Genomic DNA, 53,925 nt, shown 5'->3' on the forward strand with positions numbered 1-53,925 from the left:
CAGCGAGAAAGGCCTCCGCTGGGGAGGCCGGCCCCTCGCATGGGCAGCCTGAAACCGTCCCTCAACCCGGCGATCATTTCCGGTCACAGCACTAGCAACCGCGCGGTGCCGCCAGCGAGATCTTCCGATGCCGCGATGCCGAGCTCCTGTTGTCCGGGCTCGCCGGCACCGGCAAGAGCCGCGCCACACTGGATAAGGTCCACGCGATGATGCTCGCCAACCCGGGCGCCCGCGGCCTGATTGTCCGCAAGACGCTCGTGTCCCTCGGCTCGACGGGCCTGGTTACCTGGCGGGAGAAGGTAGCCGCCGAGTCGATCGCCGCCGGGCACGTGGTCTGGTAGGGCGGGAGTCAGCAGGAGGCAGCCGCCTACCGGCACTCGAATGGCAGCGTGGTCGTGGTCGGCGGGTTGGACAAGCCGCAGAAGGTCATGAGCTCGGAGTACGGCGTCATCTTCGTCCAGGAGGCCGTCGAGCTCACCGTGGACGACTGGGAAGCGCTCACCACCCGCCTGCGCAACGGGCATATCTCCTTCCAGCAGCTGCTCGCCGACTGCAACCCCGCCCAGCCGACGCACTGGTTGAAGGCCAGAGCGGACCGCGGTGACACCCTGATCTCCACTCCCGCCACGAGGACAACCCAGTCCTCTTCCACGAGGACGGCACGCTGACCGTGAGCGGCGCCGACTACATCGCGAAGCTGGAGAAGCTCACGGGCGTGCGCTACCACCGGCTGCGGCACGGGCGCTGGGTGGCGACCGAAGGCCTCATCTACGAGGACTTCGACCCGGCCGTCCACGTCGTCGACCGCTTCGACATCCCGCCGGAGTGGACCAGGTGGTGGACGGTCGACTTCGGGTTCACCAACCCGTTCGTCCTGCAGTGCTGAGCCGAGGACGGCGACGGCCGGCTCTGGCTCTACCGGGAGATCTACTACTCGCGGCGGCTGGTCGAGGACCATGCCCGGCAGATCCTGCGCCTGGTGCGCCGGTGTGAGGAGTGCTGCGGTTCCCGCGCGAGCGATCACGACTGCCACACATGCAAGGGCTGCCGGCTGACGTGGACCGAGCCGCGGCCGAGGGCGATCATCTGCGACCACGACGCCGAGGACCGGGCCCACCCTGGAGCGCCACCTCGGCATGTCCACGGTCGCGGCCACCAAGACGGTCAGCGACGGGATCCAGGCGGTGCAGGCCCGCTACCGCCCGGCTGGTGACGGCAGACCGCGCATCTTCTTCCTGCGCGACTCACGGGCCGAGCGGGATCCCGAGCTGGAGGACGGCAGGAAGCCGTGCTCCACAGTGGGGGAGATCGGCGGGTACGTGTGGGACCAGACGCCGGGAAAGCCGCCGAAGGAGGCCCCGTTAAAGGCCGATGATCATGGTTGTGATGCCCTGCGGTACATGGTCGCACAGCGGGACCTCGGCGCGAGGCCGCGCATCCGCACACTGGGATGAGACAGAAATGATAATGCGGAAGGTGATGCTCCGCTTTAGGATGGCCGCCTATCAGGCGTTGATGTCGTGGTAGAAGTCTCCGCCGAAAGCTGGAACGTAGAGTTCGCTTTGATTTGCCCCAGCAGCAAAGAATGCTGACACCACAATGGCGGTCAGCAAATCTTTCTGCTTCACGGGGATCGCGTTGGCCGCCCCAATGCCGAGGTTATTTCCCTTCACTGACAGTTCATCGTGCCTGGCGAGAATCTTTCCACCGTCCCAGACGTGGATGCGCTTAAGCTCGCTCGTCTGCCGCGCTTCAAACAGGACGATCACCCGCTCAAGGAAGGCACGGGAGTTTTCCAGTAGTGTGGGCGTGGGGATAGGGAAGTGAATCCATTCCCCGCCGTTTTTGGGAAGCGTGAAGGTCGCCCCGTATCCCGCTCGGACGACCGGAAGATTGCGGTTCTCTGACACGGCGGTGACGCCGTGAGCCCATGAAGCGTAGCATTTGCGCTGCAAAATATACTCCCTCGCTCTCGCCGCGTTGGCGGCGGCTGCATGGTCAAAACGTCGCCATGTCTGGCTGCGACGTGAGCGACAGTGACTCTGATACCCCCAACCTCTTTCCCATAAGGTCATCAATCGGCAATTGCCTAATCGCATTTCCCTATATAGCGTCTGTGTGTATTTGGGGGTTCGAGCCGCCCATGAGGCCGCGTCTCGATCAACACACGAGATCTGGGCCGGGGGAGGTCGGTACGATCACCTCTCCCGGTGGGGCCATTTTCGCTCGAACAGGAAAATTCCTGTTGATACGCCTGTATACCGAAAAAATTCCTGCGTGGCGTACCATTCGGAACATGGGACCGCAGCGCACCGCTAGCCGCCGCCGGTGACCGCGTTCATGGACGCGTTCCACGCCGAACGCCAAGCCGCCGCCCGCGCCCCTCTCGCGCCCCGCATCCCGCACACCGTCCGCGCCGCCCGCTGGCTCGCCCGCCGCCTACCCCGCTGGCCCGCCATCCGCACCCTCATGCTCAGCCTCGCAGGGTTCGGCCTGCTCACCGCCGCCGCCTGGACCCTCCACATCGCCGCCGGCCTGGCCGTCGGAGGCTCTTCCTGACCCCGACCGGTCTCGTGCAGCCCGCGCCGTGGAACCTGTCTGACGTCAACCGCGACGTCCAGTTCGACTGGAGCGAGTACACCCTCAACGACTCCGGGCTCTGGATCAACAGCTCACAGGTCGACATGTTCAGCGTGCCGCATGCCGTGGGCGTGAAGAACACGGCGGGCGCGGCGAAGAACACCGGAAACCTGATCACCAACGGGCGTAACTCCTTCTTCGATGCCCTGGCCGGCCAGCCGGGCGGCTGGGGCAACCTCGTCTACACCCGTCCATCGGACGGCCTGCGCCTTCGTGCTCTGGCGCCGGGCAAGGGCATCGACGCCGGGCGGCTGAGTCCCACGATCATGGACAGCTACCTCACCCGATCCTGGGACTTCTACCGCACCCGCACGCTCACCGTCATCCCGTTCGCCAACGAGCCGAACACCCGCTTCTTCGGGCGGACGGCAGGCAACGCGATGGTGTTCACCAACACCGCCGGGCAGACCGTGGCGACCTTCCAGAAGCCGAGCACGGCCAACGTCTTCGGCTGTGATGGGGCTCTGCACGCGCCCAACGATCGGGTGGTCGGCCCGATCGCACGCACGCTTTGCGCGGCCCTGAACCGGTCTACTTTGGCCAGTATCACCACACAGCCATCCCTGAACCCGGCGCTGTTCTATGTGGACGCGGTGACGAACCACTACTCCCGCAAGATTCACGCGCGGATGGTGGACGGAAGGGCCTACGGCTTCGCCTTCGATGACGTCGGCGGATTCGAGTCGCTGGTCCACGACGCCAATCCGGCCAACGCCTACATCACCCTGACAGCGTTCTGACCAAACGGTCAGCAGGGGTAGACGGAGATGCCGGGTGGGTCCTGGAGGCAGGCGAAGGTGCCGTCGGGCAGGGCGATGACGACGACTTCGATGGTCTGGCCGTCGTCGGCCTGGGTGCTCTGCTTGGGCTCGTACTTGACCAGTGAGTCGGCGGGGAAGTCGCGGTCCAGGGTGCGGCCCATGATGAGGCTCACCTCGTAGAGGCGGCTCTTGACCTCTTCGGTGAGCCTTTTGACCCGCGCGCGGTCGTCCGTGCCCAGGGGAACGCGGGTCTGTTCTGTGGTGCTGGTCATGATGTGTCCCTTTCGTGGTTTCTAGGTCTCATCGTGTGGGCGCGGGGCTCCTACCGGCATGAGCATCCCCCTACTCAACCTGGCCACGGGGATGAGGGTCAGCGCCGTCACCGCCGCCAGGGCGCCGAAGGCCAGGCGGAAGTCGCCCATGGTGTCGCGCAGGGCGCCGACGAGGACGGGGGCGAGGGCGGCGCAGCCGTACCCGATGAAGAAGGCCATCGCGCTGATGCGGCCGGCCTGCGCGGCGTCGTGGCTCAGGACCACGGGGAGCGTGAGGATCAGCGTGAACAGGCCGCCGTGGCCGACGCCCAGGGCGGCTATCCACAGCCAGGTCGCCGTGGCGGGGGCGAGGGACAGGCCGGCGAAGCCTATGGCGGTGAGGGTGGCGGTCAGCGCCAGTCCTACGCGCCGGTCTCGGTGCTCGCCCAGGAGTGCGGGTACGGCCAGCATCGCCGCCACCTGGATGCCGATCATCACGGTCAGCAGGCCCCCGCCACCGGCGCCGCTCTCCCGCAGGAGGGGCACGATCCAGGCCAGTTCGCAGTAGTACAGGGCGGAGTTGGCGGCCGACAGGATGGTCACCCGCCAGGCCACGGCGCTGCGCCACGGCAGGCCGCTGGTGGCGGGGCCGGCGGGGGCGGTCACGTCGGACAGGGCCAGGGAGCGCCGCGACGCCGTCCAGACGGCCGTGCCGGCGAGGGCGAGCAGGGACCAGGACGCGAGCGCGCCCGGCCAGGAGCCCAGGAAGCCGGCCAGGGGAGCGCTGATCCCGGCCGCGACGGCGCCGCCCGCGCCGAGCCCGGCGGTGTAGACCCCGGTGGCGAGGCCGGCGCGGTCGGCGAAGCGGGTCTTCACGACGGCGGGGAGCAGTGTCTGGGCGATGGCGATCCCGGCTCCGACCGCCGCCGCGCAGCTCAGCTGCAGCCAGGTGGACGAGCCGGCGGCGCGGGCGGCCGTGGCCAGGGTGATGAGGGCCAGGCCGAGCAGTACACCGCGCTGAAGCCCGAGACGCCGGCCGGCCAGGGCGGCGAGTGGCGCGCACAGGCCCATGGCCAGGGTCGGGATGGTCGTCAGGAGCGCGACGGCGGTCGCGGTCAGGTCCAGGTCGGCGCGGATGCGGTCCACGAGCGGTGAGACCGCGGCGATCGCCGGCCGCAGGTTGGCCGCCGCCACGAACATCGCCAGCCCGGCCATGCCGAGCGTCTGCTTGCCCATCGTCCAGCCTCCATTGATCTCGGATATTTTCTATCCGAGTTCTATCACACAACTCGGACAGAAAATGTCCGTAAGATGGGGACCATGAAGTTGTCCAACGGGGTGGAGTGGGCGCTGCACAGCTGCGTCACGCTCAGCCAGAGCCGCGAGCCCGTGCCCGCCGCCCGGCTCGCGGAACTGCACGGCACCCCGCCCGCCTACCTCGCCAAGCATCTGCAGGCGCTGTCGCGGGCGGGCATCGTGCGCTCCACGGCGGGCCAGGTCGGCGGGTACTCCCTGACCAGGCCAGCCGCTGAGATCTCGGCGCTGGAGGTGGTGCGGGCCATCGACGGCACCGAGCCCGCCTACCGGTGCACCGAGATCCGTCAGCGCGGGCCGCTGGCCCTTCCGGCCGAGCGGTGTGAGCGGCCCTGCGCGATCGCCCGCGCGATGGCGGCCGCCGAGGAAGCCTGGGCGCGGGCGCTCGGCGAGGTCACGATCGCGGACCTCGCCGAGCGCATCGACGCCGACAGCGGGGGTACGGCGATGGCCGCCGTCGGCAGCTGGCTCACCCGCGAAACCACCGGCCGTTAGACCGCCGGTGCGAGGTCGGCCGATCGGGTGCGGGCCAGCAGGAGATAGAGCGGGATCGTGACGGCGAGGCTGACGATCCAGCTGATGTCGGCGCCGGACAGGGCCGCGGCGACAGGGCCGGTGTAGAGGATGGTGCTCATGAACGGGATCTCCACCAGGATCCCGACCGTGTAGGCGATCAGGGCGGGCTTGTCGTACATGCCGTACCGGCCGCCGTCGGGCAGGAAGAAGTCCTCGACGGCGTACCGGCCCTTGCGGACCAGGTAGAAGTCGACCAGGTTGACCGCGGTCCAGGGGATGAACACGTACTGCAGCAGGATGATCAGGTTGGTGAAGCCGGTGACGAAGTCGTCCGACATCAGCAGGGCGACGAACGAGGCCACCGCGACCATCGCCGCGCCGATCGCCGCCCGCTCGCGGGTGCCGGGCAGCCAGCGGGAGCGGAAGGTCTGCACGATGGTGACGACCGCGAGCACGGCGCCGTACAGGTTCATCGCGTTGAAGTGCATGATCACCGCGGCGAAGCTCAGCAGCGCGACCGTGCTCAACGGGCCGCCGAGCACCTGTGGCATCCCGGTCAGGACGTCGCCGCGGACCGCGATGGAGACGATGACGCCGACGGCCATCGGGACGATGCCGCCCAGGACGGCGCCGGCGTACGTCCACCAGAAGGTGGAGCGGAGGCTGGCGGTCCGCGCGGGCATGTAGCGGGAGTAGTCCGACACGTAGGGCGCGAACGCGATCAGCCACAGCGCGCCGACGGCCATCGTGCCCAGGAAGCCGCGCAGGGTCGGCTGGCCGATCTGGAAGACGGTCGCCGGGACGTTGCCCATCACGGCCATGCCGACGACCAGCACGCCCACGGTCGCGACCGACACCGCGGTGATGACGCGGCCGATGAGGTGGATCAGCTGGTAGCCGACCACGCACACGACCAGGCCGACGACCGCGAACAGCGCGGAGAGCAGCCAGATCGGCACCGCGGGCAGGACGGCGTTGACGGACTGGGCGCCGGAGACGATGTTGGCCGCGTAGATGCCGACGTACATGATCAGGACGACGACCAGGACGATGAGCGACCCGCGGACCCCGAACTGGCCGCGGCTCTGGATCATCTGCGGCACCCCGAGTTGAGGCCCCTGGGCGCTGTGCAGCGACATGGCCAGCCCGCCCAGCAGCAGGCCGACGAGCAGCGCGATCAGGCTCCACCAGAAGTCGAGCCCGTAGACCAGGGGCGCGATGCCGCCGGTGACGAACGTCAGCGGGCCGATGTTGGCGGCGAACCAGATGCTGAACAGGTCGCGCGGCCGGCCGGTCCGCTCGTCGGCGGGGATGATGTCGATGCTGCGTCGTTCCAGCGTCATGGTGCTTCCCAGGGCGAGGGCTGGGCCCGGTGGGCCAGGTAGTTGACCTTGAGCTTGGTGAACTCGCGGATGGTCTCCAGTCCGCCCTCCTCGCCGCGGCCGGAGGCCTTGTGGCCTTCGTAGGGGACGTGGGCGTGGTCGCGGAAGGGGGCGTTGGTCCAGACGATGCCGGCCTGGAGCCGGTCGGTGAGCTCGACGGCCTCGTCGAGGCGGTCGGTCCAGACGGTGGCGGCCAGGCCGTACGCGGTGTCGTTGGCGACGCGTACCGCCTCGTCCAGGTCGCGGTACCTGAGGACCGACACGACGGGGCCGAAGATCTCCTCCCGCGCCGCCGCCATGGACGGGGTGACGCCGTCGAGCACGGTGGGCTGGAGGAACGCGCCCTCCTGGCGGGGACGGCCGCCGCCGTAGGCGATCGAGGCGCCCTCGGCGAGCGCGGCGTCGACGGCCCGCTCGACGCCGTCGCGGTGCTCGCGGCTGACCAGCGGGCCCATCTGGGTGGCGGGGTCCATCGGGTCGCCGACCACGACCTTCGCGGTGGCGCGAAGGAACAGTTCCAGGAACTCCTCCGCGATCTCCTCGGCGAGCAGCAGCCGGGACCCGGCCGTGCACACCTGCCCGGCGTTGAAGAAGGCATGGAACACCGAGGCCGCGGCGGCGGTCTCCAGGTCGGCGTGGGCGGTGACGATGTTGGCCGTCTTTCCGCCGAGCTCCAGGTGGCAGCTCACCCCGGACCGCTGGATCAGCGTGCCGACCTCGGTCGAGCCGGTGAACGTGATCTTGCTGACGCCGGGGTGCGCGACCAGCGCGGCGCCGGTCGAGGCGTCGCCGTTGACGACGTTGACGACGCCGGGCGGGAACCCGGCGCGCGAGCACAGCTCGCCGAACATGGCGGCGGTCAGCGGCGTCTGCTCGGCCATCTTCAGCACGACGGTGTTGCCGGTGGCCAGGGCGGGGCCGGTCTTGGTGACGGCGAAGAAGAACGGGAAGTTCCAGGGCGCGATCGCCGCGACGACTCCGTACGGTTCCCGGCGGGAGGTGGTGAGGAAGCCGGGCTGCTCGGCATAGCTGGTCCCGCGGACGTTCTCCGGCAGCGTGGCGTAGTACTCGAGGATCTCGGCGCAGACCGCGACGTCCGCGCGGGCGTCCTCGATGGGGTGGCCGCTGTCGCGGGACTCGGTGACGGCGATGGACTCCGCCTCGCTCCGCACGACCTCCGCCAGGGCGCGCAGCAGCCGCGCCCGCTCGGCGGGCGGCAGCCGCCGCCAGTCGTCCCGCTCGCCCGCCGCTCCGGCCGCGCTCACGGCGGCGTCCACCTCGGGTACGCCGCCGAGCGCCACCGTGGCCAGCCTGGACCCGGTGGCCGGATCGACGGTCTCGAACGTGGCCCCGTCGGCGGAGGCCACGCTCCGCCCGCCGATCAGGTGCCGGACGTCGGCGCTCATGCCGCGACCCCGGCCGGGCGGCCCGTGCGCAGGGACTCCTCCAGGGCGAGCGCCGCGGCCAGGGCGCCGCGCGCTTCCTCCCCGGTGACCAGGGGCGGGCGGCCCTCGCGGACGGTGGCGAGGAACCGCTCGACCTCGTTGACGTACATCCCGGTCTGGACGCCGAAGACCTCGCCGTTCAGCGCGTCGGGGAACTGGGCGGCGTCGCCGTGGACCACGACGCCGTGGTCTCGCTCGGTCAGGTACGCGTTGCCGTTCACGCCCACGTAGGACAGGGCGTGGTCACCCTGGTCCAGGCCGGCCTGGTCAGGCAGCGCCCAGGAGGTCTCGTGGGCGCCGACGCAGCCGTTGGCGAAGCGCAGCGTGGCGACGATGGAGTGCGCGCCGCCTTCGTCCAGGCCGGGGACGGGCGTGCGCGAGGCGACCCCGCTGACCTCGACGATCGGCGATCCCACGATCCACTGCAGCACGTCGAAGTCGTGCACCGCGAGGTAGAGGGCCAGTGACGTCTGTCCCTGCTGCCGCCGCCCCTCTGACGCGGGCCAGTTCCGCCTGGTCACCGTGTGTACGGCGGGCCCGAGCGCGTCCGTCGCCGCCCGCACGGCCAGATACCGGCTGTCGGCCCGCAGGGAGTGCCCGACGACCAGGCGCCCTCCGGGGTCGGCGGCCACCATCGCGTCGGCGTCGGCGAGCGTGGTCGCCACCGGCTTTTCGCAGAACACGTGCTTGCCGGCGCGCAGTGCCGCGATCACCGGCTCCCGGTGCCGGCCGTCGGGCGTGCTGACGAAGACCGCGTCGACGTCGCCGGAGGTGACGGTCTCGATGGCGTCGGTCGAGAAGCGCACGCCCTCCGGCAGTCCCGCGGCCGTCTCGGGGTCGAGGTCGCAACAGGCGACGATCCGTGCGGCTCCGCTGGCGTGCAGGGCGGCGACCCTGATCCTGCCCATCCAGCCCAGTCCGACGACCGCGCAGTTCACCTTTTGCATGGTTGGCTTCCTTCACCTGAGCAGGTATACGTGCATAAATGAATAACCTGCTTGACTATGTGTCCAGGAACTTAAATACGCCTGCGGTGCTTGTCAAGGAATATCTTGGACAAGTAGTCAGCGCGGATTCATATCTTCAGGGAGTGACGGATGTCCGAGGACGAGATCCTCGACCGGCTCTGGCGGGCCCGCTTCAGCCCGGACGGCAAGCACGCCGAGTGCCCGGTCTGCGGTGAACTACGGGGATTCCACCGGCTCCACGGGCGCCGGACCTACAGCTGCGCCACCTGCGGGCACCAGGTCAGCCCGACCGCGGGCACGGTCTTTCACGGTTCGTCCACACCCCTCGCCACCTGGTTCGCGGTCATCAGGCGCGAACGGGCCAGGCGGGGTGTCGGGGCCGCCGATCTGGCCCGCGAGCTCGGCCTGCCGTACGCCACGGCCTGGAGGTTGTTGAAGAAGGTGCGCCAGGAGCGTGCGGGGCTGGACGCGCTCGGCGAGGTCTGGAACACCGGCGAGGAGCCGCCCGAGCCCAGGACGGAAACGGCCGCGCCGTCGCGGGAGCAGCAGTTGCTCGCGGCGGCGCGCGACGTGGTGGTGGAGGAGGGGCTTGAGGCCACGACCGTGCGGGCCGTGGCGGCGCGGGCGGGCGTCTCCACCGGCGTCGTCCACTACTACTTCGCGAACAAGGACCAGATCCTGCTCAAAGCGTTGCGGCAGGCCCATGAGAAGGCGTCGGGGCTGCGCGACGCGATCATGGCGGAGCCGGCGAGCTGCGCCGAGAAGCTCGCCGGCCTGATCGCGCTGGCCATCCCCACCAACGGGGCCGAGCGGGACGAGTTCGTCCTGTGGCTGGAGTACTTCCACGTGGCCATGCGCGGCAGGCTGCCCGGCGCGGACCTGCCGATGGCCACCCGGTTCCGGCAGTACTTCTTCGACGTGATCGAGGAGGGAGTCCGGTCCGGCGAGTTCAGGCCGGCCCGCGACGTGAACGCCATCGCCGAGCAGCTGATCGGGCTGCTCGACGGGCTCGGGCAGGCCGCCGTCCTGGACCGGCAGTGGATGTCCTACGAGCGCATGGCCCACCTGGTCCACGACTTCGTCGAGAGCACACTCCGGCCGCGGCGCCCGTGATCAGAGGCGCCGGATCGGAAGGGTTCTGGGGCCGCGGACCTGGCCGGTGGCCCAGGTGACCGCTTCCGGATCGGCCAGCGTGAAGGACGGGACGCGCTCCAGCCACACCTCAAGCGCGATCCGCAGCTCCATGCGGGCCAGGTGCGAGCCGACGCAGCGGTGGATGCCGAGGCCGAAGGCGACGTGCCGGTTGACCTCGCGGTCGATCACGACCTCGTCGGCGCGCTCGAAGTAGGCGGGGTCGCGGTTGGCGGCGGGGAACGACAGCAGGATCCAGTCCTCCGCCTTCATCTCCACGCCGTTCCAGCTCAGGTCCTCCTTCACCAGCCGGGCCATGGTCACCGGCGCGTAGGCGCGCAGGAACTCCTCCATGGCGGTCGGCAGCAGCTCCGGCTCGGCGACCAGGCGTTCGCGGTCGGCGGGGGTCTTGGCCAGGTGCCATAGGGAGGCGCCGATCGCGCTCCACGTCGTGTCGATGCCGGCGATGAGCAGCAGGGCCATGGTGCCGGCGACGTGGTCGGGGGAGAGCTTCTGGCCGTACAGCTCGGCGTCGATGAGGAAGGTGGTCAGGTCCTCACGCGGGCGGTCGACGTGGTCGCGGATCTGGACCAGCAGATAGTCGAAGAGCCGGCCCATGTTGGCGACGCGCTCGTCCGGCGGCAGGTTGACGCCTTCCAGCGCGCTTTCGATGAACTCGCGGAACCTGGGCCCGTCCTCCACCGGGAAACCGAGCATGTCGGCGATGACGCGTACCGGGATGTGCTGGGCGTAGTCGCGGGCGACGTCCACGACCTCCCGGCCCTCCATGGCGTCGATCAGCGAATGACAGAACGCCCTGGTCGCCGCCTCCCTCTTGCCCACCTCGGTCTTGGTGAAGGCGGGCAGCAGCAGTTTGCGCGCGTCGTGATGGAAGGGCGGGTCGGAGGAGATCGGCGGCACGCCGCCCACGGGCGCGATCTCCTTGGGCGGGCGGAAATTGCTCATGATGATCGAACGCGAGGAGAAGCTCTCGGTGTCGTAGGCGATCGCGGCGACGTCCTCGTAGCGGGTGGGCAGCCATCCGCCGCCGAACCGCTCGGTGTGCGCGATGGGACACCGCTGCCGCAGATCATCCTGGATGGGGTACGGATCAGCCGCCCATTCCCCCTCAGTGTGGGAGAAATCGGTCGCCCAGTCGGCGACGGGGCCGGTGATGATCTCGTTGCGGGTGCCTTCGAGCGGGGCGTCCTGCCGGTCGTCCGCAGCGGGGGTGAAGCGGTCGTCGACGGTCATCTCACGCCTCCTGTACGGCTATCGCGCGTTCCGGGCAGTTGGCCGCGGCCAGCCGGGCGGCGGGCACGTCGGCGCCCCGCACGAGGCCGTCGCCGGCGACCTGCCCGTAACCCTCGTCGTCCTCGGTGAACAGCTCGGGCGACAGGTCGTAACAGCGCCCGTGACCCTGACATCGTTCGGCGTTGATGTGGACTTTCACTGCTTGTGCTCCTGTGCTCCTAGTGCGGTCACGACGCGGGAGAGCAGTTTGGCCCACTCCCCGGCGTCGACGGCGTGCAGGTCGGGGGTGATCAGGGCGCTGCCCATCGCGAGCAGGAGGCAGAAGTGGGCGAGGGCGTCCGGCGACAGGTCGGACCCGATCTCCCCGGCGTGCTGGGCGGCCTCCACCAGCCCGGCCAGCCAGTCGGCGCGCTCGCCGACGTACCCGCGCATGGGCCTGGCCAGCTCCTCGTCCCGGCGGGCGGCCACCAGGGCTTCGACGATCAGGTAGCCCGCGGCCTCGCGCCGCTCGGGCAGGCGGCCGCCGACGATGAGGAGCAGATCGGTGATCGACCGGTCGGGCTCGGCGGTGAGCAACTCGGCCAGCAGCCGCGGGCCGTGCGCGCGCAGGGCGGCCACGAGCAGGTCGGCCTTGGAACCGAAGTGCGCGTAGAGCGCCCCGTTGCTGACCCCGGCGGCGGCGGCGATGTCGGCCACCCGGGTCCCGTCGTACCCGCGCTCGGCGAACGCCTCGGCGGCGGCGTGCAGCAGCCGTTGACGTGTCTCGGCGGCGGTGACGCCGGCGATGCGGCCCATGCCCGAATTAAAAGACCGTTCATTTGATACGTCAAGACTTTTCAGCGCAGCCCAGGTCTCCGTGGCTTGTAGGGTGCGGAAATGGCAAGGAGTGAGCGGCTCGCGGAGCAGTTGGACTGGTACTGGCGCTCGAACCTGCGGCCGCGGCTGGACGGTCTGACCGACGAGGAGTACTTCTGGGAGCCGGTGCGCGGCTGCTGGAGTATCCGCCCACAGGGCAGTTCGGCCGCACCGATGCCGCTGGGTTCGGGCGGGTGGACCATGGATTTCGGGTCCCCTGACCCGGTGCCGGCGCCGGTGACCACGATCGCCTGGCGGCTGGCGCACATCATCGTCTCGTGCCTGGGCTATCGGGTCGGATGGCACTTCGGCGGCCAGGACGTCGACTCCCAGACCTTCCCCTACGCGGGAACCGCTGACGAGGCGCTGAAGCAGCTCGACGAGATGTACGGGAGATGGAACGCGGGGGTCCGCGCACTCTCGGACGCCGACCTGGACGCTCCGCCCCCGGTGGGTCCCGAGCGGCGTCCCATGGAGGGCATCGTCCTGCACGTCAACAGGGAGCTCATCCATCACGGCGGCGAGATCTCCCTGTTGCGCGACCTCTACCGCTGGCAGAACTGAGCCGTATCGCGCACTTCTGGGCGCGGGATTTCGGGCGTGCCGATGAGTTTTGTGCGGGTCCGTGGTCTATACGGCTGGACACACCGACAGCATGGAGGCAGTGATGAGCGTCGACGACTCCGGTCCCAGGGTGTTGGTGGTGGGGGCGAGCATCGCGGGGCCCGCGCTGGCCCACTGGCTGCGCCGGCGGGGGGCCGAGGTGACCGTGGTGGAGTGGGCTCCCGAGCTGCGTCCCGGCGGGCAGGCGGTGGACGCGCGCGGGATCGCCAGGGAGGTCATCGAGCGTATGGGGCTGGACGCGGCGGTGCGCGCGGCGTGCACCGACACCGCCGGCGCGCACACCGTGGACGCGGACGGGCACGTGCTGGAGACCTTCCGCGCCGACGACCATGGTGGCGACGGGTTCATCGCGGACATCGAGATCCTGCGCGGGGACCTGTCCCGGGTGCTCTACGACGACACCCGCGACGGCGTCGAGTACGTCTTCGGCGACCGGATCGCGGAGCTCGCCCAGGACGCGGACGGGGTCGACGTGGTTTTCGCGGGCGGCGACCGGCGGCGCTTCGACCTGGTGGTCGGGGCCGACGGGCTGCACTCGGCGCTGCGAGCGATGGTCTTCGGGCCGCATGAGCGGTTCCTCCGCCATCTCGGGCACGTGCTGGCCTTCTACAGCGTGCCCAACGAGTTCGGGCTGGACCGCTGGCTGCTCGAGTACCAGGATCAGGAGTCCGGGCGCTCCGCCCTCCTGCGGCCCATCCAGGACGCCACCCGGGCGATGGCCATGTTCTACTTCGCCTCGGCCGGCTTCGACGTCGACCACCGTGACGTCGCGGCCCAGAAGACCCTGCTGCGTGAGCGGATGGCGGGCCTGGGCTGGTTGACCCCGGACATCCTCGCGCACCTGGACGACACCCCGGACTTCTACCTCGACCAGGTCGCCCAGGTGGTGATGGACCGCTGGTCGAGTGGACGGGTGGGGCTGCTCGGGGACGCGGCGTTCAGCTCCTCGCCGATGTCGGGGCAGGGCACCGGGGTGGCGCTGGTCGGCGCCTACGTGCTGGCTGGCGAGCTGGCCGCCGCCGGGTGGGATCCCGCCACCGGGTTCGCCCGCTACGAGGCGCGGATGCGCTCGTTCGTCGAGGCCAACCAGGAGATCGCCCGGTTGAACGCCCGCAGCCGCGAGGTACCCGGGCCGGACGCCGAGCCGGGTCCCGATTTCGCCGGCGAATGGTTCGCCGAGCTGGTCGGGCGCGCGATCAACGGCGTCGAGCTGCCCGACTACGCGGGGGTGCCGGACTCCGCGGCCCCGGCGGTAGGGCTCACATAGGCCGCAGGACTCACCTGACGGGTCGAGCTTCGGTGGGACACCGCCGGACGACCTCCGCCCATGCCGCGTCGCACCCGAGACGCCGGACACGTTCGGCGATCGCTCGTACACTTTCTGTGGTTGCTGGCGATGGGGAGAGGGTCGGGGACGATGAGCGGGCCGGAGTCGGTGACTTGTCACGAGGACCTGGTGAAGCTGCTGGCCGAGCAGTTCGCGCGGGCCGACATGTCCCTTCGGGAGCTGGAGACGCGGGCGGACAGGGCGGGTGGTGCGCGGCTGCCGCGCACCACGTGCGCCGACATGCTGGCCGGCCGGCGTTTCCCCAAGAAGGCGGTGATGGTGGCGTTCCTGCGGGGGTGCCGGGTTCCCGATTCCCAGCTTCCGGCGTGGGAACAGGCGTGGGACCGGGTGCGGGTCGGCCGGCTGCCCCCGGGGGCGAACGCCGAGCCGCCGGTCTCACCTGTGCGTGTGGGGACGGCCCGGCGGTGGCGGCGCGCCGGGCTGCTGGCCGCGATGGCCGTGGCGACGGTGGCGATCAGCCTCGGCGTCATGGCTCAGCGGGGGACTCCCCAGCGCGGCTCGTCCGGAGGGGTGCCCGGCCACTTCGTGGGCGTCTCCCACATCGTCAGTGACGACGGCCGTTCGTTCCCCCGTGGCGGGTCGAGCCGGTTCACCGTGCGCGTCGACCCGGCCAGCACGGGGGTGCGGCTGGTCCGCCGGCTGGACGTGGGCGTCGGCCTGCAACATGCCACGATCACCGTCAACGGCACCCCGGCCGCGGAGTGGCGGCCGCTGCTCGAAGACGCCGTCTACAAGTGGCGCGACCAGATCGTCACGCTCCCGCCGCATCTGACCACGGGCCGGGACTCGCTCACCATCGTCAACACGTCCGTGTCGGCCTCGGGCTTCAACGAGTTCTTCTACACCGTGGAGCACGAGGTCGACGGTGTCTGGACGGTCGCCGACCGGCTCGACGTCGGCCGCGGCCACGCCGCCGGCGAGGCCGCCCACGACTACCGCGTCGTCGGGGAGGACTGGGCCGACGTCCAGACCTTCGCCTATCCGCCGCGGAGGGAGGACTGGCGGGTCCGGTGAGCCGGATATTTAGTTATGCGAATATAATCGTTGTATGCCTATAACCAGTAGGACGCCCGTCGCCCTCGCGCTGAGCCCCCGTCAGCGGATGCTCGTCCTGGCGATCTGCTGTATGAGCCTGTTCATCGTCGGCCTGGACAACACGATCGTGAACGTCGCGCTGCCCGCCATCCGCCGCGACCTGAACGCCTCCATCTCCGGCCTGCAGTGGATCATCGACGCCTACACGGTGGTGCTGGCGAGCCTGCTCATGCTGGCCGGCTCGACCGGTGACCGGGTCGGCCGGCGCCGTACGTTCCAGATGGGGCTGGCGTTGTTCACACTCGGCTCGCTCATGTGCTCGCTCGCGCCCGGCCTCGGCTGGTTGATCGCGGCTCGGGCGCTGCAGGCCGTCGGTGGTTCCATGCTCAACCCGGTGGCCATGTCGATCATCACGAACACCTTCACCGAGCCGCGCGAGCGGGCGCGGGCCATCGGCGTGTGGGGCGGCGTGGTCGGTATCAGCATGGCGCTGGGGCCGCTGGTCGGCGGCGCGCTGGTGGACTCGGCCGGGTGGCGGGCGATCTTCTGGATCAACATCCCGGTGGGGGTGGCCGCGTTCTTCCTGTGCGCGCGGTTCGTGCCGGAGTCGCGGGCGCCGCGCCCGCGCCGGGTGGACCCGGTCGGGCAGGTGCTGGTCATCGTGATGCTGGCCGTCCTGACGTACACCCTCATCGAGGCGCCGGCGGCCGGGTGGGGGTCGCCGCGGACGCTCGGTGGGTTCGCGGTCGCGGCGCTGGCGCTGGCCTGTCTGGTGCCGTACGAGCTGCGCCGAACCGAACCCCTGATCGACCTGCGCTTCTTCCGGAGTGCGCCGTTCGCGGGGGCCACGGTGATCGCGGTGTGCGGGTTCGCCGCCTTCGCCGGCTTCCTGTTCGTGAACACGCTCTATCTGCAGGACGTGCTGGGCCTGTCCGCGCTGCAGGCCGGCCTCTACACGCTGCCCATGGCCGGGCTGACCCTGGTCTGCTCGCCGCTGTCGGGCCGGATCGTCGGGAACGCCGGGACCCGCGTCCCGCTGCTGGTGGCGGGGGCCACCATGGGGGCCAGCGGCCTGATCATGACGGGGCTGGCGGCGGACACGCCGACCTGGCGGCTCATGGCCGCGTACGTGCTGTTCGGGGTGGGTTTCGGCATGCTGAACGCGCCGATCACGAACACCGCCGTGTCCGGCATGCCGCGTACCCAGGCCGGTGTGGCCGCGGCCGTGGCGTCCACGAGCCGCCAGATCGGCCAGTCGCTCGGTGTCGCGGTCATCGGCTCCCTGGTCACGTCGGCGGTGGCCGGACCGTTCGCGGCCGGGTTCCCGGCGGCCAGCCGTATCGGCTGGTGGGTCATCGTCGGCTGCGGGGCGGCCATCGTGCTGCTCGGTATCCTGACCACGACCGGCTGGGCCCGCCGCAGCGCCGCCCGTACCGCCGAACGGCTCGCCCAAGCTCCCGACAGAACGGCGGACGCCCCATGAACGACACCCCCGACCAGGAGGCGGTGGCCCGCGTCTGGGCCGCCATGTACGACCTCGTCCTGCGGCAGGAGGACCGTCGCAAGGAGGTGGCCGAGACGCTCGGCGTGAGCTTCTTCCGGGTCAAGGCGCTGCGCCGGCTGCTGGCCGGGCCGAAGACCATGCGGGAGCTGACCGCCGACCTGTCGACCGACAAGCCGTACACCACGCTGATGGTGGACGATCTGGAGCAGCGCGGCTACGTGACCCGCAGCGTCTCTCCCGACGACCGGCGCAGCAAGATCGTCACTCTCACCCCGGAGGGGACGGCCGCCGCAGAGGCGGCCGAGCGCATCCTGGCCCGCCCGCCACGCTCCATGCTCGCCCTGGACCCCGGCGACCTGGCCGCCCTCGACCGCATCATGACCAGCCTGCGCACCCCGTCATGACCAGGGGACGTGGGCGATCTTCTTGATGGAGCTGCCGGGGTAGACGACGATCAGGTGTTCCTCGTCGGGGGCGTCGGCTTCCTTCCCCTCCCATGCGAGCTCGCGGGCGTACACGCGCATCCGGTACCGGCCCGGACCCGCGGCCAGGTCCGGGAGCGGGCCGAGCGCGCCGCTGTCGCCGCCCTCGGAGTATCGCGCCACCCCCAACCGGCCGGTACGGCTGGCGATCCCCACCTCGACCACCCTGTCCCAGCCCTTGAGCCGGAGCGGCGGCGCCTTGCCGAAGGCCTTGAGCGTGAGGCACATCGGCTCGTTCTCGCCGAACGTCGTGATGGCGGCACTGCTGCCCACGGCGTCGATGAAGCCGTCGTCGACGGCCTTGAAGAAGTCGCCGCCCGGGGCTTCGATCTCGTCGTAGACGTCGTAGCCGCCGCCTTCGAACAGCATGTACGCGGCGGTGCCCTGCCGTTCGGCCCGCACCTTCGGCCAGGGGTCGGAGCAGTGGGCGTTCATCCTGGCCATCTCGGCCTGCCACGCGGCCTCCCGGACCTGGTATTGCCTGAGCTGCTCGGCCTGTTCGAGTACCTCGTCGGCCTTCTGCCGGAGGACGACGGCCGGGCACAGGAAGTTCAGGGCGGCGGCGAGGTCGTCCGGCTCGGCCGCACCGCCTGCCAGCCGGAGCCGCTCGGCGCGGTCCTTGGCTTGGGGCAACGCGCACATGTCCGTTCCGTGCGCGAGGACGCGCTGGTCGGGCTGGTCCGCGGGGAACATGTCGCCGGTCCTGGCCAGGCAGAGGAAGGCGCGCCGCCGGTCCTCCGGACGGGTGCTCGCGTACGAGGGGCAGGGCTCTTGCGCGGCGGTGAAGCTGAACCTGGCACTTTCCTCGGTGCCGACCACGACGAGCGGCAGGGCGAGCGCGAGCGCCACGGCCAGCCGTGAGGGGCGGCCGGTCGCCGGCCGCACGGCGGCGGGACGGGCGAGCTCGTGCGCGGTACGCGCCAGCCACACCGTGGAGAGAACGTAGAGCGCGCTGAACAGGAGTCCGACGCCGCCGAACAGCAGGTTCTCGGAGCGGGGGAGAAGGGTGAGCACGGGCAGGCCCAGCCGGGCGACGAGGCTGAGCTGCCCGATGCCGATCGTGGCGCCGCTCCAGCGACTGTCGCGGCGCTGCCCGATGAGGATCATCACCATGCAGGCGAAACCCGGCGCCGCGAGCAGGTCGATCACTCCGGCGGGCTCGTTCCCGAGGGGGAGCGGCACCAGGTCGACCAGGCAGAGCGCGATGGCGACGGCACGGAACCACACCGGAATCCCGGAGATGACGTGGAGTAGCAGGATCACCGTGGCGGCCCACAGGCCCGCGTTCGCGAAGTCCTCCACGGTGTCGGACAGCTCTTCGACGAGCTCCCAGAGGCCCAGGTCGCCGACGATGCCCGCGTAGATCAGGCGCCGGAGCCAGACCACGCTCGGCGGCAGGTTCGCCGCGCGCGGCAGCGCCGGACCGCGCAGGACCTGCCACAGCGCCCAGGCGTTGAGTCCGCAGATCCCGGCGAGCACGGGCCCCAGCCAGTCTGCCACCGCGAAGGGGCCGACCCAGAGCGTGGCCATCGACAGCACCCGAAGGTCGCCGGACACGACGGCGTGCACCCCGGCGGCGGTCGCGGCGGTCAGGTAGAGGGTGACGATGACGGCCGCCGTCCGGCCGAAGCGGTATCGGCCGACGGCGGCCCGGAGGCGAGTGACGATGTGGTGATCTTAAGGCGAAAAATCAGTCGAAAAGGTCGAGATCGGTGCGGATGATCTGCTCGTAGAGAGGCTGGAAGTTGAGCCAGCCGACGAAGTCGTTGCCGATCTGGCCGTGGGTGAGCTTGGCCTGGTCGTGGTCGATCTGCACGGTCGGGCCCGCGGCCTTCGCCAGCAGTTGCGCCTGGCACGAGCGCTCCATCGTGATGAACCACCAGGCGGCGGCGTCCACCGAGTCGCCCACGGTCAGCAGGCCGTGGTTGCGCAGGATGACGGCCTTGTGGGAGCCGAGCGCCGTCGCGATCCTGCGGCCCTCCTCGGTCTCCACCACGACGCCGGTGTAGTCGTCGAACAGGCCGTGGTCCTCGTAGAAGGCGCAGGCGTCCTGGGTGAGCGGTTCCAGCATGGCGCCGAGTGAGGACAGGGCCTTGCCGTACACGGAATGTGAGTGCGCGGCGGCGACGGCGTCGGGGCGGGCCTGGTGGACCATCGCGTGGATGGCGAACGCGGCCTGGTTGACGTGATGGCGGCCGTGGACGACCTGGCCCTCGTGGTTGACCAGGATGAGGTCGCTGACCTTGATGTGCTTGAAGGTCATGCCGAACGGGTTGACCCAGAAATGGTCGGTGTGCTCCGGGTCGCGGGCGGTGATGTGCCCGGCGACGCCCTCCTCGAAGCCGAAGCGGCCGAACAGCCGCAGCGCGGCGACCAGGCGTTCCTGTCGGTGGCGCCGCTCGTCGGCCACGTCGTCGAACTTCGCCGGCAGGGGGAAGGACAACTGGTCGGTCGGGATGGGCTCCAGGTTCATCGTTCCTCCAGGATCGACGGGTCGAGTTCGGCCGGTGTGCGGAAGCCCGCCAGGCCAAGAGTGAGGTCGAGGTCGGCGAGCAGCGCGCGCACGACGTGCCGCACGCCGTCCTCGCCGCCGCACGCCAGCCCCCAGACGTAAGGGCGGCCAAGGAGTACGGCCCGCGCCCCGAGCGCGAGCGCCTTGACCACGTCCGCCCCGGACCGGATCCCGGAGTCGAACAACACGGTCAGCCCGTCGCCGGCCGCCGCGACGACCCCGGGCAGCGCGTCGAGCGAGCCGAGCGCGCCGTCCACCTGGCGGCCGCCGTGGTTGGAGACGACGACACCGTCCATGCCCGCGTCGGCGGCGCGCCGGGCGTCGTCCGGATGCTGGACGCCCTTGAGGACGATCGGCCCGTCCCAGTTGTCGCGCAGGAGCGGGAGCTGGTCCCAGGTGTGGGCGCGGCCGTTGAACATGGGCGCCCACGTCATGATCGCGGCGTTGAGGTCCTCCTCGACGGGCCGCTCCAGCCGGGACCGGAAGACCGGGTCGGACAGCGGGATCGCGAGCCCGGTCCCGCGCAGGAACGGCAGGTAGGCGCGGTCGAGGTCGTTGGGCCGCCAGGCCAGCGTGAAGGTGTCGAGGGTGACCACGAGCGTGTCGTAGCCGTTCTTGCGGGCCCGATCCAGCAGGCTGAGCGTGACCTCGTCGTCGTGCGGCCAGTACAGCTGGTACCAGCGCGGCCCGCCCGCCTCGGCCACTTCCTCCAGCGTGTGCGAGGAGGCGGTGCTCAGGATGGTCGGCAGTCCCAGCGAGGCCGCGGCGCGAGCGGTCGCCAGCTCACCGTGCGGGTGCACAATCGACTGCACGCCGATCGGCGCCAGCGCGAGCGGCGCGGGATAGGTACGGCCGAACAGTTCGGTGCTCAGGTCCCGCTCGGTGGTCTCGCGCAGCATCCTGGGCACGATCGCGCGCCGCACGAATGCCGCCCGGTTGGCCGCGTCGGTCTCGCCGCTGCCGGCCGAGCCGGCCACGTACCAGTAGGGGCCCTCCTCCAGCAGACTGCGGGCGGCCTCCTGGAGCTTGGCCGGGTCCACCGAGTACGGCGGGAGCGCGCCGGTCAGGCCGTTGAGGTAGATCTCGAGCTGAAAGTCGGAATAGGCCACCCGACCAGCCTGTCTCGCCGATCACCGGCGGGCAACGTTCACCGGTCGCGAATCCGGTTCGGAAGATTGTGTCGTGGCACAATGAGCGAGTGGATCCCAGGTTCGCGGCGCTGAGCGCGCGGCTGCTGGAGCGGGTGGAGGAACTGGGCGGCGAGCTGGCCAGGCGGGTGCGCGCCGCGGAGGCCGAACTGGCCGTGGTGCCGCCGGACGACCTGGCCGCGGTCTGCGCCGAGCAGTTGCGGCTCTCGCTCACGCACCTGTCGGGCGGCGCGGTGATCTCGACCGCCTCCACCGAGGCCAACGCCCGCCGCCGCGCCGAGCGGGGCGTGCCGCTCGCCGCGCTGCTGCACAGCTACCGGGTGGGCACCCAGTTCCTGTGGGAGAGCTTCGTCGCCGAGGCGGGCGACGACGAGCACGCGATCCTCATCGCCAGCGCGAGTGAGATGTGGCTCGGGCTCGACCTCATGTCGGAGGCCATCAGGACCGCCTACCGCGAGGTGGAGGCCGAGCGCGACCAGCGGGCCAGGCGGGATCGGGACGTGCTCTTCGACGCCCTGCTGGGCACCGACCCGGTGCGGATCCGGCAGAGCGCCGACGCGCTCGGGCTGCCGCACCGGGGGCGCTTCCACGTGATCGCCGCCGAGGTCACCGCGGGGATGCCGGTCGCCGCGGTGTGGCGGCACCTGCCGACGGAGCGGCTGGCCGTACTGCCGCTGCCGGAGAACGCGGCGTTTCCCGTGCTGACGGGAGGACGTTACGGGGTGAGCCCCGCCTACGAGCAGATCTCGCAGACCGCGGCGGCGCTGCGGCTGGCCAGGCTGGCGCTGGCGGCGGGCGCCGAAGGCGTCTCCCACTACGGCGACCGCCCCGTGGCCACGCTGGTGGCCAGCAGCCTGGAGACCGCCGACGACCTGGCGCACAGGGTGCTCGGCAGGCTGCTCGACCTGCCCGCCGATGACCGGGACGCCCTCCTGGCCACCGCCTACACGTGGTTCGCGGAGGGCGGCTCGACGGCGCGTACCGCGCAGGCGCTCTTCTGCCACCGCAACACCGTCCGCTACCGGCTGGGCCGGGTGAAGGAGCTCACCGGCCGCTCGGTCGACCATCCGCGGCAGGCGGCCGAGCTCTTCCTGGCCCTGGAGACCGTCTACGTCCGCAGGTAGAGCTCGGCGTTGGGGCTGTACCGGTGCAGCCCCAACGCGGCAGGACCGGTGTCAGCGGCGGCTGATCCTCGCGTCCCTGATGTCCGCGGGGAGGACCGGCTTGCCGTCCACGGGCGGGGTCGGGCCGCCCGGGGTGGGCTGGATGCCGCCGGCCGCGATCCTGTCGAGGGCGGCCAGGCCGGGGCCGTCGACGGTTCCGAAGACCGTGTAGTTGGGCGCCAGCCCGGAGTCGCCGATGACCAGGAAGAACTGGCTGCCGTTGGTGCTGGGCCCGGCGTTGGCCATGGCCAGCAGGCCGCGCGCGTACGTCTTGCGCACCCCCGTCGGATCGCCGGGCCACGGCGGCAGGTCGGTCGGCAGTTCGTCCTTGTACTTGTAGCCGGGTCCGCCCTCGCCGGTGAAGCTCGGGTCGCCGCACTGCAGTACCTTCAGCCGGTCGTAGGCGGTCAGGCGGTGGCAGGAGGTGCGGTCGTAGAAGCGGTGCCTGACCAGGTGCACGAAACTCTGGACGGTGCACGGCGCCTTGACCGGGTCGAGTGTGAGGCGGATGTCGCCGTGGTTGGTCTCCAGGACGGCGGAGACCGGCCGGGTGGGGGTACGGCGCGGGTCCGGCGGCAGGTGCACCCGGCGGGCCGGCGGCTCGTCGGGCGTCTGGGTGTAGGCGCACGGGCCCTTGGTCGTCTTCGGCGGCCGGTCGGCCGAGGCAGCCGAGGCGGGGGTGGCCACGAGCGCGACCAGCGAGCCCGTCGCCGCTGCGGTTAAGGCGAGTCGTGCCAGCGACATCTGTCCTCCACAGGGGTTGTCAACGGATCAACCCTAGGGCGTCAAGGCATGGGCGTCGACAGCCGGAAAACCAGAGGAGTTCCCGGGCTTCGCCTTGCTACCTTCGGCGGAAAATCAGCGAGCGAAAAGGGAGATCGGAAATGCCGATGACCGCCGACCGGCTCAGGTCAGCGTTCCTGGACTATTTCACCGCGCGCGCCCACGAGCGCCGGTCGTCGGCAGGTCTCATCCCGGCACACGCGGCCGCCCCGCTCTTCGTCAACGCGGGCATGGTGCCCTTCCTGCCGTACTTCCTGGGCGAGGAACGGCCCGGCTTCAGCCGGGTGACCACCGCGCAGAAATGCGTGCGCGTCCGCGGCAAGCACGACGACATCGACGTGATCGGCATCAGCAGGCGCCATCTCACGTTCTTCGAGATGCTCGGCAATTTCAGCTTCGGCGACTATTTCAAGCGCACGGCCATCGAATACGGATGGGATTTCCTCACCGAGGTGCTCGGCATCGATCCCGACCGGCTGTGGGTGACCGTGCACGAGAGCGACGGCGAGGCGGCCGAGCTGTGGCGGGAGGTCGCGGGGGTGCCCTTCGCGCGGATCCAGCGGCTCACCGGCGACAACTTCTGGGAGATGGGGCCCACCGGACCGTGCGGGCCCTCCTCGGAGATCTTCTACGACATGGGCGCCGAGCTCGGACCCGATGGCGGGCCCGCGCACGGCGGCGAGGATCGGTTCGTGGAGATCTGGAATCTCGTCTTCATGACCTACAACCGGCTCGACGACGGTTCTCTGCGGCCCTTGCCGCAGGTCAACATCGACACCGGCGCGGGGCTTGAGCGCATCCTGCCGATCCTGCGGGGCGGCTCGTCGGTGTTCGAGACCGATGTGCTGCGGCGGTTGATCTCGGCGGCGGAGGAGGCGTGCGGCCGGCCGTACGGGATGGACGAGGGGCGTGACGTGAGCCTGCGCATCGTCGCCGACCACGCGCGGTCGATGACGTTTCTGCTGGCCGACGGCGTCGTCCCGAGCAACGGGGAGCGCGGGTACGTGCTGCGCCGCATCATCAGGCGGGCGGCCCTGCACGCGCGCCGAGCCGGGGCGCGCTCCGGAGTGCTGCCGCGGATGGCCGGAGCGGTCGCGCAGGTCATGGGCCAGGGATATCCGGAGCTCGCCGGCACGATCGACCGGGTCAAGGAGACGCTGGAGCGTGAGGAGCACCGCTTCCACGAGACGCTCACCCAGGGGCTCGGGCTGCTCGACGGCCTGGCCGGGCGGGAGGAGATCTCCGGCGAGGTCGCCTTCCTGCTGCACGACACCCACGGCTTCCCGATCGAGCTCACGAGGGAGGTCGCGGCCGAGCGCGGGCTGACCCTGGACGAGGACGGCTTCGCCGCGGCCATGGAACGCCAGCGGGCCGGCGCGAGAGTCGTGAAGGCCGCGACCACGAGCGGCACCGGCCGGGAGGTCCTGGATGAGTCCGGCACCACGGAATTCCTGGGCTACGAGGTCACCGAGGCCGACACCACCCTGCTGCGCGTCACCGTGATCGAGAGGGGCCGCGCCGAGCTGTACGCCGACGCCACCCCCTTCTACCCGGAGGGCGGCGGCCAGATCGGCGACACCGGCCAGGTCCGAGGGCCGACCGGCCGGGGCCGGGTGCTCGACACCGACGCGCCCGTCCCCGGCGTCATCCGCCACCTGGTCGAGGTGGCGGAGGGCACGTTCGAGCCGGGCCAGCGGGTGCGCCTGGAGGTCGACCGGGACCGGCGCGCGGCGCTGCGGCGCAGCCACACCGGCACCCATCTGCTGCACTGGGCGCTCAACGAGGTCGTCGGCGGGCACGTGCGGCAGCAGGGCTCGCTGGTCGCCCCCGACTACCTGCGCTTCGACTTCAACCACCACGCGCCGCTCACCGACGACCAGATCCACGAGGTCGAGGCGCTGATCGCGGCCGAGGTCCTCGGCAACCAGACGGTCGAGGTCACCAGAGTCGGCTACGAGGAGGCCAAGCGGGCGGGCGCGATCTCCTTCTTCGGCGAGAAGTACGGCGACGTCGTGCGCGTGGTCAAGGCCGGAGAGCACTCCATGGAGCTGTGCGGCGGCACCCATGTCTCCCGGCTGGGCGACATCGGCCAGGTGCTCATCACCGCCGAGTCGTCCATCGGCGCCAACCTGCGGCGCGTGGAGGCGCGGGTGGGCCTGGCGGCGTTCGAGGAGGCCAGCGGGCAGCGCGCGCTGCTGCGTACGGCCGCGCGCCTGCTCAAGAGCGAGCCGGGCGAGGTGCCGGACGGCATCGAGCGCCTGCGGGAGTCCGCGCGCGGCGCCGAGCGCGAGCGCCGGAGGCTGGCGGCCGAGCTGGACAGGGAGCTGGCGACGGCCATGGCGCGCGGGGCCGAAGGCGGCGTCGTGGTGCGCCGGTGTGACGGGCGTGACCAGGCGGCGCTGCGGCACCTGGCCGGCGAGGTGCTGGCGGCAGGCGTTCGCGCGGTCGGCCTGGTCGGCTCGCCTGACGGCAGGACGGTCGCGCTCTCGGTCGACCTGGCCGAGGGCGGCTCCGGCGCGCCGGAGATCGCCCGGCGGGCGGCCGGTGCGGTGGGCGGCGGCGCGGGCGGCAAGGACCCACGCCGCGCGGTGGCCGGTGGCCGTGACGTCTCCGGTGTCGAGCGGGCGCTGGCGATCCTGCGCGAAGAGCTTGCCTGAAGCATGTCGAGAACGGGGCGTCGGCTTCTACGTCCCGGGTGAAGACGTACCTGAGGAGGAACGATGTCCTACACCCGTGACCCGCGAGTCGACGCCTACATCGATGACCTGCCCGAGTGGCAGCAGGCCATCTGCCAGGAGGTGCGCGACCTCGCCCACGCCGCCGACCCGGAGCTGAGCGAGACGGTCAAGCGCACCGTCCTGCCGTACTTCGTGCTGCGGGGCAACGTCTGCGCGCTGCTGGCGGCCAAGAACCACGTCAACGTGTTCCTGTACGACGGCGCGATCGTGCCCGACCCCGAAGGCATCATCACCGCGGGCCACGGCAACAAGACCGCCAGGATGATCTCGGTACGGCAGGGCGAGCCGATCAACAGGCCCGCCCTGCTGGCCATGCTCCGGCAGATCATCGCCAACAACCGGGCCGGAGGCTGGCGCCGGATCAAAGCCCAAGGCTGACGCCTGTTGCGCACACCGTTCTCTGTGGGTACAGTGTTCGCATACGGGAACGACGTACTTCGCAGCTGGAGGCAACCCCATGGACGCCCGCAACCCCCGCAGGTGGCTCATCCTCATCGTGTTGTGCCTGAGCACACTCGTGCTCGTCATCGACAACATGGTCCTCACGGTGGCCATCCCGCCGCTGGCCGTCGACCTCGGCGCCACCGCGCAGGACGCCCAGTGGATCCTGGACTCCTACATCCTGGTCTTCGCCGGTCTCCTGCTCACCGCGGGCAGTCTGTCCGACCGGTTCGGCCGCCGCCGGGTGATGATCATCGGACTGGCCCTGTTCGGGCTGTCCTCCTTGGCCGCCACCTTCGCGACCGACCCGGGCACGCTGATCGCCGCCCGCGCCGTCATGGGCATCGGCGGCGCGCTCATCATGCCGAGCACGCTGTCCATCCTGATCGTCGTCTTCGACGAGGAGGAGCGGCGCAAGGCCATGGGCGCCTGGTCGGCCGTGGCCATGCTCGGCCTGGTCGGCGGCCCCGTCCTGGGCGGCGCGCTGATCGCCTGGTTCTGGTGGGGTGCGGTCTTCCTCATCAACGTCCCCATCGCCGCCATCGCCATCGTCGCCGCGCTCGTCCTCATGCCCGAGTCCCGCGGCCCGGCCACCAAGGCCGACCCGCTCGGCGCGATCCTGTCGGCCGTCGGCATGGTCACCCTGGTCTGGACCATCATCGACCTCCCGCACGGCCTCAACTGGGTCAGCCTCGTGACCTCCGTCGTCTCGCTCGCCGCCTTCGTGATCTGGGAACTGCGGACGCCGTACCCGATGGTCCCGCTCGCTCTGTTCCGCAACCGCACCTTCTCCGGCGCCAGCTTCTCCCTCACCCTCGTCCAGGTCGGCAACGGCGGGCTGCTGCTCGTGCTGACCCAGTTCCTGCAGTACGTGCTCGGCTACACGCCCACCGAGGCCGGTATGGCCTTCATCCCGATGGCCATCGCCTCGCTGGTGTTCAACGGGCTCGGCGCCGGGCTGGGCGCCAAGATCGGCAACCGGCCGCTGATCGCGGGGGGCATGCTGGTCATGGCCGGCGGCTTCGTCCTGCTGGCCTCCCTGGGCTCCGGCTCCGGTTTCGTGCTGACGGCGCTCGCGCTGTTCGTCCTGGGCGCCGGTGGCGGGCTGGCCATGCCGGCCGCGATCGCCGCGCTGATGGGCACCGTCCCGCCGGAGCAGGCCGGCGTCGGCTCCGCGCTCAACGACACCATCCAGCAGGCCGGCGCCGCGCTCGGCATCGCCGTCCTGGGCAGCATCCTCACCTCCGGCTACACCGGCGCGCTGCCCGCCGGCGCCCCCGCCGCGGCCAAGAGCTCCATCGGCGACGCCCTGGCCATCGGCGACGCCGGTCTGGCCACCGCCGCCCGGGACGCCTTCACCACCGCGATGTCCAGCGCCTTCACGCTGAGCGCGATCGGTGTCGCGGCGGCCGCCCTGCTCGCCGTCCTGGTCATCCGGGACCGCAAGCCCGCCGCTCCCGAAGCTCCCGCCGCTCCCGAGCGGGAGCTGACGCCCACCCACTGAGGATGAACCCCTTGACCCCGGCCTCGACCAGGCCGGGGTCAAGCGCGTGTCGGGGCGCGGGCGGGCGGTGGCGCGGGGTTAGCCTGCGGTGCGATGAAGAGTGCCGCCGCCTGGCTGCTCCCCGGCGAGGAGCGCGGAGTCCTGCCCGCCATGCTCGTCGTCCTCACCGTGGTGACGGGGATCGTGGACTCGGTCAGCTTTCTCGGCCTGGGCAACGTGTTCGTGGCCAACATGACGGGCAACGTGGTGTTCGTCGGGTTCGCGCTGGCGGGGGTCACGGAACCGAGCCTGTGGGCCTCGCCGCTGGCCATCGCGTCGTTCGCGCTCGGGGCGTGGGCGACGGGGCGGGTGGCGCGCGGGGTGTCGTTCGCGGCGTTCACGCTGGTGCATCTCGGACTGCTCGTCGCGGCCGTTCTCGTGCTGGCCGGGCCCGGGGCGGACGCGGTGGTGATCGTGCTGCTGGCACTGGGCATGGGCATCCAGAACGCCTCCGTACGCCACACCGGTATCCCCGACATGACCACCACGGTGCTGACCACCACGCTGACCGGCCTGGTCGCCGACTCGCCCGGCACCGCCAACCGGCGGCGGGCGGTCTCGATCCTGGCCATGTTCACCGGCGCGCTGATCGGCGGATTCCTGCACCTGCGCGTGGGTGACGCCGCCGCGCTGGCGGTCGCCGCCGTGCTGCTCGCCGCCGTGAGCGCGGTGCTGGTGCGGCTATCCGGCTGAGGGCACGCGGGCCACGCCGCCGAGCAGGCCCGGCTTGCCGAAGTCGGGTTTGTGCTCCTCCCACTCGGGACGCCAGGCGTCGACCGGGACCACGCCGGGATCCAGCAGGTCAAGGCCGTCGAAGTAGGAGCCGAACGTGTCGGCGCCGCGCGGGACCACGGAGCCCGTCGAGGACGACCGGTAGACGGCCTGCCCGGCGCGGACGGTCTCGGTGGCCAGGTCACCGGCATAGCCGTGCGACATGGCGAGATAGCTGCCGGCCGCCATCGACGCGCGCAGATGAGTCACGATCGAGGCCGCCTCCAGGTCGGACGGGACGAAGTGCAGGATCGCGAACAGCAGCACCGCGACCGGCCGCTCGAAGTCGAGGTGGGCGCGGATCTCCGGATGGCCGGTGATCGTCTCGGGCCGCCTGAGGTCGGCGTCGATGACGATGGTCCGCGTGTTGTCGGCCAGCAGGGCGCGCGCGTGGGTGAGGACGATGGGGTCGTTGTCCACATAGGCGATGCGGCAGTCGGGGGCGGCGCCGAGCGCGACCTCGTGCACGTTCTGCTGCGTGGGCAGACCGGCGCCGATGTCGACGAACTGCCGCACCCCCGCCTCGACCAGCACGCGGACCACCCGGATGAGGAAGTCGCGGTTGGCGCGGGCGATCTCGGTGATCTCGGGGACCAGCCGCACGATCTTCTCGGCGGCCTGGCGGTCGGCGGCGAAGTTGTCCTTCCCGCCGAGGAAATAGTCGTACATTCGCGCGACGCTCGGCGTGTGTGGATCGATGCCCGGGACGTGCTCGCCAGCCGACATGGGTAAATCTTAGGTCCAGACGGTCACTATTACCCCGCTGGTTACGTCATAGAGACTATGAAGAGCAATCTGCGTGACGTGATCAAGGGCCAGGTGCTGCTCCCCGGCGACGAGGACTTCGACGAGGCCCGCAAGCCCTGGAACTCCGCAGTGGACCAGCCGGTCGCCGCTGTGGCGCACGCCGCCGACGCCGACGACGTCGCCTCCCTGGTACGGCATGCCGCCCAGGCCGGCCTGACCATCTCCACCCAGCCGAGCGGCCACGGCGCGTCCGGCAACACCGACGGCGTGATCCTGCTGCGCACCGCCGCGCTCGACCGGGTGGAGATCGACCCGGAGCGCCGCCTGGCCCGCGTGGGCGCGGGCGCGCGATGGGGCCAGGTGCAGGCGGCGGCGGGCGAGTACGGCCTGACCGGCCTCGCGGGCAGCATGCCGCTGGTCAGCGTCACCGGCTACACGCTTGGCGGTGGCCTCAGCTGGTTCAGCAGGAAGTACGGCCTGGCCGCCGACGCCGTCCTGGCCTTCGACGTGGTGACCGCCGACGGCGCGCCGGCCCGGGTCACCGCCGACTCCGACCAGGACCTGTTCTGGGCGCTGCGCGGCGGCGGCGGGGACTTCGCGCTGGTCACGGCGGTCGAGTTCGCGCTCTACCCGGAGCCGGAGCTCTACGGCGGCAGCATGATGTGGCCGGACGAGCGCGCGCCCGAGGTGTTCGCCGCCCTGCGCGAGGTCGTGACCTACGCGCCCGACGAGCTGTCGATCTGGCTGAACCGGGTGCAGTTCCCCTCGGCGCCGCCCATGGCCGGGATCAGCACCGCCTTCCTGGGCTCGGCGGAGGAGGGGCGGCGGCTGCTGCGCAGGTTCGAGGAGATCGGCGGGATGCTGTCCGACAGCCGGGGGCCGCTGCCGACCGCGGAGCTGGGCTCCATCACCAACGAGCCGACGAACCCGTCGCCCGGCGTCTCGCGGGGCGAGCTGCTGACCGGGCTCGACGACGAGGCCGTGGCGATCCTGCTCGCCGAGCCGATCGACCCGCTGATCAACGTTCAGGTCAGGCAGCTGGGCGGGGCACTGGCCAGGGGCGGGGAAGGCGCGAGTGGCGGGGTGGCGGAGCCGTACCTGCTCTATCTGCTCGGTCTGGCGATCGACCCGCAGCTCTCCGCGGCGTCGCGGGACAAGCAGGAGCGCCTCGTGGCGGCGCTGGGCGAGCGGGTGCCGGGGCGCAAGCCGTTCACCTTCGTGGCGTCGGGGGAGAGCGCGGCGGCGGCGTTCTCCGCGCAGACGCTCCAGCGGCTGCGGGCGATCAAGCGGGCCCGCGACCCCGAGGGCGTCTTCCGCTCCAACTTCCCCGTGCTCGGCTAGGACGGGCACGGCTCCCGCGCGGGGGCGGGGCGCAGCGCGCCGGCCAGGACGCCCATGAGGAGCACGGCCACGATGATCAGGGCGAAGGCTGCGGGATAGGACAGGACGTCCGCGGCCCCGCCGATCACGGCGGGCGCGATCAGGCTGGACAGGTAGGTGATCGTGGTCACGCCCGCCACGCCCTCGCCCGGCGAGCTCCCGGTACGGCCGGCCGCCGCGTAGGCCAGCGGTGCGCTGACCGCGACCCCGATCCCGATCAGCGCGAAGCCCACGGCGCACACCCAGGTCGTGCGACCGGCGACGACCAGGACCCCGCCGACGGCGGCGACGATCCCGCCCGCGCGGACGACGCCGACCGCGCCGAACCGGCCGACGATCCGGTCGCCGAGCAGCCGGGTCCCGGCCATGAAGAGCATGAAGACCGTGTAGGTGGCGGCCGCCGCGGCGGGTGCGGCGGCGGTGACCTGGGTGACGTAGACGGCGGCCCAGTTGGCGGAGGCGCCTTCGGCGAAGGTGCCGCAGAAGCCGACCAGCCCGATCGCCGCGATGGCCCGCGTGGGCAGCGCGAACCTGCGCGGCGCCGGCTCGCCGGCGGCGGCGGGTTCGTCGGCCAGCAGTCCGCGCCCGGCGACGGTGCTCAGCCCGAGCAGCAGGACGGCGACGGCCGCCAGATGCAGCCGGGCGTCGATGCCCAGGTGGGCGGCGAGCACGCCGAGCCCGCCCGCGGCGAGGCTGCCGACGCTCCACAGGCCGTGCAGCCCGGCGATGATGGAGCGGCCGAGCCTGCGCTCCAGGACGACGGCGTGCGCGTTCATGACCACGTCGCTGGTGCCCGCGGCGGCGCCGAGCAGCAGGAACGCCCCGAACAACCACCCGGGCCCCGGCGCGATCACGGGCGCCAGGACCAGGACGCACCACAGCGCGATGAGGATGCGCGTGGCCCGCCGCCCGCCGATCCGGTACGCCAACCGGCCGGCCATCGGCATCCCGATGAAGGCTCCGATGGGCTGGCAGAGCAGCACGAGCCCGAGCATGCCGGGAGTGAGCGCGAAGTGGTCCTGCAGCCAGGGGATCCGCGTGGACAGGCTGCCCGCGACGGCCCCGTGGGTGGCGAACACGAGAGCGATGGCGCGATGGTTGGTCACAGACGAGAAATTAACAGTTAGCCTTCCTGATGAAAAGAGCGCGTGGCTATCATGGGCCCGTGAAGACCGCGACCCCGGCCATGGCGCGCGCCATCAACGATCGGCTCGCCCTCGACCTGCTGCTCGAACGCGGCCCGCTGACCGCTCCACAGCTGCGCGAGATCACCGGCCTGTCCCGGCCCACGGTCTCCGACCTGGTCGAACGGCTGCGCTCGGCCGGACTGATCGAGGTCACCGGCGAGTCGGGCGAGGACCGGCGCGGGCCGAACGCCCGGGTCTACGGGCTGGTGGCCGATCGCGCGCACGTCGCCGGGGTGGACATCCGCTGGACCGGCCTGCGCGTGACCGTGGCCGACCTGACCGGGCGTGAGGTCGGCACCGCCGTACGGGAGCCTTCTGAAGACCTGTACGAGGCGATCACCGGAGCGGTCGCGCAGGCCGCGGGCGGGCGGCGGCTGCAGGCGGTCGTGATCGGCTCGCCCGGCCTCGTCCACCCGGAGACCAGCGCGCTGACCAGCGACTACCGCGTGCGCGGCTGGCATCCCGGCCTGCTCGGCGAGCTACGGCGGAGCCTGGGCGTCCAGGTCGTCCTGGAGAACGAGACCAACCTGGCGGCCATCGCCGAGCACCGGCAGGGCTCGGCTCGCGGCGTCGCCGACTTCGTGCTCATGTGGCTGGACGACGGCGTCGGCGGCGCGATCGTCCTGGGCGGCAAGCTGCGCAGGGGCATGTCCGGCGGCGCCGGCGAGATCGGCACGCTCGACCTGGGCATGCACGACCCGACCCTCTGCCGTGCGGTCGAGGTCGCGCTGGAGGACGGCACGGGCCTGGCCGAGCGCGTCGCGAGGGGCGTGTTCGCGGTCGTCGCCGTGCTCGACCCCGGACTGGTCGTGCTCGGCGGACGCATCGGCCGGGAGGGCGGCGAGGAGCTGGCCGCGCTGGTCGAGGAGCAGGTCGCGTTGCGCTCGCCGGCGCCCACCCGGGTGCGGCCGAGCACGGTCGAGGGCAACGCCGTCCTGCAGGGCGCCGTGCTGACCGCGCTGGACCTGGCCCGTGACGAGGTGTTCGGCTAGCGGAAGCCGAGCCTCTCGCCCAGCTCGCGCAGGCACTCCTCGTAGACCGGGGACAGGTCGGTGAAGGCGAAGTCGAGCTGGTGAAGGACCTCCATGCACAGCAGGCCGTACAGGCGGATCCAGCAGGACAGGAAGACGTGCGCGGCCTCGGGCGGCAGCGCGCCGCCGATGGCGGCCGAGTAGTCGCGTAGCTGCTCCTGCAGGGAGGGCGGCAGGTCGGCCAGGTTGGGCACGGGGAAGGGCCTGGTCTGCCACAACTCCGTGACCAGGCCGCTGAAGATCTGTTCGAAGCGGTGGGCGGCCTGGTATCGGGGTGATTCCGGCAGCTTGTTGGGCGGGCTCGGCGGGCTGGCGAAGATCCAGCCGAACTCGGCCGGGTGCGTGATCGCCCACGTGCGCATGGCGTGGCACGTCTCCAGGATGCGCGTCTCCAGCGGCTCGCCCGAGTGCCGGTCGCGGGTGGTCTCCATCACCTCGGCCACCTCGCGGAAGAAGCCCGCGGTGACGGCGCCGACCAGCTCGTCGTGCCCGGAGTAGTAGTGGTAGAGCGCGGGGCCGCTCATCCCCACCTCCCTGGCGACGGCGTTGATCGTGACCGCGCCCGATCCCTGTTCGACCAGCAGCCGCCGCGCCGCCGCGTGAATCTCGGCCAGTGTCGCCTGCCGGAGTCTGTCCCGCCTTGTCGTTGCCACATTGACATCCTAGAGCATCTATGTTTGCTTAATAGCTCTAAGTTAGCCTATCGCTATTAAGGAGGCGTGATGCGGAAATACTTCGCCCGTTACACGGTCGAGGCGACCGTCACCCACAACGAGCTGGTCACGCCCACGATGCGGCGGATCCGGCTGGTGGCGAGCGCGCCGATCGGCCTGCCGTACCGGCCGGGCCAGCACGTCAGGGTCCAGATCACCGACCCGCTGTCGGTCCCCGGAATCCTGCGGCCCGGTGAGACGCTGCGCACGTACACCATCTGGGAGCTCGACGGGCTCGCCATCGAGCTGCGCGTGCACGACTATCCCGGTGACGGCATCGGCCTGGTCTGGGCCCGCGAGACCAAGCCCGGCTCGGCCGTCACGCTGTGGTGGCCGCAGGGCGACTTCTTCACCCGCGAGGCGCCGTTCCACGTGTTCGTCGGCGAGGAGACGGCGAGCGCCGCGTTCGGGCCGATGATCCGCGAGCTCGGGCCGGCGGCGGAGGTGTACGGGGTGCTGGAGAGCGAGAGCGCCGAGCACGACCTGCCGATGCCCGGCGAGCACCCGCTGCGGCGCGTTCACCGGCGCGGTGTCCCCGCCGTGTCCTCGACCGTGCTGCTGGCCGGGCTGGCCGAGCTGGAACTGCCCGGCAACACCGGCGCCGCCTACGTGGCGGGTGAGGCGAAGACCTGCCAGATGGTCCGCGATTTTCTGGTGCGCGAGCGGAACTGGGCCCGTACCTCGATCAAGGTCAAGCCTTTCTGGGCCCTCGGGAAGAAAGGGCTGCACTGAGTCAGATCAGCGTGCTCAGACCGGTGTGGAGTTCGGCGCGCTCCTCGTCCGTGAGGACCTTGTACGGCTCGGCCGCCGCCACGTTGGTGGCGTGTTCGATCTCGGCGTGCAGGGGGCCTTCCCGCAGGTTCACCACCTCCCCGGCGGTGAGGCCCGCTGCCCGCCAGGCGGCGGCGTGGGCGTCGGCCCGGCTGTAGCGGAGCACGGCCAGGCGGTTGAACAGCAGGAGACCCGGTGCGGCGCCGGGTGGTTCGTAGGGCGGGGCCATCAGTTCCAGCGCGCCGCCCGGTCGCCTGGGGGCGGCGGCCAGCACGCGGGCCACCTGGGCGGCCAGGCGCGTCACGTCGGGCCAGATCCTGGCGGCGGTGGCTTCGTGGTGGGCGTACAGGGCCCTGATGAACGCGGTGGTCTTGGGGGTCGGGTGGAGGGCGTCCGTTTCTTTGAGTGTGCCTTGGGCCAGGTGGACGGCCACTTCTTCCGCCAGGTCCGCGGGCTTCGTGTAGCGGTAGATCGTGGACAGGCCGGCACGGGTCAGGGGACGGAGGGGGAGCGTGGAGCGCAGGTCGACCAGGAAGCCCGGGGTGAACGCCGGGTGCTCGAAGCCGGGGCGGGCGGCGGCGTGAAGGTTGACGTGGGCGGCGTCGATGACCGGCGCGATACGGGCGGCGAAGAGGTGAAGATTCGGCATTACGGGGAGATTATGCGGCATCCGTAGCGGATCGGCAGGGGATCGGAACCGGCTGGGAGCAGGGTGAAACCGGTTCGACCGGGCTGGTGTTCAACCACCGCTCATCCCTCTCGCCCCAGGAGCCGTCGTGGTCCTCGCCAGCCCAGCCGTGCGCAGCCCCAGCCGCTGGCTGCCCCTGCCCGTCGTGCTGGTCGCGGTGTTCGTGACCACGCTCGACTTCTTCATCGCCAACGTCGCCATCCCCTCCATCCGCACCGACCTCGCCGCCGGTCCCGCCGCGACGCAGCTCGTGTTCGGCGGGTACGGCCTGGCCTACGCCGCCGGGCTGATCATCTCCGGCCGCCTCGGGGACCTTTACGGGGCGCGCAGGATCTTCATGGCCGGGCTCGCGCTGTTCACGCTGGCCTCCGTGGCCGCCGGTACGGCACCGGGCATCCTCGCGCTGATCGTGGCCCGGGTCGTGCAGGGGAGCGCGGCCGCTCTCCTGGCGCCGCAGGTCCTCACGCTGATCGGCGCCCTCTACCCCGGCGCCGACCGCGCTCGGGCCTTCGGCTGGTACGGCACCGCCACCGGCGTGGCCGGCGTCAGCGGGCAGGTGGTCGGCGGACTGCTGATGGCGGCGGACCTCGGCGGGCTGGGCTGGCGCGCGGTCTTCCTCATCAACCTGCCCATCGGCGTCGCCGCCCTGCTGGCGGCCAGGATCGTCCTCCCCGAGCTCCCGGCCTCCGCTCCGGCGGTTGCGGGGCGGACGTTGGACGTGCCGGGAGCGCTGCTGGTCGCGGGTGGGCTGGCGGCGATCGTGCTGCCGCTGGTGCAGGGGCCGGAACTGGGCTGGCCGCCGTGGACCTGGCTGCTGCTCGCCCTTTCCGCGCCCCTGCTCACGGCGTTCGTGGCCCGCCAGCGTACGCGCCCCGAACCCCTGCTGGACCTGCGCGTGTTCGGAGAGCCGGGCTTCGCGCGCGGGCTGGTGGCCGTGGCACTGCTGTTCGGCGGGTCGGCGGGGTTGTCGTTCGTCCTGGCCGTCTACCTGCAGGACGGCCTGGGTCTCGGGCCGCTGGCCGCCGGGATGGTCTTCACCGCGCTCAACGCGGGCTTCTTCGTGGCCTCCCTGCGCCGGGGCCGCCCGGTGGCCGGAGCACTGGCCATCGTGGCCGGTCTGGTACTGGTGCGCGGGGCGGTCGGCGCGGGCGAGCCGTACCTGATAGCGGCGGCGCTCGGAGTGGTCGGGGCAGGGATGGGCCTGCTGATGTCCCCGCTGATCTCGGCCGTCCTGGCGAGAGTACGCAGGGAGCGGGCCGGCGCCGCGGCCGGAGTGCTGGGCACCGCCCAGGAGACCGGCGGCGTCCTGGGCGGAACGCTGACCGGCGCCGTCTTCCTGGCCGCCGCCGACCGGGGCTGGACGGCGGCGGCCCAGAGCGCGCTGGTGCTGCTCGTGGTGCTCGCGGCGGTCGTGGCCGTGCTCGTCTTCTCCAACAGGCAGTAGTTTCGCTCTGACGGTCCTGGGAGGTTCGGTGATCGCGGTGCTGGGGGAGTGTGTGGCGGACGCGTTCTCTGGTGAGGCGGTCCGCGGGGAGCCGGCGCTTCGGGTGCTGCCGGGGGGCGGTCCGGCCAACACGGCGGTGGCGCTGGGGAGACTGGGGACGCCCACTCGGTTTCTGGGGCGGATTTCTGGTGATGTGTTCGGGCGGCTGTTCAGGGAGCGGCTGGTCGGGGCCGGGGTCGATGTCTCCGGGGTGGTGGACGCCGCCGAGCCGAGCACGCTGGCCGTCGCCACGCTCGATGCGGCCGGGCGGGCCGTCTACTCCTTCCACGCCGACGGGGCGGCGGATTTTCAATGGAGCAGGGCCGAGCTCGGGCTCGATCGGCTCGGCGAAGCGTCGTGCTTGCACACGGGGTCGCTGGCGCTGGTCAAGGAGCCTGGGGGCGAGGCTGTGGCCCACTTCGTGGCGGCCGCGGCGCCGTACGCGACGATCTCCATCGATCCCAACGTACGGCCCGGCCTCGCCGGTCGAGAGGCCTACCTGAAGCGACTGCCCGGCGGCGCCGACATTCTGCGGCTCAGCGAAGAGGATCTGGCCTTCCTGCTGCCGGGAACCTCCCAGGAGGCCGCCTGCGACCGATGGCACGGGCAGGGCGTACGCCTGGTCGTGGTGACCCGGGGCGCCGCCGGGGCGATGGTGTCACTGGACGGCGAGCGGGTCGTGGTGCCCGGCGTGCCGGTCGAGGTGGTGGACACGGTGGGCGCGGGGGACGCGTTCACCGCCGGGCTGCTGCACCGGTTGCACGGACATCTCGGCGGCCGCCTGGACCGGCTCGACCTGGAGACCGCCCGCGCGGCCGCCGCCTTCGCCGCCGAGGTGGCCGCGCTGACCTGCACGGTCGCGGGCGCCGACCTGCCCGGCCGGGGGCCGGCGGCGGACGACTGACGGAAGCGGCCGGCCGAAGCCCGGCCGCTTCCGCGCGGGTGGTCAGGTCAGAACGCCCGCGACAGCCACCCCGGTCTCCGGGTACGCCGCCAGCAGAGCGCCGATCTCGGCGTTCAGGTCGGCGACCGGCTCACATCCCAGCAGCTCCCCGACCGCCGCCCCGGTCGCCGGATGCGCGGCCAGCAACTCACTGACCGGCCCGGAAGCCGCCACGGCCTTGCGCGACGAAGGCTTGGCCAGCCACGGCGGCGTGAACGAGTCCACCTCGCCCAGCCGGGCGGGGAACGTCCGCTCGGCCTCACGAACCAGCACCGGCACCAGCTCGGGCGCCTGCTCCCGCAGGGCGGTGATCAGCTTGGGCAGCCAGGGCAGCAGCACGTCGTCGGGCAACTGCCCGAACGCCCTGGACAACACCTCCACCACGAACGGCGCCAGCGCGGGCGCCGACTCCAGCGCCTGCACGAACCCGCTCACGTACTGCGGCACCGACGGCACCACCAGCGGGCTGCCGAGCAGCTCACCGACCAGCTCCCGCAGCTCGGCCATGCTGAGCAGCCCGAGCTGGTAGCGCGCCGTCCACAGCAGCGCCACCTTCGCCGGCACCGTGGGGTGCGACTGCTGTACGGCCAGCTCAAGCTGAGCCCGGTCGCAGCCCAGCGACAACGCCAGGCTCTCCATCGTGAACAGGAACCCGAGCATCGCGCCCACCTGGCGGACCCCGGTCTCCTCCTCGACGAAGGCCGTGGGCAGCAACGTGCAGTAGTGCGCGTACCCGGTGGTCACGAACGCCTTGGCCCACTCCGGCAGCTCCGGCTCCGTGGCCCGGTAGTGGGCCAGCAGGCGGCGGATGCGCCGTAGCACGTCGGGGGCGTCGTCGACGGTGCGCTCGCCGGACAGCAACTGGATGGCGCGGGCCCCGAGCTCGTCGGTGAACCGCCTGCTGCCCAGGTAGAGGATGGAGTCCTCGACCGCGTCCAGCGCCGCCGACGCGGTCGCCTTCGGGTCCCAGACCGCGCGCCGTAGCCGCTGTTCAAGGACCTGTTCGATGGTGACGCCCTCGTAGCCCAGCTCGATGATCGAGCGCTGGTTGCGGCCGATCGACAGGTCCCAGCTCTCCTGGTGGGAGCGCTCGCCGAGCCGGCGCGAGCCCATGATGGGCCGGACGGCGTCGTCGGGCAGGAGCCTGCGCAGGATCCACAGCAGGTGGGAGCAGGGTTCGAGCTCGGGCTGGGCGTCGAGGTCGATCAGGGCCCGTTGGATGGTCCGCTTCTCCAGGTCGAGCCCAAGCGGCTTGAGCCGGTCGAGGACGTCTCTGGCCAGGGGCGGCAGCGAGTCGTAGCCGACCTGCCCGACCTTGTCGCCGCCGAGCATGATCTCGACCAGCCGCCGTACGTCCCTGCGGCCGGGCACGACGTCCTTCTCGATGCAGGTGACCGCGGCGTCCTGGAAGTCGTACGGCGTAGGCCGCTTCCTGTTGCGCATGCCCGCGAGCAGGATCGACGTCTCGAACACCGCGATGGCGTCGGCGGTGCTGGCCAGGTAGCCGTTGCGCCTGGCCAGCCGGACGATCTCGACGCACCACCCGAGCAGCTCCGCCTCGTCGAAGCCGTCGAGGACGGGCGGCTGGGTGAGGAAGGCGTGCAGCCCTTGCGACTCGACCGGGGCGGGCGCCTTGCCCTTGCGCTTGGAGCCGAGCTGGTAGGAGGCCAGGCCGTGCCGTTTAAGCGACTTGTCCCAGGTCGCGGCCGCGATCGAGACCGAGCCCGGCGCGAGGCCGAACTGGTTCTCGATGGCCGAGTGGCTGGAGGGGATGAGCCCGTAGAGCCAGCTCGTCTTGGTGCGCGGGCTGATGTCGAGGTGCTCGTCCATGACCGGGCTGGCGGCGTGGAAGGCACCGCACACGTACAGGCAGTCGGCGGGGTCGGCGCCGGTCGCGGCCAGGTGCTCGCGCATCCTGGTCCACATGTAGCGCTCGCGGTCCTCGTCCACCTCGTTGCCGCCGGGCTTGATGCGGCGGAACAGGCTGCCGATGAGCACCATGACCTGGCGGTAGGTCTCGTAGTCCGCGCCGGACAGCGGCTGCTCGACGTACTGGTCCCACCACTCCGACCAGTGGCGCACCTTGCCGTGGTGGAGCAGGTGCTCCTCCAGGGCGGCGAAGCCGGGCCGCAGGTCGCCGATCTCGATGCCGACGTCGGCCGACTCCGCCCGCGGCTCCCACTGGAACACGTGGTCGACCGACCGGTCCACCAGGACGATCTCCACGCCCGGGGTGTCCAGGGCGTAGGCGATGGCCTGGTACTCCGCGGACGACTCGGTGATGGGCGCGACCACGCTCAGCGGCGCCCACTCCTTCGGGAAGCCGTCGATGTCGGTGGCGAAGGCCTGCAGCGCGACCGGGAGCTTGCAGTTGTGCAGCTCGTCCAGGACGGGTCGCAGGTCTTCGCACAACTCCAGGTAGATGACCTTGGGCTGCTTCTCCCTCAGCCGCCGGACCATCGCCAGCCCGGAGGCCGGCGAGTGGTGGCAGACCGGGAAGATCTCCACATCGGTCCGCAGCGCCTGCTCGACGTCGTCGATCAGACCGGCGCCGAACGTCTCCGCGGCGCTCGCGAGCTGCTCGCGCAGGGGGTCGAAGGGGTTCATGACAGGGTGGAGATCGCCTCACGGCCGCCGTCGAGGAATTCCTTCCACGGCCCGCCCTCGTCCTTCTTGCTGCGCGGCTCGATGACGCCGTGCAGGTACTTGTTGAGAATCGCCAGATCCTCGGGGCTGCGCCGGGCCAGCGAGCCGACCAGCGAACTGGCCAGGGTCGCCGCCTTCAGCGTGTTGTCGCCGAAGAACTGGCTGTGCAGGATGGCGTCCTCCAGCACGCCGATCTGCTCGGCGGTGGACAGCGCCGACTCCAGCTTCTCGTCGTCGCTGGTGGCCGAGGCGGCGGCGGCGCGCAGGTCGGCGAAGCTCTGCAGCAGGATGTCCAGCAGCGTCGGCGGCAGCTCCAGCTCGATCTGGTGCCTGCGCAGCAGCTCCTCGGTACGGAAGCGGACGATCTCCGCCTCGCTCTTCTTGTTCGTCACCACGGGGATGCGCACGAAGTTGAACCGGCGCTTCAGGGCCGAGGACAGGTCGTTGACGCCCCGGTCACGGCTGTTGGCGGTGGCGATGATGGAGAAGCCGGGCTGGGCGAAGACGATGTTGTCGTCATCGGGCAGCTCGGGGATGGAGACGTACTTCTCCGAAAGGATCGAGATCAGCGCGTCCTGCACGTCGCTGGTGGAGCGGGTCAGCTCCTCGAAGCGGCCGATCACGCCGCGTTCCATCGCGGTCATGATGGGCGAGGGGATCATCGACTCCTTGGACTGGCCCTTGGCGATGACCATGGAGACGTTCCAGGAGTACTTGATGTGGTCTTCCGTGGTGCCGGCCGTACCCTGGACGACCAGTGTGGAGTTGCGCGAGATCGCCGCGGACAGGAGCTCGGCCAGCCAGCTCTTGCCCGTGCCGGGGTCGCCGATGAGCAGCAGGCCGCGGTCGGAGGCGAGCGTGACGACGCTGCGCTCGACGAAGCTGCGGTCGCCGAACCACTTCTGCGGGATGTCGCGGTCGAGTCCGTCGGCGCGGTCGGAGCCGAGCACGAAGATGCGCACCATGCGCGGGCTGAGCCGCCAGGAGAACGGCTTCGGGGAGGTGTCGATCGACTCGAGGTAGTCGAGCTCTTCGGCGAACTTGATCTCTGCGGGGGCACGCAGCAACGGAGGCTCCTAGGTGTTCAGGAAAGTCTTGAGCTCGTTGACGAGCTTGCGGATGTGTCCGGAGATGACCGGTGTGCCGAGGGCTTTGAGCTTCTGGCGGTACCACGGGTCCACGCTGGCGTGGCCCGAGCTGTTCACCGAGCCCACCGGGATGAACTTGACGCCCGACTTGTGCAGCGCCTCGAAGTCCGTGATCAGCGACCGGTTGTCGTAGAAGTCGGAGATCCACACCATGACGGTGTTGCGCGGATCGGTGATCTTCGGGCGGGCCAGCGCCATCGCGACCGTGCCGTTGGTGCCGCCGCCGAGCGTGGTGCGCAGCAGCACCTCGAACGGGTCGTTCACCCACGGGGTCAGATCGAGCGCCCGGGTGTCGTACGCGACCAGGTGCACGTCCACCTTCGGCAGCCCGGAGAAGATCGAGGCCAGGATCGTGCAGTTGACCATCGCGTCCACCATCGAGCCCGACTGGTCGACGACCACGATCATCTTGGCCGGGGTGGTGCGCTTGGCGGTCTGCTTGTAGAAGAGCTTGTCGACGTAGAGCCGTTCGTCCTCGGGGCTCCAGTTGGTGAGGTTCTTCCAGATCGTGCGCTCAAGGTCGAGGTTGCGGTAGACGCGCTTCGGCGGCACCGACCGGTCGATCGTGCCCGCGCTGGTCTTCTCCACCTGTGTACGCAGCACCTGGGCGACCTCGTCGACGAACCGGCGGATCAGCGCCTTGGCGTTGGCCAGCGCCACGCCGGAAAGGTTCGCCTTGTCGCGCAGCAGCTGCTCGATCAGCGACATGCTGGGCGTGAGCTGCTTGGCCAGCTGCGGGTCGGCCAGCACCTCGCGCAGGTGCATGCGCCTGACCAGGTCGGCCTCGACCTTGCCGAGCTCGCCCGCCGCCTCGCCGCCGAACGCCTCCTGCAGCCATCCGGCGTCCTGCTTCCACCCGGCCAGCTGGGTGGCGCTGACCGTGCCGTTGCCGGTGGCGAACGTGTTGAGCAGCAGCTTCGACACCAGCGCCGCGTTGGTCACCTCGTCGCCGTCCAGCTTGCGCAGCCTGTCGGCCAGCTCGGGATGGCGCTGCACCAGGTTGTCGATGGACACGCCCGGGTCGAGCAGCGCGGGCGGCAGCCCGAGGTCGTCGACGATGGCGACGCTGGCCTTCTCCAGAGACGGCTGCTCCTCGCCCTCGAACACGCGTGCCAGCAGGCGCCAGTAAAGGATCTGACGTCGGGTTTCGCTCATTTGCGCAACAACCGTCCCGCTCGCTCCTTGAGCACCGAGACGGGGTCGCCGGCCTTGGCGCCGCTCTTGAGCACCTTCTGGTCGGTGGGTCCCTGCGCCCAGTCGCCGTTGTGCGCGGCCACCGGCTCCTTCTTCACACTCGCCTGTACGGCCAGCGGTTGCAGCCGCCATCCCCCGCCGTCCCAGCGCATCAGCCCGATGCACGCGGTGGACGCCTTGAGCAGCTGGGGCGTCAGCGGCCCCGACTGCGGCAGCCGGTCGAGGTCGAAGGGCAGCTCGGCGCCGTCGAGCCGGATCACGGCCCCGTCGCTCTTGTAGCCCTCGACGAACACCGGCTCGGCGACGCGGACCGGGTGGCGGTCCAGCGGCGGCACCGCCGGCGCGCTCGCCCCGCCGAGCTGGACCCGGGCGGTGGCGAACGGGTCGCTGTAGGCGCCCGCGCCGGCCTTGGCCTCCTGCCAGAGCAGGTCGCCGCTGGGCAGCAGGGTCATGCCGGTGATCTCCAGGCTGAGGTGCTTGGCCAGCGCGCCGGTCAGCACGGGGTAGTCCTGGAACAGCTGCCACACGAACGGCCCGGCGATCGTGTCGACCTTGGCCGCGGACACGCTGGTGCGCACCAGGCGGCCGTGCGGCTCCAGGATCGCGTGGAGCTGGATCTGCGCGGCCGTACCGTGCTCGTGGATGTCGACACCGAGTGGCAGCAGCCGGCCGGAGACCTCTTCGGCGCCCTCCACCGCGCCCGTCTGGGTGAGCAGCAGGGCGCGCGCCCACAGGTCGGCCCAGCGGCGCACGGGCAGATGCTCCATCGCGCCGACCGGGGAGGAGGCGCGCAGCTCCGCGGCGAGGCCGTCGAGCAGGACGCCCGCCCGGCGCAGCCGCGGTTCGGCCAGCATGCCCTGGATCGCCTGGTCGGCGGAGGAGGCGAGTTCGTGGTCGACGCCGCGCCAGCCGGTGATGGCCAGCTCGGCCAGCCAGGAGCGGCAGGCGCTGGTGAGCGGGTCGGCGGCCGAGGGCTGGGCGCCGCTCCAGGGCGCGCGGGTACGGCCGAGCGCGGTGTCGAGCCGGGCGAGCAGCGCGTCGTGCACCGCGCCGAGCAGCGTGGTGCGCGCTCCGGCCAGCGCCGTCAGGTGCTCCTCCGCGATCGAGCCCGCGGTGAGCTTCCCGGCGGCGTCCGCGGCCAGGGGGCCGAGGGGAGTGGCGGCGACCGCGCCGGCGAGCGCGGTCAGCGCTTCCGCGCGCTCCTCACCCAGGCGGGCGAAGCCGTTGGCCAGCGCGTCGTCGAAGCCGGCCACCAGGCCGAGCGCCTCGTCGAGTCCGGGCTGCGGGCCTTCGCGCAGGGCCGCGAGCTGCGTGGCGAGCATCAGCTCACCGCCCCGAGCGAGGGGAACCAGTGCATCTCGGCGACCGGTTCGCCGGTGGCGGGCAGTTCGAGGTAGGCCAGGTGCCGCAGGAAGCGGCTGAAGACCACGGCGGCGGGGATGGACTCGTGCCCGCCGTCCAGGTTGCGCACCAGGTCGCCCGCGCGCTCGCCCTCGACGCGCAGGTAGCGGGCCACCTGATCGAGGCCGTACTGCAGGACGGCCTCGTCGACCAGCGAGTGCAGGTGCTTGCACGGCGCGCCGCGCAGCCCGCCGCAGGGCCGGTTGTTGTTGGTGCTGCAGTTGTAGCCGTGGGTTCCGGCGGTGATCGAGGAGACGTACACCCGCTCGATGTCGGAACCGCTGGACACCACACCTTGCAGCCGGCCCTCCGCCATCTCGACGAAGGGCACTTTAGCCAGCTTGCGCGGTTGGATGGGTGATACCACCCGCAACGCGCTGAGCTGCTCCCACGCGGGTCTGTCCGCGTTCAAAGGACGACCTCCAAGATTGGTATCGGTCGATCAGTGAACGGGAATTTACCCGACCAGTCCGACAATTTCCGATCAACGAAAACCTTCGGCGGGCAGCGCGCGGCGCAGGAAGTCGAGCTGGTGCGCGAGCAGGAACTCGGCCGTCGGCCGGTGCCCCGCACGGGTCAGCGGCAACACCTCATGCGGGCGCCCGGCCTCCAGCAGCGCGGCCGAGAGGCGCAGCGTGTGCGCGGCCACCACGTTGTCGTCGGCCAGCCCGTGGATCAGCAGCAGCGGCCTGGTCAGCCGGTCGGCCTCCAGCAGCGGCGAGCACCGGTCGTAGGCCTCCGGGTGCTCGTGCGGCTGCCCGAGGTGCCGTTCGCGCCAGTGGGTGTCGTACATGCGCTGGTCGGTGACGGGCGCGCCGGCGATCGCCGCGTGGAAGACGTCCGGCCGGCGCAGCACCGCGACCAGCGACAGGAAGCCGCCGAACGACCAGCCGCGGATCGCCACCCGGCCCAGGTCGAGCGCCGGCTCCAGCTTCGCCGCCTCGTGCAGGCCCTCGACCTGGTCGTCGAGCACCGGCTGGGCGATGTCGAGGTGGATCGCGCGCTCCCAGGCGGGGCCGCGGCCCGGCGTGCCCCTGCCGTCCACCGCGAGCACCGCGTAGCCCTGCTCGGCGAACCACTGCGAGACGTAGGTGGCCCAGAACGGCTCGGCGGTCACCTTGCGCATGGCCGGTCCGCCGTACGGGTCCACCAGGACCGGCAGCGGCCCGTCCTCCTCCCGGTGCCACGACGGCAGGAACAGCGCCGCCCGCAGTTCGCGCGGGCCCAGCCTGAGCAGGCGCATCCGGAGGTCGAGCACCGGCTTCTCGGCGTGGGAGACGATCTCCTCGCCGCTGGCGCGGATCCTGGCGCCGATCACCGTGGTGCCGCCGCGCGCGGTGTCGTCGAGTCCGGCCGGGCCGAGCTTCTCCAGGCCGGCGTCCGGGTGGTAAGACCACAGCTGGGTCTCGGTGGGCTCGTCGGTGGCGGTGAACAGCACGCTCTCGCCGTCCACGGACCGCACCGCCAGCAGGTTCAGGCCGGGCGGGGTGACGGGCCGCCCGCCGTACAGGAGGGTGCGGGTGTCGTCGCGGTCGTCGCTCGTGAGCCACACCCCCTTCCCGGTACGGCGCGGCAGACCCGGCACCAGCGTCACCCAGGCGGCGTCACGCTGCTCGGCCAGCAGTTCCGTCCGCCCGGTGGCGGGATCGACGGCGAGAATCCGGACCCGGCGCTGGTCGCGGCTCTGCACGGCGGCGTAGGGCCCGTGCGCGTCCCAGCCCGCGGCGGTCAGGTACTCGTCGTCGGCCTCGACGCGGATCCGTGTGCCGTCGAGATCGACGATCCACAACGTCACGTCGGCGTTGGCGGTCCCCACGGCCGGATAGGGGAAGGAGCGCGACGGCCGGGACGGGTCGGACGGATCGGCGAGATGCCAGCGCTGGACGGGCGCGGTGTCCACCCGCGCCACCAGCAACCGCCGCCCGTCGGGCGCCCACCAGAAGCCCTCGCGCCGCCCCATCGACTCGGGTGCGACGTACTCGGGCAGCCCCCACGTCACCTCGGGCCCGTCGGGCTCGGCCACGGCCCGGTCGCCGTCGCCGTCCACGCCGATGACCCGGAGCGCGCCCGCGCTGACGTAGGCGACGCGCTCGCCCGTGGGGTCGGGCCGGGGGGCGCGCACCGGTTCCGCGGAGGGCAGCGCGCCCTCGGCCGTGCACAGCTGCCCGTCGCGCTCGAAGGCCAGGACCCGGCCGTCGTCGTCGGCCGCGTACGCGGTGATGCCGGGCCCCGCCACCAGGCGTTCCTCGCCCTGGGCATGCGCCCACAGACTGCTGTCACGCAGGAAGAAGACGGTACGCCCGTCGGCGGAGACGGTGAAGGAGGACGGCCGGCCGAGCGTGAACCGCTCGGTGCGCGCGAGCTGGCTGAGAAAGGTCATGAACGCAGCATGGCCGCCCCCGTGATCACGGGAAGCGGCCTTCTCCATCTTCATTCTACCAGGCTGGTGTCTCCCAGCGACTCCAGCAAGGTGCGCAGCAGCCCCGCCAGCTGATCGCGCTCGGCGGGACCGAGCGCGGCCAGCAGGCGGTCCTCGTTGTCCACGTGCGCCCCGACGAGCCGGTCGACCAGCTCAAGACCCTGCGGCGTGAGCCGGATCCGCACCGACCTGCGGTCGCCGCTGGCCCTGACGCGTTCGACGAGGTCCTTGGCCTCCATGCGGTCGATCCGGTTGGTGATCGCGCCCGAGGTGACCATGGCCGCCTTGAGCAGTTCCCCCGCGCTCAGCTCGTACGGCGCGCCGGACCTGCGCAGCGTGGCCAGCACGTCGAACTCCCACCGCTCCAGCCCGTGCTCCTGGAAGAACGCCTTGAGCTCGCCGCCGAACAGCAGGCTGAGCCGGGAGACCCGGCCGATGACCCCCATCGGAGAGGGGTCGATGTCGGGGCGTTCCCTCTTCCACTGGGCCAGCAGCATGTCCACCGCGTCGCTCATGCGAAACCTCTTAGCGTTCATAGACTTGACGTTCACACAATAAAGTGATGATATCTCAACGTTGAGATTATCAATGAGAGGTGATCAGCGTGTCCATCGTCACGCAAGAAGAGGTCTCACTGAAGGAATGGCTGGCCGTGGCTGCCGTGGCCGTGGGCACGTTCGCCATGGTCACCGTGGAGCAGCTGCCCGTGGGCCTGCTCACCGCCATCGGCGGCTCCTTGGACATCTCCGAGGGCGCCGCCGGGCTCATGGTGACCGTGCCCGGCCTGGTCGCCTCCGCCACCGCGCCCCTGCTGCCCGTGGCGATCGGGCGGCTGGACCGGCGTACCGTGCTGATCGGGTTGCTCAGCCTGATGGTGGTGGCCAACGCGGTCTCCGTGGTGGCGCCCAACTTCGGCGTCATGCTGGCCTCCCGGTTCCTGGTCGGCATCGGGATCGGCGGGTTCTGGGCGCTCGCGGCGGGCATCGCCGTACGGCTGGTGCCGGAACGTCATGTCGCGCGGGCCACCTCGCTGGCCTTCGGCGGTGCGACCGCGGCGAACGTGCTCGGCGTCCCGGCCGGGACGCTCATCGGCGGGCTCACCGACTGGCGGGTCGCCTTCGCCGCCGTCGGCGTGCTGGCCCTCCTGGTGGTCGGCGCGCTGCTGTGGCTGCTGCCGAGGATTCCCGCCACCGCCCCCGTCCGCCTGCGCGAACTGCCACGCCAGTTCCGCAACCCGGTCGTACGCGCCGCCGTCATCTCCACGTTCCTCGTGGTCAGTGGCCAGTACGCCGCCTTCACCTTCATCAGCCCGATCCTGCAGAACGTCTCCGGCGTGCCCGCCGACCTGATCGGCCCGGTCCTGCTCGGCTTCGGCGTCGCCGGAGTCGTCGGCACCTTCGTCGGCTCCTCCTGGGACGTCCGGCGCCGGGTCGTCACGCTGAGCGTGACCCTGGCCGTGATCATGGTGATCTTCCCGCTGGCCGGCACCACGCCGGTGACCGGCTCGATCCTGCTGCTGATCTGGGGCCTGGCCTACGGCGGCGCCCCCGTGGCCGTGCAGACCTGGATCCTGAAGGGCGCCGGACCCTCGGCCGAGGCGGCGACCGCGCTGAACACCACCGTCTTCAACCTGGCCATCGCCTTCGGCGCCGCGTTCGGCGGGATCGTGGCCGACAACCTGGCCATCACCGGCGCCCTGTGGTTCGGCGCCCTCCTGATGGGCCTCACCGCACTGGCGGCTGTTACTGTGAGCGCGCGACGCGGGGTGCCCGCCAAGGGCTGAGATCCAAACCCGTCGAACCTGATCTAGTTCGGACTAGCGAAGGGACTGTCGTGTTCACCGACGACGCCTGGAACCAAACCGCCGGCCTGCTGCGGGCCATCCACGAGCACCCGTTCAACACCGCCCTGGGCGACGGCACGCTCTCCCGTGAGCGCTTCGCCTTCTACATCGTCCAGGACGCCCGCTACCTGGAGGCGTTCGCCAAGGCCCTGGCCACCGCGGCCGTCAGGGCGGCGGACCCGGACGAGATGGCCTTCTGGTCGCAGGCCGCCCACGACGCCATCGCCGCCGAGCGCACCCTTCACGAGGGCTACATCGAGCAGTACGGCCTGACGGCCGCCGACCTGACCGGCGTGCCCACCTCGCCGACGGCCCTCGGCTACTCCTCCTGGCTGCAGGCCACCGCGCTGTCGGCGCCGTACCCGGTGCTGGCGGCGGCGGTGCTGCCCTGCTTCTGGATCTACGAGGACGTCGGCACCGCGCTGGTGGGCCGCAGCTCCGAGACCCATCCGTACCGCGCCTGGATCGCCACCTACGCCGACCCCGAGTACGCCGCGTCGGTCACCCGTGCCAAGCAGATCACCGACCGCCTCGCCGCCGAGGCCGACCCGGCGCTCCTGGAGCAGATGCGGGCGGCCTTCGTGAAGGCGGCGGAGTTCGAGTGGATGTTCTGGGACAGCGCCTGGCAACTGGAGTCCTGGCCTACCGCGAAGTGGCTTTAGCCGCCCGGATCAGCAGCACCACGACGGCGATCGAGCCGGCGGTGGTGAGCACGAGCTTGGCCCAGCTCGCGGCCGTCGCCCATGCGGGCATGGCGTCCAGGGCCGCGGCGACCAGCGCGTGCGTGTCCACGCCGGGCAGCACCGGCTCCAGGAAGCGGGCCGTGAACACCTGACCGGGAATGATGACGACGCCGAGCACGAGCAGGATCGGCTGGAAGATCCAGGACAGGATCCGGCCGATCCGCCTGCCGGTCAGGTTGAGCAGCGCCAGGGCCACCAGGATGACGATGATCACGATCGCCAGGCCCTCGCTGCCGGCGAAGCTGATGCCGTTCCGGGTCAGCAGCTCCAGGGGCTGGTTCTGGCGGGCCATCTCGGTCTCGGCGGCTCGCTGGGCGGCGGCGCCGTAGAAGGTCACGGAGTAGATCCCCAGCAGGAACGGGACCACGGTCAGTAGCTGGATCACCGCTGCGGCGATACGGGCGTTCATGGAAGTCTCCTCATTTTGAACTTAGTAAAACCCTAAGGCGTTGTTGAACTAAGTGCAATATGATGGCGGTATGTCGCTGACCAAAGAGCAGATCGTCCTGGCCGCCGTCGAGGTCCTAGACGCCGAGGGCGTGGCCGGCCTGAACATGCGGCGGCTCGGCGCCCAGCTCGACTCGGCCGCGACCGCCATGTACTACCACGTCAAGAGCAAGGACCGGCTCGTCGAGCTGGCCGCCGACCACGTCTTCGGCGAGATCGGGCTGCCCGACCCGGCCGCCATGGGCTGGCGCGAGGCCGCCGCCGAACTCGCCCGCGGCGCCCACGAGATGATCGTCCGCCACTTCTGGCTGATCCCGGCCATGAGCACCCACGTCATCTACGGCCCCAACAAGGCCCGCTACGACGAGCACTGCCTGACCGTCCACGAATCGGCCGGTTTCGCCGCGCCCGACGCCGACCGGGTCGCCGCGTCGATCCTGATGTTCGTGATCGGCGCCGCGCAGGGAGAGGCGGCCGAGTCGGCCCTGCGCGCGAAGGTGCGCCGCGCGGGCGCCGACGAGGAGAAGCGGATGGACGAGGCGATGACGGAAATGGTCGAGACCGCCCAGCGCTTCCCCCGCCTGCGGGCCCGCCTGGAGCCCGACTACCCCACCGGCGGCGACGCCTTCGAGTTCGGCCTCTCGTCGCTGCTGGACGGCCTCTTCACGCGCCTGACTTGACCTCAATCATGCTGGAGGTTGAAAGGGTAGGGGCATGAGAGCCATTCATGTGCGAGAGTTCGGCGGCCCCGAAGTCCTGACGCCCGTCGAGGCGCCCGACCCGGTCCCCGGCGCGGGCGAGGTGGTCGTCGACCTGGCCGTCGCCGACGTCATCTATCTGGACACCCTGCTGCGGGCCGGTTGGGGCGCGGACTTCTTCCCCCGCGACCTTCCCTACGTGCCCGGCGGCGGCGGAGCGGGCGTGGTGTCGGCCGTGGGCGCGGGCGTCGACCCGTCGTGGACAGGGCGGCGGGTGGTGGCCAGGTCGTCCACCGGGTACGCCGAGCGGATCGCCGCCGCCGCGGGCGAGGTGGTCGAGATCCCGGACGGGCTGGGTTTCCGGGAGGCGGCGGCCGTACTGCATGACGGGGTGACGGCGCTGCTGCTCGCCCGTGACGGGGCGGTCGTGAAGGGGGAGTGGGTTCTGGTCACCGCGGCGGCGGGCGGGGCCGGGTCGCTCCTGGTGCAGCTCGCCCGCGACGCCGGGGCCCGGGTGGCCGCGGCCGCGCGGGGCGAGAAGAAGCTGGACCTGGCCCGCGAGCTGGGCGCCGAGTTCGTCGTGGACTACTCGGCCGAGGACTGGCGGCAGCGCGTACGCGCGGCCACCGGCGGCGTCGACCTCGTCTTCGACGGCGTGGGCGGGGCGCTCGGGCTCGCGGCGTTCGAGACGGCCGCCGAGGGCGGGCGGTTCGTCACCTACGGCACCTCCGGCGGGGAGTTCACCACGATCGACCCGGAACTCGCCGAGCGGCGCAAGGTCCGTGTCCACAACGCGCTGGAGGCGGGCCCGCCCGAGCAGGACGAGGTCCGCGACGTGCTGGCCCAGGCGCTCGACCTCGCCGCGAAGGGCGTCATCACGCCACGGATCGGCGCCACGTTCCCGCTGGAGCGCGCCGCCGACGCCCACGCCTCCCTCGCCGAACGCGCCACGGTCGGCAAGTCGCTGCTGCTCGTCAGCTGACGTCCGGCGTGTGCCATGCGCCGTTCCACCCCGATGGAACGGCGATGTCACGCCCTACGGGATGAGCGCGCCGCCACGAGAGCGGGGCGCACCATCCCGAGGAGAACCCTTGATCACCACCATGAGCCGCCGGTTGGTCGCCGCGATCAGCGTCCTGACAGCCACGATCGCCACGCTGATGTTGTTCGTCGCACCCCCGGCCAACGCCCAGTCCTGCAGGACCGACAAGAACGCCGTCATCTGCCTGGGCATCACCAAAGCCGGTCCCGGCATCTACGACGTGCACATCGGCATCGACGTCACCATGAGCCAGAGCGACGCCCAGGCCATCATCGACGCGCCGGGCGAGCCGTTCTCGGCCAAGACGTTCGGCGAGGACCCCGCCTTCGACAACGCGCTCTTCTCCGTCCCCGTCAGCTGGGTCTCCGCCTGGTCCGGCGGCCTCAGCGCCGAGTTCGACATCCGCGTCGGCGGCAGCCGCCTCGACGAGGACAACTCCTGGACCGACAACAAGGACGACGTGTACGCGAAGGTCTGGCTGGTCGACGCCAGGATCAACAGGACCCACGAGTACCGCTCGGTCACCCTGCACGAGCACTACGAGCGATAACGGTCCCACCTGATGAGCCCCGAGGCACCCGCCCCGGGGCTCACCGCCGCTCAGATCTGCCGGGCGGTCCACGGCTCCCACAGCCAGCACGTCACCACGACCAGTCCGACCGCCGGTATCCCCGAGTACCAGACCAGCGGAACCCAGTCCGCGATCGACCACAGCTCGGCGGCGACCACCTGATACAGGCCGATCCCGGCACACCCGATGCCGCCGGAGGGGGTGGCGAAGATCAGGTGCGTGTGCGTGAGCACAACGGCGACGCCCCACCATAACCACGATCTTGGCGACATGGCCCGCCAAGATATCCCTATCCTGGAACGGTGTGGTGGGCAGGCTCGTTCGCGGCCGTCGCGGTGGTGGCGGGACTGTCCTTTTCCTGTACGGCCCGCGTCGTCCTCTGGTTCGTAGCCCTGGCCGCGGCGAGCGCGACAACCGTGACCCTGGCCAAGGGCGGCACTCCCGACCAGGTCGCCGGGGTGGCCTTCCTGGCCGCCGGTCTCAGCGCCGCCGGCTGGGCGCTGGGCAGGTCGGCACGGACGCACGGAGCCAGGAGGCGCGCGTTCGCCGCGTACGCCTCGGGCGCCGCGGCGGTGCCCGGTCTGGCGGCCGAGGCCGAGCGGCACCGGCTGGCCGCCGACCTTCACGACACCGCCGCCCACCGGCTGACCGGCATCATGATCGGCGCCTCGTCCGCGCTGCATGTGCGCGATGACCGGATGACGGCTGAGGCGGGGGCGCATGCCGTACGGGAAGGGCGGCTTGTCGTCGCGGAGCTGACCAGGCTGGCCGCGCTCGACGCCCGCGCGGACCACGCGCGTCTGGCCGACCTGGACGCGCTCGTCGCCGCCTGGCCGGAGCGCGGGGTCTCCTACCGCAGGGACGCCGAGGACGCGCCGCCGCCGATCGCGGCGCTGGCGGTGCGGATCGTCCGCGAGGCGCTGACCAACAGCCGGCGTCACGCGCCAGGCGTCCCGGTCGAGGTGCTGGTCAGAGGGTACGGCGGGCGGCTGGTCGTCACCGTCACCGACCAGGGGAGAGGCGGCGCGTTCGACGCGGGGAGCGGCTGCGGCCTGGCGGTTCTGCGCTCGGAGGCCGCGGCCGCGGGCGGATCGCTGGAGGCGGGCCCCACAGCGGGTCCCGCAGCAGGTCCCGCAGCGGGTCCCGCAGCGGGTCCCATGGCGCGCGGCTGGCGGGTGCGTGCCGTGCTGCCGCTCGGCGGCGGCGGCCTCCGGCGGGGGCGGTGGTGGAGCGAGCATGTCCGGAACTGGGCGCCGGTGGTCCTGGGCGTCGGGATCCCGGTGGGCGGGCTGCTGGTGCCCGATCCGGGGGACGTTCCGCTGCTGGCCAAGGAACTGGCGCTGCTCGTACCCCTGCTGATCCTGCACGCGCTCCCCCTGCGCTGGCACCTCGCGCGCCCGATACCCGCGCTCGCCGTGACCCTGTCCCTGTACCCGCTGATCGAGCTGGCGCGGGTCGCCGGCTGGCCGATCACCCCGGGCGGGGACCTCGTGCTGTGGTGCGGCTGGATCGAGTTGATCATGGTTTACGGCATCGGCGTGGCCCGCGGCCCGCGCGGCGTGCTCGCGCCGCTGGCCGTGGGCTCCGCGATGGGCGCCGCGCTGGCCTGGGGGCCGGGGATCGTCGGGAACCGGTTCGCCGCGTGGGTGTTGCTGAGCGCGTTCGTGCTGGTCCCGGTGGGGATCGCCTGGGCGGCCGGTGTGCTGCTCGCCGCCGGGAGGGCGCGCCGCCGCGACGGGGCCGCCGCCCGTCACGGCCGGCTGCGCGAGCGGGCGGCGCTGGCCGAGCGCGCCCGTGTCGCCGCCCGGCTGCGCGCGACCGCGCTGCGGCACGCCGAAGCGCTCGTGGCCGCGGGCGACGACCTGCCCGTTGTCGCCGCGCGGTCGCGGGCCGCGCTCAACGCGCTGCGGGACCTGCTCGGCGAACTCCGCCGTCCCGCCGACGACGACCCGCCGCCGTGCCTGGCCGGCATCGACGCCCTCGCCGTACGGCGGGGCGTGCTCGTCACCAGCGTCGGCGAACGGCGTCAGATGCACGGCGCGGTCGAGGCGACGGCGTTCTGGGCGGCCCGCGAACTCCTCGGTCACGACGCCCCGCTCACCGTCACCTACCTGCCCGAAGGCGTAGAGCTGTCCGCCCCGGCCGGCCGCGCCACCCGCCGCCTGCGCATGGTCGCCGAAGCCGCCGGCGGCGCCGTGTCCGCCAGGGGCGCCCAGGTCCG

At 71.4% G+C, this 53,925-nt stretch carries 54 protein-coding genes, 1 pseudogene and 1 riboswitch (1 of these 56 only partly in view); of the genes and pseudogenes, 29 read left to right on the top strand and 26 right to left on the bottom strand.

What is annotated here, in order from left to right; genetic code table 11:
* Positions 1-206 precede the first annotated feature (206 nt).
* The 4 genes and pseudogenes from ACIBI5_RS14410 to ACIBI5_RS14425 all read left to right on the top strand — a co-directional run bounded on the left by ACIBI5_RS14410 (position 207) and on the right by ACIBI5_RS14425 (position 1,454).
* Positions 207-341, top strand: a complete 135-nt coding sequence (locus ACIBI5_RS14410; RefSeq protein WP_397246814.1) for a hypothetical protein — start codon at positions 207-209, stop codon at positions 339-341.
* Between the two features lie 42 nt (positions 342-383).
* A pseudogene (locus ACIBI5_RS14415) lies at positions 384-668 on the top strand (phage terminase large subunit); the annotation flags it as partial.
* A gap of 2 nt (positions 669-670) precedes the next feature.
* Entirely contained in the window at positions 671-886 is a 216-nt protein-coding gene (locus tag ACIBI5_RS14420) for a hypothetical protein (RefSeq protein ID WP_397246816.1), read from the top strand.
* Positions 887-1,136: 250 nt separating this feature from the next.
* Positions 1,137-1,454 (top strand): hypothetical protein, encoded by a 318-nt coding sequence (locus tag ACIBI5_RS14425; RefSeq protein WP_397246818.1) that lies wholly within the window; start codon positions 1,137-1,139, stop codon positions 1,452-1,454.
* Positions 1,455-1,505: 51 nt separating this feature from the next.
* On the opposite strand, the gene ACIBI5_RS14430 is transcribed toward ACIBI5_RS14425, so the two are convergent.
* Positions 1,506-2,099: a DUF6623 family protein gene (locus ACIBI5_RS14430; RefSeq protein ID WP_397246820.1), complete on the bottom strand. Its 594-nt coding sequence runs from the start codon at positions 2,097-2,099 to the stop codon at positions 1,506-1,508.
* Positions 2,100-2,328: 229 nt separating this feature from the next.
* Between ACIBI5_RS14430 and ACIBI5_RS14435 the strand changes: the two genes are divergently transcribed.
* Positions 2,329-2,559 (top strand): hypothetical protein, encoded by a 231-nt coding sequence (locus ACIBI5_RS14435; RefSeq protein WP_397246822.1) that lies wholly within the window; start codon positions 2,329-2,331, stop codon positions 2,557-2,559.
* A gap of 14 nt (positions 2,560-2,573) precedes the next feature.
* On the top strand, positions 2,574-3,380 hold the full coding sequence (locus ACIBI5_RS14440) for a beta-1,3-glucanase family protein (protein ID WP_397246824.1): 807 nt from the start codon (positions 2,574-2,576) through the stop codon (positions 3,378-3,380).
* 8 nt (positions 3,381-3,388) lie between these two features.
* Here ACIBI5_RS14440 and ACIBI5_RS14445 read toward each other — a convergent pair whose 3' ends face one another.
* Together ACIBI5_RS14445 and ACIBI5_RS14450 are read right to left on the bottom strand one after the other, a co-directional pair.
* Positions 3,389-3,673, bottom strand: a complete 285-nt coding sequence (locus ACIBI5_RS14445) for a hypothetical protein (RefSeq protein ID WP_397246826.1) — start codon at positions 3,671-3,673, stop codon at positions 3,389-3,391.
* A gap of 21 nt (positions 3,674-3,694) precedes the next feature.
* Positions 3,695-4,888, bottom strand: a complete 1,194-nt coding sequence (locus tag ACIBI5_RS14450) for a CynX/NimT family MFS transporter (protein WP_397246828.1) — start codon at positions 4,886-4,888, stop codon at positions 3,695-3,697.
* An 84-nt stretch (positions 4,889-4,972) separates the two neighbouring features.
* Here ACIBI5_RS14450 and ACIBI5_RS14455 point away from each other — a divergent pair, with 84 nt between their 5' ends.
* A complete protein-coding gene (locus tag ACIBI5_RS14455; RefSeq protein ID WP_397246830.1) occupies positions 4,973-5,461 on the top strand; it encodes an RrF2 family transcriptional regulator in 489 nt (162 codons plus the stop codon).
* Here the strand turns inward: ACIBI5_RS14455 and ACIBI5_RS14460 are convergent.
* Genes ACIBI5_RS14460 through ACIBI5_RS14470 form a run of 3 tightly spaced genes read right to left on the bottom strand, consistent with a single transcriptional unit; the run spans position 5,458 to position 9,256 of the window.
* Positions 5,458-6,825 carry a purine-cytosine permease family protein gene (locus tag ACIBI5_RS14460; RefSeq protein WP_397246832.1) on the bottom strand — a complete coding sequence of 456 codons (1,368 nt, stop codon included), beginning with the start codon at positions 6,823-6,825 and terminating at the stop codon, positions 5,458-5,460. The genes ACIBI5_RS14455 and ACIBI5_RS14460 overlap by 4 nt on opposite strands.
* Positions 6,822-8,270: an aldehyde dehydrogenase family protein gene (locus tag ACIBI5_RS14465; RefSeq protein WP_397246834.1), complete on the bottom strand. Its 1,449-nt coding sequence runs from the start codon at positions 8,268-8,270 to the stop codon at positions 6,822-6,824. The genes ACIBI5_RS14460 and ACIBI5_RS14465 overlap by 4 nt, the downstream gene beginning before the upstream one ends.
* On the bottom strand, positions 8,267-9,256 hold the full coding sequence (locus tag ACIBI5_RS14470; protein WP_397246836.1) for a Gfo/Idh/MocA family protein: 990 nt from the start codon (positions 9,254-9,256) through the stop codon (positions 8,267-8,269). Before ACIBI5_RS14470 ends, ACIBI5_RS14465 begins: the two co-directional genes overlap by 4 nt.
* A 150-nt stretch (positions 9,257-9,406) precedes the next feature.
* On the opposite strand from ACIBI5_RS14470, the gene ACIBI5_RS14475 reads away from it, so the two are divergent.
* The gene (locus ACIBI5_RS14475; RefSeq protein WP_397246838.1) at positions 9,407-10,390 is read left to right on the top strand and encodes a TetR family transcriptional regulator; all 984 of its coding nucleotides are present in this window, start codon (positions 9,407-9,409) and stop codon (positions 10,388-10,390) included.
* On the opposite strand, the gene ACIBI5_RS14480 is transcribed toward ACIBI5_RS14475, so the two are convergent.
* Genes ACIBI5_RS14480 through ACIBI5_RS14490 form a run of 3 tightly spaced genes read right to left on the bottom strand, consistent with a single transcriptional unit; the run spans position 10,391 to position 12,457 of the window.
* Positions 10,391-11,662: a cytochrome P450 gene (locus tag ACIBI5_RS14480; RefSeq protein WP_397246840.1), complete on the bottom strand. Its 1,272-nt coding sequence runs from the start codon at positions 11,660-11,662 to the stop codon at positions 10,391-10,393.
* Between the two features lies 1 nt (position 11,663).
* Positions 11,664-11,861 (bottom strand): ferredoxin, encoded by a 198-nt coding sequence (locus tag ACIBI5_RS14485; RefSeq protein WP_397246842.1) that lies wholly within the window; start codon positions 11,859-11,861, stop codon positions 11,664-11,666.
* On the bottom strand, positions 11,858-12,457 hold the full coding sequence (locus ACIBI5_RS14490) for a TetR family transcriptional regulator (RefSeq protein ID WP_397246844.1): 600 nt from the start codon (positions 12,455-12,457) through the stop codon (positions 11,858-11,860). Before ACIBI5_RS14490 ends, ACIBI5_RS14485 begins: the two co-directional genes overlap by 4 nt.
* 81 nt (positions 12,458-12,538) lie before the next feature.
* Between ACIBI5_RS14490 and ACIBI5_RS14495 the strand changes: the two genes are divergently transcribed.
* The 5 genes from ACIBI5_RS14495 to ACIBI5_RS14515 all read left to right on the top strand — a co-directional run bounded on the left by ACIBI5_RS14495 (position 12,539) and on the right by ACIBI5_RS14515 (position 17,432).
* Positions 12,539-13,081: a DinB family protein gene (locus tag ACIBI5_RS14495; protein WP_397246846.1), complete on the top strand. Its 543-nt coding sequence runs from the start codon at positions 12,539-12,541 to the stop codon at positions 13,079-13,081.
* 103 nt (positions 13,082-13,184) lie between these two features.
* Positions 13,185-14,408 carry an FAD-dependent monooxygenase gene (locus ACIBI5_RS14500; protein WP_397246848.1) on the top strand — a complete coding sequence of 408 codons (1,224 nt, stop codon included), beginning with the start codon at positions 13,185-13,187 and terminating at the stop codon, positions 14,406-14,408.
* A gap of 150 nt (positions 14,409-14,558) precedes the next feature.
* The gene (locus ACIBI5_RS14505; protein ID WP_397246850.1) at positions 14,559-15,503 is read left to right on the top strand and encodes a hypothetical protein; all 945 of its coding nucleotides are present in this window, start codon (positions 14,559-14,561) and stop codon (positions 15,501-15,503) included.
* Between the two features lie 34 nt (positions 15,504-15,537).
* Positions 15,538-17,007, top strand: coding sequence for an MFS transporter (locus tag ACIBI5_RS14510; RefSeq protein WP_397246852.1), 1,470 nt, complete (start codon positions 15,538-15,540; stop codon positions 17,005-17,007).
* A complete protein-coding gene (locus tag ACIBI5_RS14515; protein ID WP_397246854.1) occupies positions 17,004-17,432 on the top strand; it encodes a MarR family winged helix-turn-helix transcriptional regulator in 429 nt (142 codons plus the stop codon). The genes ACIBI5_RS14510 and ACIBI5_RS14515 overlap by 4 nt, the downstream gene beginning before the upstream one ends.
* Here ACIBI5_RS14515 and ACIBI5_RS14520 read toward each other — a convergent pair.
* The 3 genes from ACIBI5_RS14520 to ACIBI5_RS14530 form a co-directional block, all read right to left on the bottom strand.
* Positions 17,427-19,067, bottom strand: a complete 1,641-nt coding sequence (locus ACIBI5_RS14520) for a hypothetical protein (protein ID WP_397246856.1) — start codon at positions 19,065-19,067, stop codon at positions 17,427-17,429. The genes ACIBI5_RS14515 and ACIBI5_RS14520 overlap by 6 nt on opposite strands.
* A gap of 133 nt (positions 19,068-19,200) precedes the next feature.
* Entirely contained in the window at positions 19,201-19,983 is a 783-nt protein-coding gene (locus tag ACIBI5_RS14525) for a class II aldolase/adducin family protein (RefSeq protein ID WP_397246858.1), read from the bottom strand.
* Complete coding sequence (locus tag ACIBI5_RS14530) at positions 19,980-21,131, bottom strand: lactate 2-monooxygenase (protein WP_397246860.1); 1,152 nt, start codon at positions 21,129-21,131, stop codon at positions 19,980-19,982. The genes ACIBI5_RS14525 and ACIBI5_RS14530 overlap by 4 nt, the downstream gene beginning before the upstream one ends.
* An 89-nt stretch (positions 21,132-21,220) precedes the next feature.
* Here ACIBI5_RS14530 and ACIBI5_RS14535 point away from each other — a divergent pair, with 89 nt between their 5' ends.
* On the top strand, positions 21,221-22,294 hold the full coding sequence (locus ACIBI5_RS14535; RefSeq protein ID WP_397246862.1) for a PucR family transcriptional regulator: 1,074 nt from the start codon (positions 21,221-21,223) through the stop codon (positions 22,292-22,294).
* A 51-nt stretch (positions 22,295-22,345) separates the two neighbouring features.
* Here ACIBI5_RS14535 and ACIBI5_RS14540 read toward each other — a convergent pair whose 3' ends face one another.
* Entirely contained in the window at positions 22,346-23,077 is a 732-nt protein-coding gene (locus tag ACIBI5_RS14540) for a peptidylprolyl isomerase (protein ID WP_397246864.1), read from the bottom strand.
* 140 nt (positions 23,078-23,217) lie between these two features.
* On the opposite strand from ACIBI5_RS14540, the gene alaS reads away from it, so the two are divergent.
* From alaS to ACIBI5_RS14560, 4 genes are all read left to right on the top strand, one after another.
* Positions 23,218-25,773, top strand: a complete 2,556-nt coding sequence (gene alaS, locus ACIBI5_RS14545; RefSeq protein ID WP_397246866.1) for an alanine--tRNA ligase — start codon at positions 23,218-23,220, stop codon at positions 25,771-25,773.
* Between the two features lie 63 nt (positions 25,774-25,836).
* Positions 25,837-26,232, top strand: coding sequence for a DUF1801 domain-containing protein (locus ACIBI5_RS14550; RefSeq protein ID WP_397246868.1), 396 nt, complete (start codon positions 25,837-25,839; stop codon positions 26,230-26,232).
* 79 nt (positions 26,233-26,311) lie between these two features.
* On the top strand, positions 26,312-27,799 hold the full coding sequence (locus ACIBI5_RS14555; protein WP_397246870.1) for an MFS transporter: 1,488 nt from the start codon (positions 26,312-26,314) through the stop codon (positions 27,797-27,799).
* A gap of 93 nt (positions 27,800-27,892) precedes the next feature.
* Positions 27,893-28,531, top strand: coding sequence for a YoaK family protein (locus tag ACIBI5_RS14560; protein ID WP_397246872.1), 639 nt, complete (start codon positions 27,893-27,895; stop codon positions 28,529-28,531).
* Here the strand turns inward: ACIBI5_RS14560 and ACIBI5_RS14565 are convergent.
* Positions 28,520-29,335: an SAM-dependent methyltransferase gene (locus ACIBI5_RS14565; protein ID WP_397246874.1), complete on the bottom strand. Its 816-nt coding sequence runs from the start codon at positions 29,333-29,335 to the stop codon at positions 28,520-28,522. The two genes, ACIBI5_RS14560 and ACIBI5_RS14565, sit on opposite strands and share 12 nt — an antisense overlap.
* A gap of 57 nt (positions 29,336-29,392) precedes the next feature.
* Between ACIBI5_RS14565 and ACIBI5_RS14570 the strand changes: the two genes are divergently transcribed.
* Positions 29,393-30,697 (top strand): FAD-binding oxidoreductase, encoded by a 1,305-nt coding sequence (locus ACIBI5_RS14570; RefSeq protein ID WP_397246876.1) that lies wholly within the window; start codon positions 29,393-29,395, stop codon positions 30,695-30,697.
* Here ACIBI5_RS14570 and ACIBI5_RS14575 read toward each other — a convergent pair.
* Positions 30,694-31,842, bottom strand: coding sequence for an MFS transporter (locus ACIBI5_RS14575; protein ID WP_397246878.1), 1,149 nt, complete (start codon positions 31,840-31,842; stop codon positions 30,694-30,696). The two genes, ACIBI5_RS14570 and ACIBI5_RS14575, sit on opposite strands and share 4 nt — an antisense overlap.
* Before the next feature lie 59 nt (positions 31,843-31,901).
* Here ACIBI5_RS14575 and ACIBI5_RS14580 point away from each other — a divergent pair, with 59 nt between their 5' ends.
* Positions 31,902-32,915, top strand: coding sequence for an ROK family transcriptional regulator (locus ACIBI5_RS14580; protein ID WP_397246880.1), 1,014 nt, complete (start codon positions 31,902-31,904; stop codon positions 32,913-32,915).
* Here the strand turns inward: ACIBI5_RS14580 and ACIBI5_RS14585 are convergent.
* Positions 32,912-33,607 carry a TetR/AcrR family transcriptional regulator gene (locus ACIBI5_RS14585; RefSeq protein WP_397246882.1) on the bottom strand — a complete coding sequence of 232 codons (696 nt, stop codon included), beginning with the start codon at positions 33,605-33,607 and terminating at the stop codon, positions 32,912-32,914. The two genes, ACIBI5_RS14580 and ACIBI5_RS14585, sit on opposite strands and share 4 nt — an antisense overlap.
* 69 nt (positions 33,608-33,676) lie before the next feature.
* Between ACIBI5_RS14585 and ACIBI5_RS14590 the strand changes: the two genes are divergently transcribed.
* Positions 33,677-34,399 (top strand): siderophore-interacting protein, encoded by a 723-nt coding sequence (locus ACIBI5_RS14590; protein ID WP_397246884.1) that lies wholly within the window; start codon positions 33,677-33,679, stop codon positions 34,397-34,399.
* Between the two features lies 1 nt (position 34,400).
* Here the strand turns inward: ACIBI5_RS14590 and ACIBI5_RS14595 are convergent, their stop codons facing one another.
* Positions 34,401-35,087, bottom strand: coding sequence for a hypothetical protein (locus tag ACIBI5_RS14595; RefSeq protein ID WP_397246886.1), 687 nt, complete (start codon positions 35,085-35,087; stop codon positions 34,401-34,403).
* 127 nt (positions 35,088-35,214) lie between these two features.
* Here ACIBI5_RS14595 and ACIBI5_RS14600 point away from each other — a divergent pair, with 127 nt between their 5' ends.
* Both ACIBI5_RS14600 and ACIBI5_RS14605 read left to right on the top strand, forming a co-directional pair.
* Entirely contained in the window at positions 35,215-36,570 is a 1,356-nt protein-coding gene (locus ACIBI5_RS14600; RefSeq protein WP_397246888.1) for an MFS transporter, read from the top strand.
* 52 nt (positions 36,571-36,622) lie between these two features.
* Positions 36,623-37,513, top strand: a complete 891-nt coding sequence (locus ACIBI5_RS14605; protein ID WP_397248022.1) for a carbohydrate kinase — start codon at positions 36,623-36,625, stop codon at positions 37,511-37,513.
* Positions 37,514-37,555: 42 nt separating this feature from the next.
* Here ACIBI5_RS14605 and ACIBI5_RS14610 read toward each other — a convergent pair whose 3' ends face one another.
* The 7 genes from ACIBI5_RS14610 to ACIBI5_RS14640 all read right to left on the bottom strand — a co-directional run bounded on the left by ACIBI5_RS14610 (position 37,556) and on the right by ACIBI5_RS14640 (position 46,875).
* The gene (locus tag ACIBI5_RS14610; protein WP_397246890.1) at positions 37,556-40,159 is read right to left on the bottom strand and encodes a DUF5682 family protein; all 2,604 of its coding nucleotides are present in this window, start codon (positions 40,157-40,159) and stop codon (positions 37,556-37,558) included.
* A complete protein-coding gene (locus ACIBI5_RS14615; RefSeq protein ID WP_397246892.1) occupies positions 40,156-41,265 on the bottom strand; it encodes an AAA family ATPase in 1,110 nt (369 codons plus the stop codon). Before ACIBI5_RS14615 ends, ACIBI5_RS14610 begins: the two co-directional genes overlap by 4 nt.
* 9 nt (positions 41,266-41,274) lie before the next feature.
* Positions 41,275-42,501 carry a VWA domain-containing protein gene (locus ACIBI5_RS14620; RefSeq protein ID WP_397246894.1) on the bottom strand — a complete coding sequence of 409 codons (1,227 nt, stop codon included), beginning with the start codon at positions 42,499-42,501 and terminating at the stop codon, positions 41,275-41,277.
* Positions 42,498-43,862 carry a hypothetical protein gene (locus ACIBI5_RS14625; RefSeq protein WP_397246896.1) on the bottom strand — a complete coding sequence of 455 codons (1,365 nt, stop codon included), beginning with the start codon at positions 43,860-43,862 and terminating at the stop codon, positions 42,498-42,500. The genes ACIBI5_RS14620 and ACIBI5_RS14625 overlap by 4 nt, the downstream gene beginning before the upstream one ends.
* Positions 43,862-44,272, bottom strand: a complete 411-nt coding sequence (locus tag ACIBI5_RS14630; RefSeq protein ID WP_397246898.1) for a hypothetical protein — start codon at positions 44,270-44,272, stop codon at positions 43,862-43,864. Before ACIBI5_RS14630 ends, ACIBI5_RS14625 begins: the two co-directional genes overlap by 1 nt.
* A gap of 153 nt (positions 44,273-44,425) precedes the next feature.
* The gene (locus ACIBI5_RS14635; RefSeq protein ID WP_397246900.1) at positions 44,426-46,321 is read right to left on the bottom strand and encodes a prolyl oligopeptidase family serine peptidase; all 1,896 of its coding nucleotides are present in this window, start codon (positions 46,319-46,321) and stop codon (positions 44,426-44,428) included.
* A gap of 50 nt (positions 46,322-46,371) precedes the next feature.
* Positions 46,372-46,875: a MarR family winged helix-turn-helix transcriptional regulator gene (locus tag ACIBI5_RS14640; RefSeq protein ID WP_397246902.1), complete on the bottom strand. Its 504-nt coding sequence runs from the start codon at positions 46,873-46,875 to the stop codon at positions 46,372-46,374.
* Between the two features lie 89 nt (positions 46,876-46,964).
* Here ACIBI5_RS14640 and ACIBI5_RS14645 point away from each other — a divergent pair, with 89 nt between their 5' ends.
* Both ACIBI5_RS14645 and tenA read left to right on the top strand, forming a co-directional pair.
* Entirely contained in the window at positions 46,965-48,143 is a 1,179-nt protein-coding gene (locus ACIBI5_RS14645; protein ID WP_397246904.1) for an MFS transporter, read from the top strand.
* A riboswitch (TPP riboswitch) is annotated at positions 48,112-48,206 on the top strand. (Overlaps the previous gene by 32 nt.)
* Positions 48,194-48,865: a thiaminase II gene (gene tenA / locus ACIBI5_RS14650; protein WP_397246906.1), complete on the top strand. Its 672-nt coding sequence runs from the start codon at positions 48,194-48,196 to the stop codon at positions 48,863-48,865. It overlaps the preceding riboswitch by 13 nt.
* On the opposite strand, the gene ACIBI5_RS14655 is transcribed toward tenA, so the two are convergent.
* Positions 48,846-49,355, bottom strand: coding sequence for a hypothetical protein (locus ACIBI5_RS14655; protein ID WP_397246907.1), 510 nt, complete (start codon positions 49,353-49,355; stop codon positions 48,846-48,848). The two genes, tenA and ACIBI5_RS14655, sit on opposite strands and share 20 nt — an antisense overlap.
* Before the next feature lie 70 nt (positions 49,356-49,425).
* On the opposite strand from ACIBI5_RS14655, the gene ACIBI5_RS14660 reads away from it, so the two are divergent.
* The 3 genes from ACIBI5_RS14660 to ACIBI5_RS14670 all read left to right on the top strand — a co-directional run bounded on the left by ACIBI5_RS14660 (position 49,426) and on the right by ACIBI5_RS14670 (position 51,683).
* Positions 49,426-50,073: a TetR/AcrR family transcriptional regulator C-terminal domain-containing protein gene (locus ACIBI5_RS14660; protein WP_397246909.1), complete on the top strand. Its 648-nt coding sequence runs from the start codon at positions 49,426-49,428 to the stop codon at positions 50,071-50,073.
* Between the two features lie 34 nt (positions 50,074-50,107).
* Positions 50,108-51,073 (top strand): zinc-binding dehydrogenase, encoded by a 966-nt coding sequence (locus tag ACIBI5_RS14665; RefSeq protein WP_397246911.1) that lies wholly within the window; start codon positions 50,108-50,110, stop codon positions 51,071-51,073.
* 109 nt (positions 51,074-51,182) lie between these two features.
* Positions 51,183-51,683 (top strand): hypothetical protein, encoded by a 501-nt coding sequence (locus tag ACIBI5_RS14670; RefSeq protein WP_397246913.1) that lies wholly within the window; start codon positions 51,183-51,185, stop codon positions 51,681-51,683.
* A gap of 50 nt (positions 51,684-51,733) precedes the next feature.
* Here ACIBI5_RS14670 and ACIBI5_RS14675 read toward each other — a convergent pair whose 3' ends face one another.
* On the bottom strand, positions 51,734-51,976 hold the full coding sequence (locus ACIBI5_RS14675; RefSeq protein ID WP_397246915.1) for a hypothetical protein: 243 nt from the start codon (positions 51,974-51,976) through the stop codon (positions 51,734-51,736).
* 30 nt (positions 51,977-52,006) lie between these two features.
* Here ACIBI5_RS14675 and ACIBI5_RS14680 point away from each other — a divergent pair, with 30 nt between their 5' ends.
* Positions 52,007-53,925: the 5' portion of a sensor histidine kinase gene (locus tag ACIBI5_RS14680; RefSeq protein WP_397246917.1), read on the top strand. 19 nt of this gene lie beyond the right edge of the window; only the first 1,919 of its 1,938 coding nucleotides appear in the window; it begins with the start codon at positions 52,007-52,009; its stop codon lies off the right edge, out of view.

The sequence above is a fragment of the Nonomuraea sp. NPDC050540 genome, from assembly GCF_044457485.1.
In the GTDB taxonomy this organism is placed as follows: Bacteria; Actinomycetota; Actinomycetes; order Streptosporangiales; family Streptosporangiaceae; genus Nonomuraea.

What these genes read in the sequence shown, in the direction of transcription:
- ACIBI5_RS14610 (WP_397246890.1), bottom strand. Translation starts at nt 40,159, where the DNA reads ATGAACCCCTTCGACCCCCTGCGCGAGCAGCTCGCGAGCGCCGCGGAG.
- ACIBI5_RS14555 (WP_397246870.1), top strand. Translation starts at nt 26,312, where the DNA reads ATGGACGCCCGCAACCCCCGCAGGTGGCTCATCCTCATCGTGTTGTGC.
- ACIBI5_RS14505 (WP_397246850.1), top strand. Translation starts at nt 14,559, where the DNA reads ATGAGCGGGCCGGAGTCGGTGACTTGTCACGAGGACCTGGTGAAGCTG.
- ACIBI5_RS14640 (WP_397246902.1), bottom strand. Translation starts at nt 46,875, where the DNA reads ATGAGCGACGCGGTGGACATGCTGCTGGCCCAGTGGAAGAGGGAACGC.
- ACIBI5_RS14455 (WP_397246830.1), top strand. Translation starts at nt 4,973, where the DNA reads ATGAAGTTGTCCAACGGGGTGGAGTGGGCGCTGCACAGCTGCGTCACG.
- ACIBI5_RS14625 (WP_397246896.1), bottom strand. Translation starts at nt 43,862, where the DNA reads ATGCTCGCCACGCAGCTCGCGGCCCTGCGCGAAGGCCCGCAGCCCGGA.
- ACIBI5_RS14635 (WP_397246900.1), bottom strand. Translation starts at nt 46,321, where the DNA reads ATGACCTTTCTCAGCCAGCTCGCGCGCACCGAGCGGTTCACGCTCGGC.
- ACIBI5_RS14560 (WP_397246872.1), top strand. Translation starts at nt 27,893, where the DNA reads ATGAAGAGTGCCGCCGCCTGGCTGCTCCCCGGCGAGGAGCGCGGAGTC.
- ACIBI5_RS14500 (WP_397246848.1), top strand. Translation starts at nt 13,185, where the DNA reads ATGAGCGTCGACGACTCCGGTCCCAGGGTGTTGGTGGTGGGGGCGAGC.
- ACIBI5_RS14465 (WP_397246834.1), bottom strand. Translation starts at nt 8,270, where the DNA reads ATGAGCGCCGACGTCCGGCACCTGATCGGCGGGCGGAGCGTGGCCTCC.
- ACIBI5_RS14495 (WP_397246846.1), top strand. Translation starts at nt 12,539, where the DNA reads ATGGCAAGGAGTGAGCGGCTCGCGGAGCAGTTGGACTGGTACTGGCGC.
- ACIBI5_RS14595 (WP_397246886.1), bottom strand. Translation starts at nt 35,087, where the DNA reads ATGCCGAATCTTCACCTCTTCGCCGCCCGTATCGCGCCGGTCATCGAC.
- alaS (WP_397246866.1), top strand. Translation starts at nt 23,218, where the DNA reads ATGCCGATGACCGCCGACCGGCTCAGGTCAGCGTTCCTGGACTATTTC.
- ACIBI5_RS14550 (WP_397246868.1), top strand. Translation starts at nt 25,837, where the DNA reads ATGTCCTACACCCGTGACCCGCGAGTCGACGCCTACATCGATGACCTG.
- ACIBI5_RS14430 (WP_397246820.1), bottom strand. Translation starts at nt 2,099, where the DNA reads ATGCGATTAGGCAATTGCCGATTGATGACCTTATGGGAAAGAGGTTGG.
- ACIBI5_RS14515 (WP_397246854.1), top strand. Translation starts at nt 17,004, where the DNA reads ATGAACGACACCCCCGACCAGGAGGCGGTGGCCCGCGTCTGGGCCGCC.
- ACIBI5_RS14660 (WP_397246909.1), top strand. Translation starts at nt 49,426, where the DNA reads ATGTCGCTGACCAAAGAGCAGATCGTCCTGGCCGCCGTCGAGGTCCTA.
- ACIBI5_RS14470 (WP_397246836.1), bottom strand. Translation starts at nt 9,256, where the DNA reads ATGCAAAAGGTGAACTGCGCGGTCGTCGGACTGGGCTGGATGGGCAGG.
- ACIBI5_RS14445 (WP_397246826.1), bottom strand. Translation starts at nt 3,673, where the DNA reads ATGACCAGCACCACAGAACAGACCCGCGTTCCCCTGGGCACGGACGAC.
- ACIBI5_RS14590 (WP_397246884.1), top strand. Translation starts at nt 33,677, where the DNA reads ATGCGGAAATACTTCGCCCGTTACACGGTCGAGGCGACCGTCACCCAC.
- ACIBI5_RS14620 (WP_397246894.1), bottom strand. Translation starts at nt 42,501, where the DNA reads ATGAGCGAAACCCGACGTCAGATCCTTTACTGGCGCCTGCTGGCACGC.
- ACIBI5_RS14655 (WP_397246907.1), bottom strand. Translation starts at nt 49,355, where the DNA reads ATGAACGCCCGTATCGCCGCAGCGGTGATCCAGCTACTGACCGTGGTC.
- ACIBI5_RS14665 (WP_397246911.1), top strand. Translation starts at nt 50,108, where the DNA reads ATGAGAGCCATTCATGTGCGAGAGTTCGGCGGCCCCGAAGTCCTGACG.
- ACIBI5_RS14475 (WP_397246838.1), top strand. Translation starts at nt 9,407, where the DNA reads ATGTCCGAGGACGAGATCCTCGACCGGCTCTGGCGGGCCCGCTTCAGC.
- ACIBI5_RS14450 (WP_397246828.1), bottom strand. Translation starts at nt 4,888, where the DNA reads ATGGGCAAGCAGACGCTCGGCATGGCCGGGCTGGCGATGTTCGTGGCG.
- ACIBI5_RS14510 (WP_397246852.1), top strand. Translation starts at nt 15,538, where the DNA reads ATGCCTATAACCAGTAGGACGCCCGTCGCCCTCGCGCTGAGCCCCCGT.
- ACIBI5_RS14490 (WP_397246844.1), bottom strand. Translation starts at nt 12,457, where the DNA reads ATGGGCCGCATCGCCGGCGTCACCGCCGCCGAGACACGTCAACGGCTG.
- ACIBI5_RS14525 (WP_397246858.1), bottom strand. Translation starts at nt 19,983, where the DNA reads ATGAACCTGGAGCCCATCCCGACCGACCAGTTGTCCTTCCCCCTGCCG.
- ACIBI5_RS14565 (WP_397246874.1), bottom strand. Translation starts at nt 29,335, where the DNA reads ATGTCGGCTGGCGAGCACGTCCCGGGCATCGATCCACACACGCCGAGC.
- ACIBI5_RS14480 (WP_397246840.1), bottom strand. Translation starts at nt 11,662, where the DNA reads ATGACCGTCGACGACCGCTTCACCCCCGCTGCGGACGACCGGCAGGAC.
- ACIBI5_RS14675 (WP_397246915.1), bottom strand. Translation starts at nt 51,976, where the DNA reads ATGTCGCCAAGATCGTGGTTATGGTGGGGCGTCGCCGTTGTGCTCACG.
- ACIBI5_RS14425 (WP_397246818.1), top strand. Translation starts at nt 1,137, where the DNA reads ATGTCCACGGTCGCGGCCACCAAGACGGTCAGCGACGGGATCCAGGCG.
- ACIBI5_RS14540 (WP_397246864.1), bottom strand. Translation starts at nt 23,077, where the DNA reads ATGTCGCTGGCACGACTCGCCTTAACCGCAGCGGCGACGGGCTCGCTG.
- ACIBI5_RS14410 (WP_397246814.1), top strand. Translation starts at nt 207, where the DNA reads ATGATGCTCGCCAACCCGGGCGCCCGCGGCCTGATTGTCCGCAAGACG.
- ACIBI5_RS14460 (WP_397246832.1), bottom strand. Translation starts at nt 6,825, where the DNA reads ATGACGCTGGAACGACGCAGCATCGACATCATCCCCGCCGACGAGCGG.
- ACIBI5_RS14570 (WP_397246876.1), top strand. Translation starts at nt 29,393, where the DNA reads ATGAAGAGCAATCTGCGTGACGTGATCAAGGGCCAGGTGCTGCTCCCC.